Annotated in this window: 47 protein-coding genes and 1 pseudogene (1 of these 48 running past the window's edge); 27 read left to right on the top strand and 21 right to left on the bottom strand. The window is 70.7% G+C overall.

Translation table 11 applies throughout. The features are described 5' to 3' along the window. Positions 1 to 419, bottom strand: the 5' portion of a protein-coding gene (locus tag NS283_RS03545) for an acetyl/propionyl/methylcrotonyl-CoA carboxylase subunit alpha (RefSeq protein ID WP_058595499.1). The gene continues 1,348 nt to the left of window position 1, outside the view; 419 of the gene's 1,767 nt are visible here — the first part of the coding sequence; it begins with the start codon at positions 417 to 419; the stop codon falls past the left edge of the window. Between the two features lie 77 nt (positions 420 to 496). Then, positions 497 to 1,144: a Maf family protein gene (locus NS283_RS03540; RefSeq protein ID WP_058595498.1), complete on the bottom strand. Its 648-nt coding sequence runs from the start codon at positions 1,142 to 1,144 to the stop codon at positions 497 to 499. Positions 1,145 to 1,304: 160 nt separating this feature from the next. On the opposite strand from NS283_RS03540, the gene NS283_RS03535 reads away from it, so the two are divergent. Genes NS283_RS03535 through NS283_RS03520 form a run of 4 tightly spaced genes read left to right on the top strand, consistent with a single transcriptional unit; the run spans position 1,305 to position 5,582 of the window. Beyond that, positions 1,305 to 2,558 carry a class I SAM-dependent RNA methyltransferase gene (locus NS283_RS03535; RefSeq protein ID WP_058595497.1) on the top strand — a complete coding sequence of 418 codons (1,254 nt, stop codon included), beginning with the start codon at positions 1,305 to 1,307 and terminating at the stop codon, positions 2,556 to 2,558. A gap of 60 nt (positions 2,559 to 2,618) precedes the next feature. Next, a complete protein-coding gene (locus NS283_RS03530) occupies positions 2,619 to 3,284 on the top strand; it encodes a response regulator transcription factor (protein WP_058595496.1) in 666 nt (221 codons plus the stop codon). After that, entirely contained in the window at positions 3,277 to 4,548 is a 1,272-nt protein-coding gene (locus NS283_RS03525; RefSeq protein ID WP_153003269.1) for a sensor histidine kinase, read from the top strand. Before NS283_RS03530 ends, NS283_RS03525 begins: the two co-directional genes overlap by 8 nt. Then, complete coding sequence (locus tag NS283_RS03520; protein WP_081317245.1) at positions 4,545 to 5,582, top strand: hypothetical protein; 1,038 nt, start codon at positions 4,545 to 4,547, stop codon at positions 5,580 to 5,582. Before NS283_RS03525 ends, NS283_RS03520 begins: the two co-directional genes overlap by 4 nt. Positions 5,583 to 5,894: 312 nt before the next feature. On the opposite strand, the gene NS283_RS03515 is transcribed toward NS283_RS03520, so the two are convergent. Both NS283_RS03515 and NS283_RS03510 read right to left on the bottom strand, forming a co-directional pair. After that, positions 5,895 to 6,125, bottom strand: a complete 231-nt coding sequence (locus NS283_RS03515; RefSeq protein WP_058595495.1) for an acyl-CoA carboxylase subunit epsilon — start codon at positions 6,123 to 6,125, stop codon at positions 5,895 to 5,897. Then, entirely contained in the window at positions 6,122 to 7,711 is a 1,590-nt protein-coding gene (locus tag NS283_RS03510) for an acyl-CoA carboxylase subunit beta (RefSeq protein ID WP_058595494.1), read from the bottom strand. The genes NS283_RS03515 and NS283_RS03510 overlap by 4 nt, the downstream gene beginning before the upstream one ends. 171 nt (positions 7,712 to 7,882) lie before the next feature. Here NS283_RS03510 and NS283_RS03505 point away from each other — a divergent pair, with 171 nt between their 5' ends. From NS283_RS03505 to NS283_RS03465, 9 genes are all read left to right on the top strand, one after another. Next, positions 7,883 to 8,665 (top strand): biotin--[acetyl-CoA-carboxylase] ligase, encoded by a 783-nt coding sequence (locus NS283_RS03505; RefSeq protein ID WP_058595493.1) that lies wholly within the window; start codon positions 7,883 to 7,885, stop codon positions 8,663 to 8,665. Positions 8,666 to 8,725: 60 nt separating this feature from the next. After that, positions 8,726 to 9,280 (top strand): PH domain-containing protein, encoded by a 555-nt coding sequence (locus NS283_RS03500; protein ID WP_058595492.1) that lies wholly within the window; start codon positions 8,726 to 8,728, stop codon positions 9,278 to 9,280. 210 nt (positions 9,281 to 9,490) lie between these two features. Next, positions 9,491 to 10,624, top strand: coding sequence for a 5-(carboxyamino)imidazole ribonucleotide synthase (locus NS283_RS03495; protein WP_058595540.1), 1,134 nt, complete (start codon positions 9,491 to 9,493; stop codon positions 10,622 to 10,624). A 107-nt stretch (positions 10,625 to 10,731) separates the two neighbouring features. Next, positions 10,732 to 11,199 (top strand): 5-(carboxyamino)imidazole ribonucleotide mutase, encoded by a 468-nt coding sequence (gene purE, locus NS283_RS03490; protein WP_058595539.1) that lies wholly within the window; start codon positions 10,732 to 10,734, stop codon positions 11,197 to 11,199. After that, positions 11,196 to 12,659: an LCP family protein gene (locus NS283_RS03485; protein WP_058595491.1), complete on the top strand. Its 1,464-nt coding sequence runs from the start codon at positions 11,196 to 11,198 to the stop codon at positions 12,657 to 12,659. The genes purE and NS283_RS03485 overlap by 4 nt, the downstream gene beginning before the upstream one ends. Continuing rightward, entirely contained in the window at positions 12,656 to 13,759 is a 1,104-nt protein-coding gene (locus NS283_RS03480) for a hypothetical protein (RefSeq protein ID WP_058595490.1), read from the top strand. The genes NS283_RS03485 and NS283_RS03480 overlap by 4 nt, the downstream gene beginning before the upstream one ends. Positions 13,760 to 13,810: 51 nt before the next feature. Then, positions 13,811 to 14,740, top strand: a complete 930-nt coding sequence (locus NS283_RS03475; RefSeq protein WP_058595489.1) for a glycosyltransferase family 2 protein — start codon at positions 13,811 to 13,813, stop codon at positions 14,738 to 14,740. A 62-nt stretch (positions 14,741 to 14,802) separates the two neighbouring features. Beyond that, complete coding sequence (locus NS283_RS03470; RefSeq protein ID WP_058595488.1) at positions 14,803 to 15,330, top strand: hypothetical protein; 528 nt, start codon at positions 14,803 to 14,805, stop codon at positions 15,328 to 15,330. Continuing rightward, positions 15,327 to 18,044: a hypothetical protein gene (locus tag NS283_RS03465; RefSeq protein ID WP_241492179.1), complete on the top strand. Its 2,718-nt coding sequence runs from the start codon at positions 15,327 to 15,329 to the stop codon at positions 18,042 to 18,044. The genes NS283_RS03470 and NS283_RS03465 overlap by 4 nt, the downstream gene beginning before the upstream one ends. 54 nt (positions 18,045 to 18,098) lie before the next feature. Here the strand turns inward: NS283_RS03465 and NS283_RS03460 are convergent, their stop codons facing one another. Both NS283_RS03460 and rfbB read right to left on the bottom strand, forming a co-directional pair. Continuing rightward, the gene (locus NS283_RS03460) at positions 18,099 to 19,520 is read right to left on the bottom strand and encodes a sugar nucleotide-binding protein (protein ID WP_058595537.1); all 1,422 of its coding nucleotides are present in this window, start codon (positions 19,518 to 19,520) and stop codon (positions 18,099 to 18,101) included. A 5-nt stretch (positions 19,521 to 19,525) separates the two neighbouring features. Continuing rightward, complete coding sequence (gene rfbB, locus NS283_RS03455) at positions 19,526 to 20,524, bottom strand: dTDP-glucose 4,6-dehydratase (protein ID WP_058595487.1); 999 nt, start codon at positions 20,522 to 20,524, stop codon at positions 19,526 to 19,528. Positions 20,525 to 20,605: 81 nt separating this feature from the next. On the opposite strand from rfbB, the gene rfbA reads away from it, so the two are divergent. Genes rfbA through NS283_RS03430 form a run of 5 tightly spaced genes read left to right on the top strand, consistent with a single transcriptional unit; the run spans position 20,606 to position 27,525 of the window. Beyond that, complete coding sequence (rfbA, locus tag NS283_RS03450; RefSeq protein ID WP_058595486.1) at positions 20,606 to 21,481, top strand: glucose-1-phosphate thymidylyltransferase RfbA; 876 nt, start codon at positions 20,606 to 20,608, stop codon at positions 21,479 to 21,481. Then, positions 21,465 to 23,417: a rhamnan synthesis F family protein gene (locus NS283_RS03445; RefSeq protein WP_058595485.1), complete on the top strand. Its 1,953-nt coding sequence runs from the start codon at positions 21,465 to 21,467 to the stop codon at positions 23,415 to 23,417. Before rfbA ends, NS283_RS03445 begins: the two co-directional genes overlap by 17 nt. Then, on the top strand, positions 23,414 to 25,348 hold the full coding sequence (locus NS283_RS03440) for a rhamnan synthesis F family protein (RefSeq protein WP_058595484.1): 1,935 nt from the start codon (positions 23,414 to 23,416) through the stop codon (positions 25,346 to 25,348). Before NS283_RS03445 ends, NS283_RS03440 begins: the two co-directional genes overlap by 4 nt. Before the next feature lie 42 nt (positions 25,349 to 25,390). After that, a complete protein-coding gene (locus NS283_RS03435; protein WP_058595483.1) occupies positions 25,391 to 26,311 on the top strand; it encodes an ABC transporter permease in 921 nt (306 codons plus the stop codon). Positions 26,312 to 26,316: 5 nt separating this feature from the next. Beyond that, entirely contained in the window at positions 26,317 to 27,525 is a 1,209-nt protein-coding gene (locus NS283_RS03430; protein ID WP_058595536.1) for an ABC transporter ATP-binding protein, read from the top strand. 79 nt (positions 27,526 to 27,604) lie between these two features. Here the strand turns inward: NS283_RS03430 and NS283_RS03425 are convergent, their stop codons facing one another. From NS283_RS03425 to NS283_RS18580, 9 genes are read right to left on the bottom strand one after another with little or no spacing between them, the layout of a single operon-like run. After that, complete coding sequence (locus tag NS283_RS03425; protein ID WP_058595482.1) at positions 27,605 to 29,842, bottom strand: glycosyltransferase family protein; 2,238 nt, start codon at positions 29,840 to 29,842, stop codon at positions 27,605 to 27,607. Then, positions 29,842 to 30,783 carry a UDP-glucuronic acid decarboxylase family protein gene (locus NS283_RS03420; RefSeq protein WP_058595481.1) on the bottom strand — a complete coding sequence of 314 codons (942 nt, stop codon included), beginning with the start codon at positions 30,781 to 30,783 and terminating at the stop codon, positions 29,842 to 29,844. The genes NS283_RS03425 and NS283_RS03420 overlap by 1 nt, the downstream gene beginning before the upstream one ends. A 31-nt stretch (positions 30,784 to 30,814) precedes the next feature. Next, positions 30,815 to 31,696, bottom strand: coding sequence for a glycosyltransferase family 2 protein (locus NS283_RS03415; RefSeq protein ID WP_058595480.1), 882 nt, complete (start codon positions 31,694 to 31,696; stop codon positions 30,815 to 30,817). Positions 31,697 to 31,707: 11 nt separating this feature from the next. After that, a complete protein-coding gene (locus NS283_RS03410) occupies positions 31,708 to 32,589 on the bottom strand; it encodes a glycosyltransferase (protein ID WP_058595479.1) in 882 nt (293 codons plus the stop codon). Then, positions 32,586 to 33,854 carry a lipopolysaccharide biosynthesis protein gene (locus NS283_RS03405; RefSeq protein ID WP_058595478.1) on the bottom strand — a complete coding sequence of 423 codons (1,269 nt, stop codon included), beginning with the start codon at positions 33,852 to 33,854 and terminating at the stop codon, positions 32,586 to 32,588. The genes NS283_RS03410 and NS283_RS03405 overlap by 4 nt, the downstream gene beginning before the upstream one ends. Next, the gene (locus NS283_RS03400; protein WP_058595477.1) at positions 33,851 to 34,975 is read right to left on the bottom strand and encodes a glycosyltransferase family 4 protein; all 1,125 of its coding nucleotides are present in this window, start codon (positions 34,973 to 34,975) and stop codon (positions 33,851 to 33,853) included. Before NS283_RS03400 ends, NS283_RS03405 begins: the two co-directional genes overlap by 4 nt. Continuing rightward, on the bottom strand, positions 34,975 to 36,204 hold the full coding sequence (locus NS283_RS03395) for a glycosyltransferase family 2 protein (protein ID WP_241492178.1): 1,230 nt from the start codon (positions 36,202 to 36,204) through the stop codon (positions 34,975 to 34,977). The genes NS283_RS03400 and NS283_RS03395 overlap by 1 nt, the downstream gene beginning before the upstream one ends. Continuing rightward, positions 36,201 to 37,397, bottom strand: coding sequence for a glycosyltransferase family 4 protein (locus NS283_RS18585; protein WP_153003268.1), 1,197 nt, complete (start codon positions 37,395 to 37,397; stop codon positions 36,201 to 36,203). The genes NS283_RS03395 and NS283_RS18585 overlap by 4 nt, the downstream gene beginning before the upstream one ends. Before the next feature lie 2 nt (positions 37,398 to 37,399). After that, on the bottom strand, positions 37,400 to 39,319 hold the full coding sequence (locus NS283_RS18580; protein ID WP_058595475.1) for a DUF6541 family protein: 1,920 nt from the start codon (positions 39,317 to 39,319) through the stop codon (positions 37,400 to 37,402). Positions 39,320 to 39,465: 146 nt separating this feature from the next. Between NS283_RS18580 and glf the strand changes: the two genes are divergently transcribed. From glf to NS283_RS03365, 4 genes are read left to right on the top strand one after another with little or no spacing between them, the layout of a single operon-like run. Beyond that, complete coding sequence (gene glf / locus NS283_RS03380; protein ID WP_058595474.1) at positions 39,466 to 40,602, top strand: UDP-galactopyranose mutase; 1,137 nt, start codon at positions 39,466 to 39,468, stop codon at positions 40,600 to 40,602. Between the two features lie 13 nt (positions 40,603 to 40,615). Beyond that, positions 40,616 to 42,649, top strand: a complete 2,034-nt coding sequence (locus NS283_RS03375) for an acyltransferase family protein (RefSeq protein WP_193752624.1) — start codon at positions 40,616 to 40,618, stop codon at positions 42,647 to 42,649. A 22-nt stretch (positions 42,650 to 42,671) separates the two neighbouring features. Continuing rightward, positions 42,672 to 43,463: an ABC transporter permease gene (locus NS283_RS03370; RefSeq protein ID WP_058595473.1), complete on the top strand. Its 792-nt coding sequence runs from the start codon at positions 42,672 to 42,674 to the stop codon at positions 43,461 to 43,463. Further along, entirely contained in the window at positions 43,463 to 44,203 is a 741-nt protein-coding gene (locus NS283_RS03365; protein ID WP_193752623.1) for an ABC transporter ATP-binding protein, read from the top strand. Before NS283_RS03370 ends, NS283_RS03365 begins: the two co-directional genes overlap by 1 nt. Before the next feature lie 34 nt (positions 44,204 to 44,237). Here the strand turns inward: NS283_RS03365 and NS283_RS03360 are convergent, their stop codons facing one another. Genes NS283_RS03360 through NS283_RS03345 form a run of 4 tightly spaced genes read right to left on the bottom strand, consistent with a single transcriptional unit; the run spans position 44,238 to position 49,882 of the window. Continuing rightward, the gene (locus NS283_RS03360; protein WP_058595532.1) at positions 44,238 to 45,203 is read right to left on the bottom strand and encodes a glycosyltransferase family 2 protein; all 966 of its coding nucleotides are present in this window, start codon (positions 45,201 to 45,203) and stop codon (positions 44,238 to 44,240) included. 2 nt (positions 45,204 to 45,205) lie between these two features. Further along, complete coding sequence (locus NS283_RS03355; RefSeq protein ID WP_058595472.1) at positions 45,206 to 47,119, bottom strand: glycosyltransferase; 1,914 nt, start codon at positions 47,117 to 47,119, stop codon at positions 45,206 to 45,208. Between the two features lie 49 nt (positions 47,120 to 47,168). Further along, positions 47,169 to 48,485, bottom strand: a complete 1,317-nt coding sequence (locus tag NS283_RS03350; RefSeq protein ID WP_081317238.1) for an O-antigen ligase family protein — start codon at positions 48,483 to 48,485, stop codon at positions 47,169 to 47,171. Further along, the gene (locus NS283_RS03345; protein ID WP_058595471.1) at positions 48,482 to 49,882 is read right to left on the bottom strand and encodes an O-antigen ligase family protein; all 1,401 of its coding nucleotides are present in this window, start codon (positions 49,880 to 49,882) and stop codon (positions 48,482 to 48,484) included. Before NS283_RS03345 ends, NS283_RS03350 begins: the two co-directional genes overlap by 4 nt. 62 nt (positions 49,883 to 49,944) lie before the next feature. Here NS283_RS03345 and manA point away from each other — a divergent pair, with 62 nt between their 5' ends. The 4 genes from manA (at position 49,945) to NS283_RS03325 (ending at position 55,897) form a co-directional block, all read left to right on the top strand. Then, the gene (gene manA, locus NS283_RS03340; protein ID WP_058595470.1) at positions 49,945 to 51,099 is read left to right on the top strand and encodes a mannose-6-phosphate isomerase, class I; all 1,155 of its coding nucleotides are present in this window, start codon (positions 49,945 to 49,947) and stop codon (positions 51,097 to 51,099) included. A 144-nt stretch (positions 51,100 to 51,243) separates the two neighbouring features. Then, a complete protein-coding gene (locus NS283_RS03335; RefSeq protein WP_081317242.1) occupies positions 51,244 to 51,564 on the top strand; it encodes a WhiB family transcriptional regulator in 321 nt (106 codons plus the stop codon). 95 nt (positions 51,565 to 51,659) lie between these two features. Further along, positions 51,660 to 54,503 carry a glycosyltransferase gene (locus NS283_RS03330; protein WP_058595469.1) on the top strand — a complete coding sequence of 948 codons (2,844 nt, stop codon included), beginning with the start codon at positions 51,660 to 51,662 and terminating at the stop codon, positions 54,501 to 54,503. Then, entirely contained in the window at positions 54,500 to 55,897 is a 1,398-nt protein-coding gene (locus tag NS283_RS03325; protein WP_058595468.1) for a DUF5719 family protein, read from the top strand. The genes NS283_RS03330 and NS283_RS03325 overlap by 4 nt, the downstream gene beginning before the upstream one ends. A gap of 733 nt (positions 55,898 to 56,630) precedes the next feature. Here the strand turns inward: NS283_RS03325 and NS283_RS03320 are convergent. After that, positions 56,631 to 57,065, bottom strand: a complete 435-nt coding sequence (locus NS283_RS03320; RefSeq protein ID WP_193751336.1) for a hypothetical protein — start codon at positions 57,063 to 57,065, stop codon at positions 56,631 to 56,633. Positions 57,066 to 57,171: 106 nt separating this feature from the next. On the opposite strand from NS283_RS03320, the gene NS283_RS03315 reads away from it, so the two are divergent. Beyond that, complete coding sequence (locus NS283_RS03315) at positions 57,172 to 57,378, top strand: DUF3499 family protein (protein WP_013583633.1); 207 nt, start codon at positions 57,172 to 57,174, stop codon at positions 57,376 to 57,378. Positions 57,379 to 57,384: 6 nt separating this feature from the next. Here NS283_RS03315 and NS283_RS03310 read toward each other — a convergent pair. Next, positions 57,385 to 57,671 (bottom strand): annotated as a pseudogene (locus NS283_RS03310) (RDD family protein); the annotation flags it as partial.

Below are 57,671 nucleotides of genomic sequence, written 5' to 3'. Positions count from 1 at the left end.
ACGGGGCCCGGGGTGCCGGGGGCGAGCGGGGCACCGACCTTCTCGGCGACGTGACGCGCGGTCACCTTGTCGCCGAGCGCTTCGATCGCGTCGGGCGAAGGCCCGATCCAGACCAGACCCGCGGCGATCACGGCGCGAGCGAAATCGGCGTTCTCGGCGAGGAAGCCGTAACCGGGGTGCACGGCGTCGGCACCGGAACGACGGGCGACCGAGAGGATCTTCTCGATCGAGAGGTAGGTGTCGGCGCTCGTGGAGCCGTCCAGGGCGTAGGCCTCGTCGGCCAGGCGGGTGTGCAGGGCGTCGCGGTCCTGATCGGCGTAGACGGCAACGGAGGCCTTGCCCGAATCACGGGCGGCGCGGATGACTCGGACGGCGATCTCGCCGCGGTTGGCGACAAGGACCTTGGCGATCTTCGGCATCCTCCCAGCCTAGCGAGGGGGTACCCCGGTCTTTTGACCCTCCTCGACAAGAAACGCCGAAAAACGTGTGCGAGACCCTACGAACGATTCCAGAGGCTCGTCCACGAGACCCCGAGCTCTCGGACGAGTCGGCGCACGGTGGACAGCGACATCCCGACAACGGTCGATGGATCGCCCTCGACTCGCTCGATGAAGGCGCCGCCGAGACTGTCCACGGTGAACGCCCCCGCGACCAGCAGCGGCTCGCCGCTGGCGACATAGGCGGCGATCTCGTCGTCGTCCACATCGGCTGCGAAGGTCACGCTCGCCTCGGCGACCGCGTGCGCCTCGGTGGGCGTAGCGCCGGGGGCCACGCGGAACACGCTGTGTCCCGAATGCAGGATCCCGGTGCGTCCCCTCATGCCGCGCCAGCGTTCCGTGGCGGCCTCGGGCGTGTACGGCTTGCCGAGGATCTCGTCGCCGAGCTCGAACATCGAGTCGCCCCCGATCACCACGCCGTCGAAGCTCGGGTCCTCCTCGTGCAGACGGAGGGCGACATCGGCGGCCTTGCGCCGCGCGAGGAGCAGCACGTGCTCGGGAGCGGGAAGACGTCGACCGCTCGCTGCCTCGACTTCCGCGATCACGGCCTCCTCGTCCACCTGCGGCGCCCGCGCCTCGGGCTCGATGCCGGCCTGCCGCAGGAGCATGAGACGAGCGGGAGAAGTGGATGCCAGGCACACGCGCATGCGTCCACGGTACTCATCCCGGCCCTGGCGGCGGAGGTGGCTGAGCCGGTCGAAGCCACCGGACCCTTGGACGGGCGCCGTGTCCTGGCGGCGGAGGTGGCGGAGCCGGTCGAGGCCGCCGGACCGGCGATATCACGGCCGCGTGTGACAGGCTCGGACCATGCACGACGGCGACCTCATCGATCTCGACATCACCGGCATCGCCCACGGGGGAGTGTTCGTCGGTCGTCACGAGGGCCGCGTGGTCTTCGTACCCGACACCCTTCCCGGGGAGCGCGTGCGGGCGCGTGTCACCGACACGCGCAAGAAGGCGTTCTGGCGGGCCGACGCCGTCGACGTGCTCGAGGCTGCTCCCGAGCGCCAGCGGCACGTCTGGGCGGCGGCCGACATCGACGTGGTGCCCGAGGATCGCCCCGGTGGGGCCGAGTTCGGTCATATCGAGCTCGGGCATCAACGACGGCTGAAGGAACGCGTCATCCGCGAGGCTCTCGAACGCGTGGGCAAGCTCGACCTCCCGGTCGACGTGCGCTCGGCGGGGACCGCCGACGATGTCGAGGCGGCGGACGGCACGGGCTGGCGCACGCGCCTGAGCTTGCACGTCGACGAGGGCGGTCGGGTCGGCGCGTACGCGGCGCGCTCGCACCGCGTCGTCGAAACCCCCGACCTGCCCTTGGCCACGGCCGAGGTCGCGCGGGCCGCTCTCGCCGTGCGCGGAGCGCGACCCGGACGCGTCGACCTCGTGCAGCCGGCCGACGGACGCGTGCGCGTGCTGGCGCGTCCGGACGGCGACCGCTCTCGTCCGACCCCCGAGGTCGTCGAGGAGCGGGTCGGCGAGCGCGTGTTCCGGGTGGACGCGGGAGGCTTCTGGCAGGTGCACCGGCTGGCCGCGCGGACCCTGGCCGGTCTCGTTCGAGACGAGCTGACGGCGGCCGGGGGAGTCGACCCCGAGGGGCTCCATCTCGACCTCTACGGCGGTGTCGGCCTGTTCGCGGCGACGCTCGCCGAGATGGGCGGTTCGTCGACGCGCGTGATCAGCGTCGAGTCCGACCCGCGCGCGACAGAACACGCCGGAGAGAACCTCGCGGAGTGGATCGGGGCCCGGGCCGAGACGGCCCGGGCGGATCGATTCGTCGCGGCGCTCGCCGCCGGCGCGTCGGAGCGAGAGCGCGAACGTCTGTCCCGCGGCGTCGTCCTGCTCGACCCGCCCCGCGCGGGCGCCGGGCGCGAGGTCGTCGAGGGCATCGCGGCGTTGGCACCGGCGACGGTCGTGTACGTCGCGTGCGACCCGGTGGCGCTCTCGCGCGACCTGGCCACCTTCGCCGAACACGGTTACGTCGCCGCGAACGGCATCCGCGGAGTCGATCTCTTCCCCCACACCCATCACGTCGAAGCGGTCGTCGTTCTGCGCCGATGACCCGCCGATCGGGGGATGTCCAGACCGTGCGCCGAGAAATCCCGTGGATACGATGAGGGGATGACGCGCGTCGCCCTCATCGATGATCACGAGTCGGTTCGTCTCGGTCTCGAGGCGGCGCTCACCCAGACCGCCACGACCGAGGTCGTGTTCTCGGGTGCGAACGTCGCCGCGTACCTCGACTGGCGTCGCGCAGCGGTCCAGTCCCCGGCCGACGTCGTGGTTCTCGACCTCACCCTCGGCGACGGTACGACCGTCTCCGAGAACGTCGACCGTGTCGTGCGCGACGGCTCGAGCGTGATCATCCATAGCGTCGCTGACCGCCCGGCGGCCGTGCGCGAGGCCCTGGCCGCGGGAGCGGCGGGCATCGTGAGCAAATCGTCCCCGACGCACGAGGTGCTCGGTGCGATCAGGACGGTTGCGCGCGGCGACCTGCTCGACAACGTCGAATGGGCCAGTGCCGTCGAGGGCGACCGTGCCTTCGCGGACGCGCAGCTGTCCGCCCGCGAACGGGAGGTCCTGCGCCTGTACGCGGCGGGACTGCCGCTGAAGGCCGTCGCCGACCGTCTGGGCGTGGCGTATTCCACCGCGAAAGAGAACATCACGCGCGTCCGCGTGAAGTACGTCGAGGTCGGCCGTCCCGCCCCGACGAAGGTCGACCTGCTGCGGCGGGCGATGGAGGACGGCATCCTGCAAGACGCCCCCGAAGCCGGGAACGATGTCTGACAACCTCCGCTCGGAGGCCCAGCGGACGGTTCTCGAGGAGGCCTGGGGGCGGATCCCGCACTCGCGCGAATCCCGTGACGACCCCGGCTCGTTCACCCAGAACCGCATCGAACGCGTCCTGACGATCTTCGTCGGCCCGGCGTCTCTCGCTCTGGGAGCCCAGGCGCTGGTGGCGGCTTTCGGCCGCGCCGACGAGCGCGACGGCTGGCACCTCCCGTTGGCACTCGGGGTCTTCGTCCCGCTCGCCGCGATGATCGTGGCATGCGCCGTCGGGCGTTTCGCGCGGGTGTTCACCGGACTGTTCGCCGTCGTCTTCATGGTCGCTCTGGCGCTCTGGCCCGTCGCGACAGCCGGAGGGCCACCCCCGTCGCCGTTGGAGAACCCCTGGATCTTCTACCTGATCAACGTGGCGACCGTGGCGGCCGTCGTCGCCTTCCCGATGTCGCTGCAGGTCGTCTGGACGGTTGCGGCTCCTCTTCTCTTCGGTGTGGTGCGGCTGATCCAGGCCGGCGGCCGCAGCGAGTTCTTCGTTCCGGTCGCCCTCGACGTGTCATTCGCCCTGATCCTCGGCAGCGTGCTGGTGACACTGGTCTGGATGTATCGCTCGATCGCCACCCACGTCGACGAGACGCGCGCGCAGGCGGTGTCGAGCTACGCGGAGGCGGCCGCCACCGCGGCGACGGAGAACGAGCGTGTGGCGGTCGCCGCTCTCATGCACGACAGCGTCCTGGGAGCGCTCCTCGCGGCGGAGCGGGCTTCGACGCCGCGGGAACGCACGCTCGCGGTGAGCATGGCGCGGGAGGCGCTGACTCGCCTCGCGAACGCTGAGAAGGATGCTCTCGAGGGCAGCGACGCGCCGGTGGATGCCGCGGGTCTCGCCGACGACATCGAGGCATCCGCACGCGATTTCGGCGTGAACCTCACCGTTCGACGGCGACTCGACGATGCCACGCCGCGTGTCCCGGGACGGGTTGCGCGCGCGCTCGTCCTCGCGGCCATGCAGGCGGTCGCCAACGCCGTCCAGCACGCCGAGGCGCGCGGGCTCGCCGTCGAGGTGTCGGGCTATGCCGATCCCGGAAGCGTCGTCGTGCGGGTGCGCGACGCGGGTGCCGGATTCGACCTCGACGCGATCCCGGCGGATCGCCTCGGCATCCGCGGATCGATCATGGCGCGCGTGACGGCGGTGGGCGGACGCTCGGACATCGAATCCGGGCCTTCGGGCACCACCGTGACCCTCGAGTGGGAGAGCGGGGACCGCTGGTGACCGTCCGCGCCGTGCTGTCCGTGATCGCGCTCGCCTTCACGGCGTATCTCGCGGCGCGCGGTCTGCTGTGGACGAGTCCCGAGACGGTGGAGCGGGGCTGGTTGATCATCGCCGCACTGGTGCTCTACCTGCCGATCGCGTGGCTGTGGATCCTGTTGCCCGGTTCGCGTCGTCCTGGCGCCCCGGTCGGAACGCCCGGCGAGCGATCGACGATTCCCGGGTGGGCCGCGGCCCTCGCGCTCGTGGCGTCGGCCGTGGTGCCGAACGCGGCTTTCCTCGCCGTCGTGCCCGACGGGCGGACGCAGCCCTTCGTCACGTGGGTCATCGGCGGTATCGGCGCCCTCATGACCATCGTCATGGTTCGGCACCGGCCGATCGTCGCGTGGATCGGCATGGTGGTGCTCGCCGTGTCCGCATCCGTGTGGCTCGGGGTGCTGTCCGCGCTCAGTCTCGGACTCGTCGGGTCGCTCGTCTGGGTCATCCTGGCCCAGCTCATGTCGATCGCCCTCGACCGCACCGCGCGCGACGCGGCCCAGTTGTCCGACCTGCAGCAGGCGGCGTCCGCGTGGCAGGCCGCGCAGAGCGGCCGCCAGCGGGAGCGCCGACTGCACGTCCAGCGCGCACTCGCGATCGCTGGACCGGTGCTCGCTCGCGTGATCGAGACCGGCGGCAACCTCCGCCCTTCCGAGAGGGATACCGCGCGCCTGGCCGAGCAGAGCCTCCGCGACGAGTTGCGGAGTCCTCGTCTGCTCGACCAGGGCGTGCGCGCGGAGATCGACGCCGCACGGCGCCGCGGCTCGGCGGTCACCCTGTTCGACGAGGGCGGCCTCGACGGTCTCGATGCGCCGGCGCTCGGGGAGATTCGGGCCGAGCTCGCCGACATCCTGCGCGGCGCCGTGTCGGAGCGGCTCATCATCCGCACGTCGCCGCACAACGGGATCGCTGTCACGGTCGTGGGCCGCTCGACCGGCGAGGGTGCCGGCGGCGACGACGACGAGGTCGACCTCTGGCGCGAGATCCGTCGCCCCCGTTGAACCACCCGGGGCATCCGCTCCTTGGGAATCGACCGTGTTGTCCGGCCGCGTGTCCGCAGGCCCCCGCACACCGAATACTCGGCATGCGTTCTGATCGCCGGTCGTCATCGCGCCGGAGTCGAACAAGCCAGGGGGATGGGGGTGAGGGGCGGCGATAGCGCCGGCCCCTCACCCATGCGGACGGTTACCCGAAAACCGGCCGCGGTGGCCGGAACCGGCTCGATGAGCGGCCCGGCCGAACGCACAAAGCGTTCCAGCTCCTCCAGTATCCGTGAGGTGCTCGAGCGCGTCTGTAGGTATTTCGGGGGACAGTCAGCCCGTGAACCCGCGCCAGCCGGCGTCGCGGTTCAGCGGGGCCCGCAGACCCCGCGCAGACAGCTCCCAGCTCGACCGTGCCGCGGCCTCGGGAGCCGTGGCATCCGCCCTCTCGCGGGCATAGGCTTCGCCCACCACGACGATCGCGGCCGCGAGTTCCTCGGGCGTGGGAGTTCCGCGCACGACGCGCGCGACGGCCTCGGGCGGGTCCAGCGGGGTGTCGCTCACAGCGGGATGTTCCCGTGCTTCTTGGCGGGCAGGCTCGCGCGCTTGTTGCGCAGCGCCCGCAGCGCCTTGGCGATCGACACGCGCGTCTGCGCGGGCTCGATGATGCCGTCGAGCTCGCCGCGCTCGGCGGCGAGGAACGGGGATGCCACGTTGTAGGTGTACTCGTTCGCGAGGCGCGTGCGCACGGCCGCGACGTCTTCGCCGGCCTCCTCGGCCCGCTTGATCTCGCCGCGGTAAAGGATGTTGACCGCGCCCTGGCCGCCCATGACGGCGATCTCCGCGGTCGGCCAGGCGAGGTTGATGTCGGCACCGAGCTGCTTCGAGCCCATGACGATGTACGCGCCGCCGTATGCCTTGCGCAGGATGACCGTCACCAGCGGCACGGTGGCCTCGGCGTAGGCGTAGAGGAGCTTCGCGCCACGACGGATGACGCCGGTCCACTCCTGGTCGGTGCCGGGGAGGTACCCGGGCACGTCGACAAGGGTCACGATCGGCACCGAGAACGCGTCGCAGAACCGCACGAAGCGCGAGGCTTTCTCGCCCGCGTCGATGTTCAGCGTGCCGGCCATCTGCGAGGGCTGGTTGGCGATGATGCCGACGGTGCGGCCCTCGATGCGACCGAACCCGATCACGATGTTCGGGGCGAACAGCGGCTGCACCTCGAGGAAGTCCCCGGCGTCCACGATCCCCGAGATCACCGTGTGGATGTCGTAGGGCTGGTTGGGCGAGTCGGGGATGATCGTGTTCAGCGAGCGATCGGCATCCGTCGTCTCGAACTCGAACGGCGTCTCGTACACCGGGATCTCGGCGAGGTTGTTGTCGGGCAGGTAGCCGATCAGTGTGCGCGCGTAGTCGATCGCGTCGTCCTCGTCGTCCGCGAGGTAGTGCGCGACGCCCGAGCGCGTGTTGTGGGTGTGCGCGCCGCCGAGTTCTTCCATGCCGACGTCTTCGCCGGTCACGGTCTTGATCACGTCGGGGCCGGTGACGAACATCTGGCTGGTCTTGTCGACCATGATGACGAAGTCGGTGAGCGCGGGGGAGTACACCGCGCCGCCGGCGGCGGGGCCCATGATGATCGAGATCTGCGGGATCACGCCGGAGGCGGCGGTGTTGAGACGGAAGATCTCGCCGTACTTGCCGAGGGCGACCACGCCCTCCTGGATGCGCGCGCCGCCGGAGTCCAGGATGCCGATGATCGGGATGCCGCTGCGCAGCGCGAGCTCCATGACCTTGATGATCTTGTCGCCGGCGACCTCGCCGAGCGAGCCGCCGAAGGTCGAGAAGTCCTGCGCGTAGACCGCGACGGTGCGGCCGTGGATCGTGCCCGTCCCCGTCACGACGGAGTCGCCGTAGGGACGGGACTTGTCCATGCCGAAGGCGGTGGTGCGGTGGCGCACGTACTCGTCGAGCTCGACGAAGGAACCCGGATCGACCAGCATCTCGATGCGCTCGCGGGCGGTGAGCTTGCCCTTCGCGTGCTGCTTGTCACGCGCGGCGGCTTCGGCGTCGACGACCGCCTCCTGGAACCTGTTGCGCAGGTCCGCGATCTTGCCGGCGGTGGTGAAGAGATCGGGCTGGTCGGTCACGCCTTCCACCCTAGCGACAGCCTCGTCGCCGACGTTGGAGGGTGCGCACAAGCGAATAGGCGAGGCGCTGTGGCATCCGTCCAGTCAAGCGTGTGGGCCGCTGCCCGCACCCGCCGGAACGATGAAGCGCAAGCGGATGCCGCCGCGCCGGCGATTGCCTAGGGTGTGGGCATGCCGATCCCTGAAGCCGGATACCCGCGCACCGCCGCCGTCAGCCCCCGCGTCCAGGTGGTCGAGACCACCGATTCCACGAACGCCGACGTCGTCGCGGCCGTCACGGCGGACCCCGCCGGTTGGCCGCACCTCTCTCTTCTGGTCACGCGCGACCAGCGTGCGGGCCGCGGGCGCCTCGATCGCACGTGGACCGCTCCCGCGGGAACCGCGATCGCCGTCTCGGTCGTCGTGGACGCCTCCCGGGTGCCGCTGCCGCTGCGGGGCTGGATCCCCCTGGTGGCCGGAGCGGCGATGACCCGCGCGGTGCGCGGCCAGCTCGGCGGGCACGGCGGCACGGTGGAGTTGAAGTGGCCGAACGACGTGCTCGTGGAGGGCGGCAAGATCTGCGGCATCCTGGCCGAAGCGGTGCCGGGGACCTTCGACACCGTCGTCGTCGGAGCGGGGGTCAACACCCGGATGAGCCGGGCGGACCTTCCCGTGGCGACCGCGACGTCCTTCGCGGCGCTCGGGGCGGAGTGCGACGAAGACGAGCTGATGGCGGACTACGTCTCGGGGCTCGCGGAGTCTCTCGCAGCTCTCGCGGCCGGGCACGAGGACCGCGTGCACGGCGACGTCGAAAAGCTCTGCGCAACGGTCGGCCGCGATGTGTCGGTCTCGATGCCCGACGGGACGACACTGTCGGGTCGCGCGACCCGGCTCGACGAGGCGGGTCGACTCGTCGTGGAGGCGGGAACGATCGTCGAGGCGGTGTCGGCCGGCGACGTGGTGCACGTGCGCTGAGGCGCCGGGCGTCCCGCGTGTGCGCCGCGGGCTGCGGCGCGCGACCCGCACAATGAGAGGGTGACCCAGCCGACCAGCTACGGAGGACGCCCGCGCATGCCGGCGCCCGGTGCCGCTGCCCCCGAGCTGCGCATCGCGCGGATCCACGCGCACGCGCGACGTCTCGCGTGGTCGGCGATCGTGCTGATCGGCGTCGCCGGGTCGACGGCGTACTTCTACGACAATCTGCCCGCACCTTTCGAGAACTGGATGCTGCTGAGCACGGCGGCCGCGCTCGTGCTGCTCCTCGTCGTGGTCCCCTACCTCGTCTGGCTGTCGCACACGTGGACGATCACGACCCGGCGTGTGATCGAGCGCTCGGGCTTCTTCGGCTCCCGCACCCAGGAGATCTCGCACGTGCGCGGGTACTCGATCCAGATGCGGCGCGGCGTTCTGCAGCGCCTCTGGGGTGCGGGGACGCTCACGCTGTCGAACGGCGTCGAGCCCCCGTTGCGGTTGAAGAACGTCCCGAACGCCGTGCTGTTGCACGAGACCCTGGTCGACCAGGTCGAGGTCAACCAGATCCTCGCGCACCGCGACTCCCAGGCGTTCGGTTCGGGCTCGGTCGGTCTCTGACGCGGGCTGCGGGCCCGGCGCCGGACATGGCCGTGCCCGTCGAAGCCACCGGCGTCCGAGGGAGTTCCGGTCGCTTCGGAAAGCTCAGGGACCCCCGGTTGCGTCGAGGTGGCTGAGCCCGTCGAAGCCACCGGGACCCCCGCGCCGGGCCGCCTCGGCTCGCGCCCCCGTGAGCAGCCCGACAGAATGGATGCCGACGAAGGGAGCGGCATGACGCTGCGAGTCGGAGTGATCGGTGGCGGACAGCTGGCGCGGATGATGATCGCGCCCGCCGTCGAACTGGGGATCGACATCCGTGTCCTCGCCGAGGACGAGGGGATGTCGGCCGCGCTCGCCGCGTCCGCGGTGGGCGACTACCGCGACGCCGAGACGGTCCTGGCTTTCGCGCGTGACGTCGACGTGATCACCTTCGACCACGAGCATGTCCCGCAGGACGTCCTCGCCGCCCTCGTCGACGCGGGGGTCTCCGTCCACCCCGGACCCGCTCCGCTCGCCGTCGCCCAGGACAAGCTCGTCATGCGGACGCGCATGGCCGAACTGGGTCTTCCCCAGCCCGACTGGGCGGCCGTCGCCGACGCCGCCGAGCTGCAGGACTTCCTCGACGCCCACGGCGGTCGCGCCGTCGTGAAGACGCCCCGCGGCGGCTACGACGGCAAGGGCGTGCGCGTCGTGGCCGCGGCGACCGAGGCCGACGATTGGTTCGCCGCCCTCGCCGAGGACGGCCACGGGGGATCGCTCCTCGTCGAGGAGCTCGTCGACTTCACGCGCGAACTCGCGCAGCAGGTGGCGCGCCGGCCGTCCGGCGAGGTGCGGGCCTACCCCGTCGTCGAGACCGTGCAGCGCGGGGGAGTGTGCGCCGAGGTCGTCGCGCCCGCGCCCCGCGCTGACGCGCGTGTCCAGCGGGTCGCCGCCGACATCGGCGTCGCCGTGGCCGAGGGCCTCGGCGTCACCGGGATGCTGGCGGTCGAGCTCTTCGAGACCAGCGACGAGCGCATCCTCATCAACGAGCTCGCGATGCGTCCCCACAACAGCGGCCATTGGACGCAGGACGGCGCGGTCACCAGCCAGTTCGAGCAGCACCTGCGGGCGGTCCTCGACCTCCCCCTCGGAGCGACGGATGCCACGGCCCCCTGGTCCGTCATGATCAACGTGCTCGGGGGGCCCGCCGAAGGCACACTCGAGGAGCGATTCCCCGCCGCGCTCGACGCGCACCCGCACGCGAAGATCCACACCTACGGAAAGGCCCCACGCCCCGGCCGCAAGGTCGGACACGTCAACGTGACGGGCGACGACCTCGACGACGCCGTGTACGAGGCACGCGCGACGGCCGCCTTCTTCGATTGAGCTGAGCGTCTGAGCGCGCCGTTCCGCCTTCTTCCAGCGAGCCGCCCTAGCCTGGACCGGTGACCCGGCCGCTGCATTCTTCCGAGACGCCCGTGGTCGGCGTCGTCATGGGCTCCGACTCGGACTGGCGCGTCATGAACGCCGCGTCCGAGGTGCTGACCGAGTTCGGCATCCCGCACGAGGTGGAGGTCGTTTCGGCCCACCGCACGCCCGACAAGCTCGTGCGGTACGGCCGCGAGGCCCGGAGCCGCGGGCTTCGCGCGATCATCGCCGGCGCCGGGGGAGCCGCTCACCTGCCCGGCATGTTGGCATCCGTCACCGCTCTTCCCGTGATCGGCGTTCCCGTGCAGCTGGCCACTCTCGACGGACTGGACTCGCTGCTGAGCATCGTGCAGATGCCGGCGGGGATCCCGGTCGCCACGGTGTCGATCAACGGGGCGAAGAACGCGGGGCTCCTCGCCGCACGCATCCTCGGGTCGGCGGACGCCGAGATCGCGGACCGTGTCGAGGCCTACGCCCGCGACCTCGAGAGTCAGGTCGAAGACAAGAACCGACGGCTCAAGGAGTCGCTATGACCCTCGCGCCCCCGCGCGCGTCGTCGCGCTCGCCGCTGGTGGAGCAGCGTCCGCTGCGCAACCCCGATCTCGGGTCCACCGCGGTGATGACGCGGCGCGGTTGGTGGCTCGTCATCGCGAACCTCCTGATCCCGGGCTCCGCGCAGGTGCTCGCGGGCAACAGGCGTCTCGGACGCTTCGGCCTCGCCGCGACCCTGGCGCTGTGGGTCGGGCTCGTGCTCGTCGCTCTCGGCGCGCTGTTGGCGCCGAGCAGCCTGTTCGCTCTGGCGACCGGCTCGTTCATCCCCGAGTTCCTGTCGTGGTTCCGGTGGGTTCCGCTCACCGTGGTGCAGGTGGTGCTCGTCGGCTACGCCGTGCTGTGGATCGTGCTGACCATCGACACGCTGCGTCTCGTCCGCCTCGTGCGGACCGGACCCTTCGCGCGCTTCGGGATCGCGATCGTGTCGATCGGCCTGACGAGCACGCTGGTGGCCGGAGCGGGCTGGGCGGTGCAGACCGCGGGGACGACCCGCGACGCCTTCGCCGACATCTTCGCGCAGTCGGCCCCGGTCGTCCCGCCTTCCGACGGCTACTACAACATCCTGCTGCTCGGCGCGGACTCGGGCGAGGGCCGGGACTCCATGCGCTTCGACAGTATCTCGGTCGTCTCGATCAACGCCGCTTCGGGTGCCGTGACGATCACCGGCATCCCGCGCGACATGCCCAACTTCCCCTTCGCGCCCGGACCCATGCAGGACAAGTACCCGAACGGGCACGAGGGCAAGTTCGACCCGGACTGCGGGTGGGGCAGCGGCATCAACCAGCTGCGCACCGAGGTCGAGGTCTGCCAGGACGGCAATGCCCTGTATCCGGATGCCAAGGCACACGGTTCCGAGCCGGGCATCGAGGCGACCAAAGACGCGGCAGAGGGCATCCTCGGCATCCAGATCCCGTACTACGTGCTCATCGACATGAAGGGCTTCGCCGACCTCGTGGACGCCCTCGGTGGAGTCGACATCACGGTCGACGAGCGCCTGCCGAAGGGCGGTCCCGCGTATGACGGGCAGCCCGTCGACGACTGGGCCTTCGGATGGATCGAGCCCGGCGCGCAGCACATGGACGGCGACACCGCCCAGTGGTACGCCCGTTCGCGGTACACCACGAGCGACTTCGACCGGATGCGGCGTCAGCGTCAGCTGCAGGAGGCGATCCTCGCGCAGTTCACCCCGCAGAACGTCCTCACCCACTTCCAGGACGTGGCGTCGGCGGGGACGAACATCGTCGAGACCGATCTTCCCCAGGGGCTCATCGCTCCGACGCTGGTGGATCTCGCCCTCAAGGCGAAGGACCAGCCCGTCTCGACCATCGAGCTCACGCCCGAGGGCGGGGTCGACGAGTTCGACCCCGACTACGCCCAGGTGCAGCAGATCGTGCGCGACAAGCTTCATCCCCCGACCGAAACGGAGAGCCCCGCGCCGTGACCGTCACCCTCCGCGTCGTGCTGGACCAGCTCGTCGCCCCCACGTCCCGCGACCTCGCCGAGGCGTCGGTCTCGCTGACGCAGGCGCTCATCGACACCGCCCCGCGTGGATGCGACGTCGCGAGCATCGTGCCCGCACCCGGGCTTCCCGACGACGCCGGGGTCACCGGTCTGTCGGCCGAGACGCGCCTCCCCATGCGGCGGCGCGAGCTCGCGGCGTCCTGGCAGTTGGGCGTCGCCCCCGGCGTCGGCAAGGGGCTGATCCACTCACCCACCGCCCTCGCGCCGCTGGTGCGCCACGACCGTGTCAACGAGACGCACCAGATCGTGGTGACCCTGTGGGATCTGCGCGCCTGGGAGACTCCCGAGGAGTTGCCCCGCGCCGAGGCGCTCGCCGCCCGCGCCCTGCTGTCGCGCGTCGCGAAGCACGCCGATGCCGTCGTCGTCCCGACCCACGCGATGGCCGCGCGGCTGGGCGAAGTGGCCAAGTCCAAGCTCGTGGCGAAGGTCCGCGTGATCGGGGGAGCCCCCGCCGCCGGGATGCGCGTCCCGTCCGACGTGGTCGGACGCCTGCGCGCCCTCGAGCTGCCGACATCGTTCCTCGCGCTCGCGGGCGGCCGTGCGCCGTCCGACGGACTCGCCGACGCGTTCGCCGCGGTCACGGCGGCCGGCTGGGCCGGCGACGTCGTCGTCCTCGACGTGCCCGAGGGGGAGGAGCCCGCAGTCCTCGAGATCGCCGTCGCCGCCGGGGTCTCCGAGGAGCGCGTGCACGCCCGCGGTTCGCTCGACCAGTGGGACCGCGCCGCGGTGCTCTCGCACGCCGCCGCGTTCCTGACCGGGTGCGCACGGACGGACTGGCCCTGGCGCGCCGTGGACGCTCTGGCCGTCGGCATCCCGATCGTCGCGGTCGACACCCCCGTCCACCGAGAAGTACTGGCGGACGCCGCGGCCCTCGCCCCCACGGACGCCCTCGGGGGTGCGTTGGAGAAGGCTCTCGGGGAGGACGGTGCGCGGCTTCGCGTGCTGGCCGGCGACCGCGCCAAGGGCTTCGCGTGGGCAGCGTGCGCTGACCGGATCTGGGCGCTGCACGCGGAACTCTGAGACGGGCCGCGTACCGCGTCCCGGCACCGCTCGGCCCCTATGCTCGAACGCATGTCTGCACGCGCCGGGATCGTCGTCCGCACCCGCCACCGCCCGGTGTTCCTCCGCCGGGCGCTGGGGGATGTCGCCGCGCAGCGGTTCGAGGACTGGAGGTTGGTCGTCGTCAACGACGGCGGTGACGCGTCCGAGGTCGACGCCGTCGTCGCGACCGCCGGGCTCGGCGATCGCGTCGAGGTGATCCACATCCCCGCGGGGGAGGGCGGGCGCTGCGTCGCGGCGAACGCGGGAGTGCGCGCCCTCGACACGGAGTACGTCGTTCTCCACGACGACGACGACCGCTGGCATCCCGCCTTCCTCGAGCGCACGGTCGCGTGGCTCGACGCGAACCCCGCGCATGCCGCGGTGTCGGCCGCGACCGAGATCGTGTACGAGGAGAACCGCGGCGGCGCGTGGGTCGAGGTCGGCCGAGCTCCGTTCTGGGCGGGCATGAACCGGATCTCGCTCGGCGAGATGATGAGCGTGAACCGGGCCGTTCCCATCTCTGTCGTCTACCGCCGCGGCGTGCACGACGAGGTCGGCTGGTACGACGAGACCCTGGATGCCGTCGAGGACTGGGACCTCTACCTGCGGATCCTGCGTACGCACGAGATCGGTTTCCTCGCGGGGGAGCCGCTGGCCTTTTGGACGCAGCGGCCCGATTCGGTCGGTCTGGACGCGAACAGCATGTTCGGTCTCGCGGCCGAGCACGCTCGCGACGACGCGGTGGTGCGCGACCGTGCTCTCGCCGAGTGGGTGCAACGCGAGGGCCCCGGGCTGCCGCTGTACCTGTCGTCCCTCCAGACGCAGCTGGCCGCGCACGTCGATGCGGCCGTCGACCGCCTGAGGGCCGAGCTGCGCGACGACATTCGTCGCGAGATCGACGCGCATCAGCCCCTGCTCTCGCGCGTCCGGCGGCTTCGGCGGCGGCTCGGGCGTCGATAACGGGGGTCTACCGATTGTCGGCAATATTCCCATCTGTCACTTAAGCCACGCATAATGAACGCGTGAAGCACCTACACGACGCCGCTGTCCCGTCTCGTCCGAGGCGGGCGCGCGTCGCGCTGCCCGCCCTTCTCCTCGTCGCCGGCGTCGTGACGCTGTCGGCCTGCGCGACGCCCGTCGCGGGCGCTCCGAGACCGTCGCCGAGCCTCTCGCCGTCGGCGTCGCCCACCGCCAGCCCCACTCCGATCGTGACCTCGACGCCCCAGCCCGAACCGAGCGAGAGCCCGACGTCCGACACGCCGTACAACGGCGAGATCCTCGTGGTGACCTCCGAGGTCCGTGACGGCGCCCTCGAGGTGACCGCGATGGTACCCGGGGTCGCCGAGTCCGGCGGCACGTGCACGCTCACGCGCGATGACACGCAGGAATCGGTCTCGGTCGCCGGAACGGAAGGCAAGGGCGTCACCTACTGCGGCCTGATGTCCATCCCCGTTGCGAGCGGCGAAGAGAAGGTGTCCTTCCACGTCGGATACGAATCCCCGCAGCTGCGCGCGCTCTCCGCGACCGCGACGATCGAGCCAGGGCAGTGATCGTCCGCACCCGCCGCCGCAGCGTCGCGGCGGTCATCGCCGTCTGGGCGTGTGTGATCGCCGTCCTCGTGGCCGTCCCTGTCGCACTGCCCGCGACGGTGAGCCCGGTGGGGGCCGCTGCGGCCGCCGACGCGTCGGACTGGAACGCCGGCAACATCATCGACGATGCGGTGTTCTACGACGGCGACGCGATGAGCTCGAACGACATCCAGGCGTTCATGGAACGACAGGTGCCCTCGTGCCGTTCCGGGTACACCTGCATCAAGGATTACCGCCAGAACACCGACAACCGACCGGCGGACAAGTACTGCAACGGATATCAAGGTCAGCCGAACGAGAGCGCGTCGACCATCATCGACAAGGTCGCGCGCTCGTGCGGGATCAGTCAGAAGGCGCTTCTCGTGCTCCTGCAGAAGGAGCAGGGCCTCATCACCTCGACCGCTCCGTCCGACTGGAACTATCGGGCGGCGACTGGGCAGGGATGCCCGGACACCGCCCCGTGCGATGACTCGACGGCGGGCTTCTTCTACCAGGTCTACTACGGGGCCCGTCAGTTCGAGGTCTACCGCTTGAACCCCACGTGGTGGGGTTACCAGCAGGGCCGCTGGAACAACATCCTCTACAACCCGGACGGCGGCTGCGGAACACAGCGCGTCTACATCGAGAACGCCGCTACCGCCGGCCTGTACATCTACACGCCGTACGTCCCGAATCGCGCCGCGCTCGACAATCTCTACGGCACCGGCGACGGATGCTCCGCCTACGGCAACCGCAACTTCTGGCGCACGTTCACCGACTGGTTCGGCTCGACACGCGCGGGTGGCCGCCCCTTCGGCAACATCGACGCCATCGAGGCGTACCCCGGTGGCATCCGTGTGCGTGGTTGGGCGATCGACCCGGATACCACCAGCCCCATTCAGGTGCAGGCTTCACTGGGCGGCGTCGTGACGACGCTCACCGCCGACGGCGATCGCGCGGATGTGGGTGCCGCGTACCCCGGGAGCGGCAACCGACACGGCTTCGACGCGCGTGTCCCGGTCACCCAAGGGGGCACGGGCCAGGTCTGTCTGTACGCGGTCAATACCGGACAGGGCTCGAACGTGACCCTCGGATGCCGCGACATGCCCTTCTACACGGGATCGCCGGTGGGTGCCGTCGACGTCGTGAAGGCATCGTCGGGATCGGTGACGGTGTCGGGGTGGGCCCTCGATCCGGACACGGCCTCGTCCATCGCCGTCCACGTCTACGTCGACGGGGTCGGCACCGCGTTCACCGCGACCTCGAATCGCCCCGACCTCGCGGGCCCCTATCCGGTCCACGGGACGGCCCACGGTTACAACGTCACGCTGAAGATCCCTCTGGATGCCAAGCAACTCTGCGTGTACGGCATCAACACGGGGCGCGGCGACAACGCGACTCTCGGGTGCCGCAACATCATGACCCCCGCAGCGCGGGACATCGGGCGCGCCCCCATCGGGAGCCTGGACGGAATCGATGTGGCGGGGACCTCCGCGCGCGTGCGGGGATGGGCCATCGATCCCGACACGAAGAAAGCCATCCCGGTGCACATCTACGTGGGCGGACAGGGCAAGGCGTACACCGCTGACGATGCGCGCAGTGACGTCGGCGCCGCCTACCCCGCGTACGGCAGCGCGCACGGCTTCTCGGAGGTCGTCGACCTTCCGACGGGGGACAGCACGGTGTGCGCCTACGCGATCAACACCGCGGGCGGCAACACGACCCTCGGCTGTCAGAGGGTGACGGGCAAGGACAAGGGGCAGGCTCCGGTCGGAAGCCTGGACTCGGTGACGGTCTCGGGGCGCAGCGCGACCGTGTCGGGTTGGGCGATCGATCCCGACACCGTCCGTCCCATCGCGGTTCGCATCTCGGTCGATGGGAAGAGCACCCGGGTGACGGCCAACGCGTCGCGACCCGACGTCGCCGCGGTTTACCCCCTCTACGGTGCGGCGCATGGATTCTCGCGAGCCGTGGACATCCCGATCGGACCGTCGAAGGTCTGTGTGACCGCGATCAACACCAGCGGCCCCGACACCGACCTGGGGTGCAAGTCGGTCGCCACGCGCGATGAGGGACGCACTCCGGTCGGAAGTGTCGACGAGGTGCGTGTGGCCGGTAACACCGCGACCGTCCGTGGCTGGGCGATCGATCCCGACACCGCCAAGCCGATCGCCGTGCACGTGTACGTCGGGTCATCGGCGACGGTGCTCACGGCGGACCGCAGTCGTCCCGACGTCGGCGCGGTCTTCCCTCTCTACGGTGCGGCGCACGGTTTCCAGTCTTCCGTGAAGATCCCCGTCGGCACCTCGAGGTTGTGCATCTACGCGATCAACACGGTCGGTGCGAATCCCCTGCTGGGATGCACCACCGTGACGGGCGCGGCGGGCGCTCCGGTCGGCAACCTCGATGCCGTCAGCGCGGGAACGGGATCGGTTTCGGTGCGCGGGTGGGCTTTCGACCCCGACGTGAAGGCACCCGTGTCGGTCCGAGTATCGATCGACGGCACGACCACTTCCGTCCGGGCGGACAAGTCCCGCCCCGACGTGGGCGCGGCGTTCCCCGCTGCGGGTTCGATCCACGGTTTCGAGCAACGGCTCACGGCGAAGAAGGGCAAGCGTCAGGTCTGCGTGAGCATCCCGGACGACAAGGGCGCCTTCAGCGTCGATCTGGGATGCAAAACGGTCACGGTGGGCTGAACACGACGAACCCCGCTCCACCCTCGGGTGAAGCGGGGTTCGTCGTGTTCACGGTCAGCCGCGCGCGAGGTAGGCCCGCAGGCTCTCCGTGGCATCGCCGAGTGCGATGCCGACAGCGGTCGTCCCCGTCGTGTCGAGGACACTGTTGTGCGGGCGGGGCGCGACGGGCGAGGTCGCGCCGGCGAAATACTCCGCGGTGCTCACGCCGGTGACCCGGGCGGGATCGTGGCCGGTGAGCTCGTAGACCTGACGGGCGATATCGCACCAGGAGGTGGGGGCGCCCTGCCCCGTCACGTTGTAGACGCCGAAGGCGGCAACCCCGCGCACCAGGGCGTGGATCGTCGCCGCGATGTCGGACGTGAAGGTGAGACGACCCACCTGGTCGTCGACGACGCGCGGATCGATTCCCCGCTCGGCGAGAGACGCCATCGTGCGTACGAAGTTCGCACCCTCACCGATCACCCAGCTCGTGCGCACGATGTAGTGCCGGGGGACGACCGAGACGATCGCGTCGCCGGCCGCCTTGGTCTGCCCGTAGACACCCAGGGGTGCGTACGGCTCGTCGGTGCCGTAGGCCCCGTCCTTCGCTCCGTCGAAAACGTAATCGCTCGAGACGTGCACGAGGGTGATCCCGTTCGCGGTGGCGATACGGGCGAGGGCGGCCACCGCGGTGACGTTCGCCGCCCACGCCTCGGTGCGACCCTCGGGTGTCTCAGCGACATCGACCTTCGTGTACGCGGCCGCGTTGACAATCGTCCCGTAATCGCGCCAGCGGCGCGCGGCATCCAGGTCCGGCGAGGTCAGGTCGAGGTCGGCGCGCGTGGCGTACTCGATCCACGGGTGGTCGCCGAACTCCTCACGCAGGGCCCGGCCGAGCTGGCCGTTGGCGCCGGTCACGAGGATCTTCTTCGGGGGCATGGGCACGACGTCGGCGAGGCGCGGGTGGTTCTTGTCCTTCGCGCTGATCTCCACGTCGTCGAGGGGGATCGGCCAGTCGATCGCGGCGGTCTCGTCGGCGAGGTTGAGGAAGGTGTAGGTGGCGTCGGGCGACCAGTGGTCGTTCACGAGGTACGTGTACGCGGTGTCGGGTTCGAGGGTCTGGTACGAATTGCCGACGCCTCGCGGGACGAAGATCGCCGTCGACGGGTCGAGCTCCGTCGTGAAGACCGCACCGAACGAGTCGCCCTCGCGGAGGTCGACCCACGCGCCGAAGATCCGTCCGGTCGCGACCGACACGTACTTGTCCCACGGTTCGGCGTGGATGCCGCGGGTCGTGCCCACCGCGTCGTTGAACGAGATGTTGTTCTGCACCGGACCGAAGTCGGGCAGGTCGACACCCGCGGCGGTCATCTTCTCGCGCTGCCAGTTCTCTTTGAACCATCCGCGCGCGTCGCCGTGGACGGGGAGATCCAACACGACGAGCCCGGGGATCGGGGTTTCGCGCACGGACAGCGCCTTGCCGAAATCGATCGACACCGCGGTCACTGCCCCTTGCTCGCGTAGAAGGCCTCGACGCCGTCCTTCGACGGAGCCCACCAGGCCTCGTTGTCGCGGTACCACTGGATGGTGGCCGCGAGTCCGGACTCGAAGTCGCCGTACGTCGGCGTCCAGCCCAGCTCGGTCCGCAGTTTGGTCGAGTCGATGGCGTAGCGCAGGTCGTGGCCGGGGCGGTCGGTGACGAGGTCGTACGCGTCCGCGGGCTGACCGGCGATCTGCAGAATCAGTTCGACGACGCTCTTGTTGTCTTTCTCGCCGTCCGCGCCGATGAGGTAGGTCTCGCCGATCTCGCCCTTGTCGAGGATCGTGAGCACGGCCGAGGAGTGGTCGTCGGCGTGGATCCAGTCACGCACGTTCTCCCCGGTGCCGTACAGCTTCGGGCGAATTCCGCGGATGACGTTGGTGATCTGACGGGGGATGAACTTCTCGACGTGCTGGTAGGGGCCGTAGTTGTTCGAGCAGTTGCTGATCGTGGCGCGAACGCCGAAGGAGCGCACCCATGCGCGCACGAGAAGATCGGAACCGGCTTTCGTCGACGAGTACGGGGATGACGGGTTGTAGGGCGTCGACTCGGTGAAGCGCGCCGGGTCGTCGAGCTCGAGATCGCCGTACACCTCGTCGGTCGAGATGTGGTGGAAGCGCACGTCGTGACGGCGCGCGGCTTCGAGCAGCGTGTACGTGCCGATGATGTTGGTGTCGAGGAAGGGGCGCGGGTCGTGCAGCGAGTTGTCGTTGTGCGACTCCGCGGCGTAGTGCACCACGGCGTCGGCCTCAGCCACCAGCGGGTCGACGACGGCCGCGTCCGCGATGTCGCCGACGACGAGACGCACGCGGTCCTCGGGGAGGCCCTCGAGCGACGCGCGGTTGCCGGCGTAGGTGAGCTTGTCGAGCACCGTCACCGTGTGGTCGGTGTGCGCGATGACGTGGTGCACGAAGTTGGAACCGATGAAACCGGCGCCACCGGTCACGAGAAGACGACTCATGGCCTCAAGATTACCGGTGCACCCGTCGCGCCGTCGGGCGCTGGATTGGCACCCGCTTGCGGATGAGGGAAACTGGTCTTCATGCGCGGAATCATTTTGGCGGGCGGCACGGGCTCCCGACTGCACCCCATCACTCAGGGAATCTCGAAGCAACTCGTGCCCGTCTACGACAAGCCGATGATCTACTACCCGCTGTCGACGCTGATCCTCGCCGGCATCCGCGACATCCTCATCATCACGACACCACAGGATTCGGAGCAGTTCCAGCGTCTCCTCGGCGACGGGTCGCGCTTCGGGATCTCGCTGACGTACAAGGTGCAGCCGTCTCCCGACGGTCTCGCGCAGGCCTTCCTCCTCGGTGAGGAGCACATCGGCTCCGACTCCGTCGCGCTCGTCCTGGGCGACAACATCTTCTACGGGCAGGGCATGGGCACGCGCCTGCGCCAATACACCGAGCTGGACGGCGGTGTCGTCTTCGGGTACCGGGTCGCGGACCCGACGGCATACGGTGTCGTCGAGTTCGACGCGGACGGTCGAGTGGTCTCTCTCGAAGAGAAGCCCGAGCACCCGAAGAGCAGCTACGCCGTTCCCGGACTGTACTTCTACGACAACGACGTGATCGAGATCGCGCGCGCCCTCAAGCCGTCCCCCCGCGGCGAACTCGAGATCACCGACGTCAACTCCACCTACCTCGAGCAGGGACGCCTGCGCGTCGAGCTGCTCCCGCGCGGCACCGCCTGGCTCGACACCGGGACGTTCGACTCGCTGAGCGAGGCGACCGAGTTCATCCGCACGGTCGAGAAGCGTCAGGGGCTCTCGATCGGCTGCCCCGAGGAAGTGGCGTGGCGTATGGGCTTCCTGTCCGACGACGAACTGCGAGAGCGCGCTGAACCGTTGGTCAAGAGCGGCTACGGCCGCTACCTGCTGACCGCACTCGACAATGCCGCGGACCGCTGACGCCGTGGCGCCGGTCGCCGCCGCCGCGGGCGTGAGCCCGGAGGCGACCGACCGTGCCGTGGTCTACGCCGTTCGCGCGAAGGGTCGCATCGAAGAGACCACCGTCCTGGCCCTGCGATCGCTCCGTGCTCTCGCCGCGACGATCGTCCTGACGCACCCTGGAACCCTGTCTCCCGAGCATCGGACACTCCTGGCGGGACTCGTCGACGATGTCCTCGAGACAGAGGCCGAACAGTTCAGCTCGACGTCCTACGCCGCAGCTGTCGAGCGCGTTCGTCGTCGCCGCGCCCAGACGACCGAGGTCGTGCTGACCGGCGACTCGTGGTTCGGCCCGGTTGCCGACCTGGACCCGCTCTTCCAGCGCATGGCGGACACCGGAGCCGACGTCTGGGACGTCGTTCCCCCGGCACCCCCTCGGGAGTCCTTCCCCGAGGAGGGATTCCCCGGCGTGGCGGACCGGCCCTGGTTCTTCACGGTCGTGCGACGCGAGTTCTTCACCGGGAGCGCCTGGACCCGCTGGTGGGCCGAACAGAGCCAGCCGGGTGAGAGGGAACGGTCCTTCGCGAGCTACGTCGCCGCCGCGGGGGCTCGTCATGAGCGGGCCTTCGACACCGAACGGCTACACGCGAACGACCCCGCGCTGTTCGCCCCCGAAGACCTCCTCGACATCGGAGTTCCGTTCGTCGATCGCGCGGTGTTCACCAGTTACCCGCCCTTCCTGGATCGCTTCGCCATCCTCGCGAGCGAGATCGCCGACATGATGGGCGAGCGCGGGTACCCCCTCGGGGTCCTGCGGTCGAGTCTCGCCTCCTGCATGCCGCCCAAGGCGCTGAACACCAACCTCGGCCTGCTCTCCGTCCTCTCGGATCACGCGGTCGATGCCGAGAGCGGATCGTCACTGTCGATCGCGGCCGTGGTGCACGTCAGCGACATCGACGAGGTCGACGAGGTCCTGCGTCGCCTGCAGTTCCTTCCCCCCGGCGCGTCCGTGTTCGTCACGACGACCGAGGGCGTCACAGCGGCGCGCCTGGAGCGCCTCCTCGAGGCGTGGGCGACGACGAACGCGCACACCTACGAGCTGCGCGTGACACCGCAGAGCCCGGGGCGCGACATGGCCGACTTCTTCGTCGGCTGTCGCGACATCCTCCAGTCCGACGAGTACGACCTCGTCGTCAAATTGCACATGCGCCGCGCGCCGTGGAAGACGATGAACCGTCTGCGCTACTTCCGCCGCTACCAGTTCGACAATCTCCTCAGCAGCCCCGGGTACGTCCGCAACCTCCTCGCTCTCTTCGAGAAAGAGGAGAAGCTGGGGGTCGTGTTCCCGCCGATGATCCACATCGGCTACGCGACCATGGGGCGAGGGTGGGCAATGCTGCAGCCGCACGCGAAGCGCCTCGCGAAACGGCTCGGCATCCGCGTTCCCCTCGACGTCATCTCGCCGCTCGCGCCCTACGGGGGGATGTGGGTGGGCCGGCCGGCCGCGTTCCGCGCCATGATGACGCGACGGTGGACCTTCGCCGACTACGACTGGCGGTTCCAGCGTCGGTTCGGTCATCTCGCGCACCTCCAAGAGCGTCTCGTGAGCGCCGCGGCAGGGCAGGCGGGCTTCTACTGCCGGACGGTCTTGAACCACGCACACGCCGAGATCAGCTACACCGCCCTCGAGTACAAGGTCGACCAGCTCTTCTCCACGACGCGCGGGTGGCCGGTCGAGCAGATCCGGTTCCTCCACCGCGCCGGTTACACCGGCTACGGCGGGACGGTCGCCCTGGCGCGCATGTTCCTCCGCGTGAACCATCCCGGTGTCGTCGACACCTTCCGCCCGTTCTACCGGCTCGCGTGGCGAGGGTTCCGGGTGGTGTCGGCGGTGCGCCGGTTCACCTCGCGGCTGCGCACGGAACGGGGAGAGAAAGACCAGGAGGCGTCGTCGTGAAGACCGCAGAGCTCATCGGCGACTGGACGCGCCCCGCCGACACGTTCCCGGAGGACGGCAAACGTCTGCTCATCTACGTGGTGTTCGACCGTCGGGGCGAGGTGGGCGACTTCGTCCTCTACGCACTCGAGCACCTGCGCGCCTTCTGCGACGAGATCGTCGTGGTCTCGAACGGTCCGCTCACCGCCAAGGGACGAGAGCGTCTCGAGACGGTCGGCGACCTGGTGCTGGAGCGTCCCAACGAGGGCTACGACATCTGGGGCTACAAGCACGGGCTGGATGCCGTGGGGGAGCGGGTCGCGTCGTTCGACGAGCTTCTGCTCGTGAACGACACCTGGTTCGGGCCGATCCGCCCGTTCGGACCGATCTTCGATCGGATGAACGCCCACCCGCTGCACTTCTGGGGCATGACGGACCACCTGCGCGTGGAACCGCACCCGTTCACCCCGGAGGACCAGGACTACCTGCCCTATCACCTCCAGTCGTACTGGGTTGCCGTCCGTCGGCGCATGTTCACCTCACCCGAGTGGCAGGCGTACTGGCGAGATCTGCCCGCGATGAAGACCTACTCGGACGCGGTCACCAAGCACGAGGGCATCTTCACGCAGCACTTCACTCAGCAGGGGTTCTCGGGCGAGGTGGCGTTTCCGACGCTCACCGACAAGATCGAAAACCACGCGGTCCTCTACGCCGAGCAGCTCATCGATGCGGGGTGTCCGACGCTCAAGCGGCGGCCGTTCTTCCAGTGGCCGGTGTTCCTCGATCGTGTCGCCGTCATCGGCAAGTGGACCCTCGAGGCGGCCGAGCGCAACGGGTACCCGGTCGAGCTGATCTTCGACGATCTCGCCCGAAACGTCGAGCCGCGCGTCCTGAACGCCGACGCGGCGCTGTTGCGCGTCCTGTCGCCGACGGATGATGCGTATGATCCCGCCAAACCGCTGCGCACGGCCGTGATCGCGCACATCTTCTACGTCGAGATGACCGACGAGATTCTCGATCGCGCCGGGTACCTGCCGGGAGACGTCGATCTCATCGTCACGACGCCCGAGCGAGAACGAGCCGACGAGATCGAGCGCATCGTCGCCGCCCGGAAGTTCCCGGGACGAGTGGACGTCCGTGTCGTCGCCTCGAACAACGGGCGTGACCAGGCGGCGTTCCTCATCGGATGCCGCGACGTGCTGCTCTCCGACGACTACGACCTCGTGGTCAAGATCCACTCCAAGAAGACGCCGCAGGACGGCGCCAACGTGGGACGGCACTTCCGTCGTCATCAGTTCGAGAACCTCCTCGCCGGGCCGCACGAAGCCGCCAACGTCGTCGCCCTCTTCCAGCAGCAGCCGGGACTCGGGCTCGCGTTCCCTCCCACGGTTCATCTCGGTCACCCCACGATGGGGCACAGCTGGTGGGCGAACCGACCCGGGGTCGCAGAACTGTGCGCCGAGCTCGGCATCCGCGTCCCCTTGGACGAGGTCTCGCCGCTCGCACCGTTCGGATCGATGTTCTTCGCCCGTCCGCAAGCGCTCCGGCTCCTCGTCGAGCGGGAGTGGACCTACGACGAGTTCGGCGGAGCCGAGGCCTACGTCGACGGGGGACTCGCCCACATCCTCGAGCGGATGCCCGTCTACGCGGCGGGCGAGCTGGGGTTCCACTCGATGACGATCGCCACGCCCGCGTACCTCGCCAAGAGCCACACGGCCTTCGATTACAACCTCGATCAGATGTCGGCGACGATGCCCGAAGACACCCAGCACCAGGTGCAGTTCCTTCGACGCGCCGGCTACATCGGGTGGGGACGGTTCCGCGACTTCGTCGACATGTGGGTGCGGCTCCACCGTCCGGACGCGGCGGATCGCGTCGACAGTCTGTTCGCGCGGACCGAAGGAGTGCGCGGCGGGTTGTGGCGCGCGCGGCAGCGTCTGCGACGTCGCTGAGTTCAGACGTCGTGCAGAATCTCACCACTAGAATCGGTCCCCATGCCCAGTTCTTCACCCGCCGCGGCTAACGCGCGCTTCGCACGCCTCGCGGAGATGCCGATGCGCTCCGTCGGCGTCACCCCCGGCCTGGGGTTCGCGTCGCTGTGGACCACGCTGCGCGACATCTTCGCGCGGCGCGAGATGCTGGATCTTCTCGTCAAGCGCGACGTCAAGGCGCGCTACAAGGACTCGGCACTCGGATTCGTCTGGGCGCTCATCCGCCCCCTCATCCTGCTGGGCATCTACTTCGTCGTGCTCGGACAGTTCCTCGGTGCGGCGCGCGGCATCCCCGACTTCGCCATCTTCATCTTCACCGGTCTGACCGCGATGAGCCTGTTCCAGGAGATCGCGGTGGGTGGCACCGGGTCCATCATCGCCAACGGCGGCGTGGTGAAGAAGGTCTACATGCCGCGGGAGATCTTCCCCCTGGCGGCCACGGGGTCGGCCCTGTTCAACTTCCTCATCCAGCTCGGCGTGCTGCTGGTCGCGACCGTGATCGCGGGCAAGCCTCCACTGCACTGGGAGATCGTGTACGTCGTGCCGTCGCTGATGCTGATCCTCGTCTACGGTGTGGCGTTCGCCCTGTTCTTCTCGGCGGTCAACGTCTACCTGCGTGACGTGCAGTATCTCGTCGAGGTCGTGACGATGCTGCTGATGTGGCTCTCGCCCGTGCTGTACGCCTGGCATCTGGCGAGCCAGATCATCACCAGCCCCACGCTGCTCGAGATCTACACCAATAACCCCCTGACCCTCGCCGTCCTCGGGTTCCAGCGTGCCTTCTGGCTGGGCGGCGACGGCCTGGAGCAGCCGGCGCACCTCGTGCTGCGCATGGCGATCGCCCTGGCGGTAGGACTCGTGCTGCTCGTGCTCAGTCACCGCGTCTTCGTGCGCCTGCAGGGCAACTTCGCCCAGGAACTGTGATCGATATGTCGTTTGACGTGGCCCCCGCACCGGCGCGCCCCGAGGTCGTCGTCCTCAACGACGTGTCCAAGCGCTTCGTGGTGCGCAAGGACACCTCCATCAAGGAGCGGATCGTCACGCTCGGCCGCGCGGGGCGTCGACACCGGCAGAACTTCTGGGCATTGAGCGACGTGAGCCTCGACATCCGGGCCGGGAACACGATCGGCCTGATCGGTCACAACGGTTCCGGCAAGAGCACGCTGCTCAAGGTCATCGGCGGGATCATCCAGCCCACGTCGGGTGACGTCAAGCAACGGGGACGCGTCGCCGCGCTCATCGAGCTCGGCGCCGGCTTCCACCCCGACCTGACCGGGCGCGAGAACGTGTACCTGAACGCCTCGGTCCTCGGCCTCAGCCGCGAGGAGACGAAGTCGAGCTTCGACGACATCCTCGATTTCTCGGGCGTCGGCGACTTCATCGACACGCAGGTGAAGTTCTACTCGTCCGGGATGTTCGTGCGCCTCGCCTTCGCGATCGCGGTGCACACGGATCCCGACATCCTGCTGGTCGACGAGGTCCTCGCCGTCGGCGACGAGCAGTTCCAGCGGAAGTGCCTCGACAAGATCAAGGAGTTCCAGCGCGAGGGGCGCACGATCATCATCGTCTCGCACGCCCTCGATCAGATCGAGGAGCTGTGCGACCGGGTGATCCTCATGGACAAGGGACGCGTGGCATTCGACGGCCTCGCCGAGGCGGCGGTCGAGCGCTTCCGTGAACTCCTCGAAGAGGGCTCCGGTAAGGTCGCGGACCGGCCGGAACAGGTCACGCGAGCCGCCGAGATCGTCTCGGTCGACGTCCGGTCGGCCGATGGACGCAAGACGAACGACTTCGAGTCCGGAGAGTCCTTCCGCGTCGGGGTCACGGTCACCGGTCTGCGCGCGCTCGACGAGTGGGCCCTCGGCTTCAGCATCGACACGGCCTCCGGGCTCCTCGCTCTCGCGTCGAACACGAGCATGCTGGGCGCATCGCTCCCGCCGCTCCGTGCGGGGGAGACGGTGACCATCGAGGTCGACGTCGACGGCGCCCGTTTCAACCCGGGGAGCTACTGGATCAACGCGAACCTGCACGGCATCAGCGAGTCGACGTCCCACTCCCTCATGCAGGGCGCGGAGTTCACAGTCCACGGTCAGTCGGACTCTCTCGGCTCGGTCCCCGCCGAGGTGCGTTTCCGCTGACGCGTTCTCACGCGATTGCGCGTTCGGCGCCGCTCGAACCGCGCGGCCGCGTCGGGTGGAAGCCGCCTGGTCGGGCGGATCAGACGGTGGACTCGAGCCCGCGGGCCCGCAGCGCGGCATCCAGAAGAGTTCGGGCGCGCGCATCGAAGGAGTGCTCGGCGCGGATCCGCTCCGACGCCGCCGCCAGGGTCGCGGTGTCGGGGAACACGGCATCCCGATCCCCCGACAGCATGTCGATGAGCTCCGGGACCGTGTCGTAGGTCGCCACCGCCCCGCCGAACAGGGCGTCGATCCCCTCGACCCGGTCGCTGATGGCCCGCCCGCCCGCGGCGACCACGTCGAAGAGGCGGTTGCCGATGAATCCGCGGCGCTGCATCGCGGGCCAGTGGTCGTTGAGCACGACGCCGGCGCTCTCGTACAGCGCGGGGAGCTCGTCGTTCGCGACGCCGGTCGCGCGGATGTGCGAGGCCGGGATCCAGCCGCGCCAGTCCGGTCCGATGACCGTGACGGGGATGCCGGCGCGGATCGGTTCGACCACGGACGGACGCAGGATGCCGCGAGCCGTGCCGACGAAGAGGATGTCGTCGCCGCGCGGCCGACCGGTCGGACGGAAACGGGTGGCGTCGGTGCACTGCAGGAGCGGGGCGATGTCGACCCCGAGCTCGGCTCCGGCTTCGCGGGCCCACGGGGCTGAGGCGGCGAACACGCGGTCGAAACCCCTCACGTCGGCGCGGGTGATCTCGTCGGGGTGGCTGATCACCCACAGGAGCGAGACGCCGTAGGGGGAGGCCTCGAGGGGTTCCGGGCCGCGCAGGGCGACGGTGACGTCGTCGAGGTGGCGGGTGGAACGCGCGCGCGCGGCGTAGGAGTCGATGACGACCTCCTGCCCGAGACGGCGCAGCGCGCCCGCGAGGGCGCGTGCGAAGTGCGTGTCTCCCCATCCCTCGGCGCGGGGCCCGACCGGGATGGCGGTGCGCAGCGCCCAGCGCAGGACAGGGACCTCCGTTCCGTCGGCCAGCGTCGTGCGGCGGGGCGGGCGTCGCACGCGCGGCGACGGCCCCTCGGACACACGTTCCCAGCCCGCGCGACGGAGCAGGTCGTCGGTCTCGACGGGCCGCACCGCGGAACGGATGCCGTCGAGGTCGGCACGCGGGGCGGTCGAGCGCGTGCGCGTCTCGAGGTCGAGCGCCACGATCGCGCGCTCTCCGACGAGGCTCGCGGCATCCGATCCGCGCAGGTCGGACCGGACGTCGTCGCGTCGCGCGGCGAACGTGAGACCGGCGAGACCGGGCACTTCGAGGTTCGTGTCGGTGCCGAGCGCGGAGATGTCTTCGATGGGGTGCCCCGCGAGGAAACGTCCCTCGGCGTCGGCACCGACGGCGGCGATGGTGCCGTCACCGTCGCGCCAGACCGGCGCCACGGCCGTGCCGACCGGCTCGGCCTCGAGCCGTTCGGCGAGACGGATCGCGTCCGCGGCGGTGAGCGTCTCGTTGGGTCCGCGAACCACGACGACCTCGGCCGCCGAACTGCGCAGGAGTTCGTCGAGAGCCCGGGCGGGATCGTCGTGGCGACGACGGCTTACGCGGACGCGCGGGTGCGAGGCCGCCATCATCGACGCGAGCGTCCAGTCCTCGGCGCGGCCGTCCATCACCGCGATGGCGACGCCCTGGTCGTCGCGATCGGCGAAGAGCACCGCCTCGGCGAGGGATTCGTCGAAGTCCCATTCGTCGGGTCCGAGCGCGAGAATGAGCTCGCGTTCGAGCGGGCGCTCCCCGGGGGTGGCCGGCACTTCGCCGCCGACGCGCGCCCGATGCGCGGCCCGTGTGATGACGGTCGAGAGTTCGGCCCACGACGCCGCGGCGGGTTCGGCTTCGGGACCGTACGGGAGCGAATGCGTTTCGCGGCGTCGCCACGCGTGCCCCACGGGGCCGCCCGGGGCGTCCCACGAGTCGGGGTGTCGGGCGCCGTAGGCTTGCGCGTCCCACAGCGGGCTCACCTGCAGACCCCGAGGGTCGGCGACGAGGTAGGCGTAGAGGGCCGGGACGCGCCACGCCTCGGGGAGGTGGTCGCCCACGGCGGTGTCGACGAAGAGAGGCGACAGGCGCAGGCCGGTGCGGAATCCGCCGTTCACGTATCGACGCACGGCCGCGGCCTCGGAGAGCGTCTTCCCGGTCTGCGCGCGGACGTAGGCGAGGTCGACGATGCCCGCGCGCCGGATGACCCGTGCCCACCAGATGCGATCGGCCCGCGCGACGACGGGGCGCAGGAGGGCGGAGTCCCGCGCGGCGCGCACGCGCGAGCGGAGAGCGGACAGCATCAGTCCGTCAGGACGGAGCGGAAGTACGCGATGGTCCGTTCGAGCCCCGGCTGCAGCGCGACCGTCGGCTCCCACCCGAGCTCCCGGCGTGCGAGGTCGATGTTGGGCTGCCGCTGCTTGGGGTCGTCCTGCGGAAGGGGGCGGTGCTCGATCGTGGACGAGCTCCCGGTGATCTCGAGCACGGCGTTCGCGAGCTCGAGCATGGTGAACTCGCCGGGGTTGCCGACGTTGATGGGGCCGGTCACGTCGTGGCCGGTGTCCATGAGGCGGACCATGCCGTCGACGAGGTCGTCGACGAAGCAGAACGAGCGGGTCTGCGAGCCGTCTCCGTAGATCGTGATCGGCTCGCCGCGGAGGGCCTGCACGATGAAATTCGAGACCACGCGCCCGTCGTTCGGGTGCATGCGCGGGCCGTACGTGTTGAAGATGCGGATGACCTTGATCGACAGGTCGTGCTGGCGGCGGTAGTCGAAGAACAGCGTCTCGGCGGCGCGCTTGCCCTCGTCGTAGCAGGAGCGCGTGCCGATGGGGTTCACGTTGCCCCAGTAGTCCTCGGTCTGGGGGTGGACCGCCGGGTCGCCGTAGACCTCGGAGGTCGATGCCTGGAGGATCGGCACGCGCAGGCGCTTGGCGAGGCCCAGCATGTTGATCGCGCCCATGACGCTGGTCTTGGTGGTCTGCACCGGGTCGTGCTGGTAGTGCACAGGCGACGCGGGGCAGGCCAGGTTGTAGATCTGGTCGACCTCGACGTACAGCGGGAAGGTCACATCGTGCCGGAGGAGCTCGAATCGCGGGTTGTCGAAGAGGTGCTCGACGTTGCGACGGGACCCCGTGAAGAAGTTGTCGACGCAGATGACCTCGTTGCCCTCGGCCAGGAGGCGCTCGGAGAGATGGGACCCGATGAAGCCGGCGCCGCCGGTGATGAGAACTCTGGATGACACGTTCTCAGCGTAACAGCGGGGTCTCGGGCGCTCAGCGGGTCGCGGAGACCATGCGCGCCTGGCCGAAGGTGCGCCCGAGGGTGCCCTCGAGGCGACCGAGGAACATCGGCCACCCGTCGCCGAGCGTGATCGGTCGCGGGTTGCGGACGCCGTAGAGCAGGCCCGCGGCCGTGAAGGCGAGCCGCCACCAGAGGGGGTATCCGTGGACGGCGAACGCGCGCCCCGTGCCGCGGCCGTAGGCGCGCAGCTTGCGCCTGCGGTCCGCCGTGCTCAGCCCGAAGCCGGTCGAGATCCCGTCGACGTGGACGTCGGCGGGGAGCCATCGGAACTCGTGGACCAGGCGCGGCTCGCGCGCCATCGCGCGCAGCAGCAGATCGGTGCCCTCGGCCACCTGCCAGGGCGACGCCGACCCGGGACCGATGTTCTCGTCGAACCCGCCGACGGCGTCGAAGAGCGAGCGGCGGATGAGGATGCCCATCTCGATGACCGACCACACGTTGTACTTGTCGAGCGGCGTTCCCGCGGACGGCAGCGTCGTCTTGGGACCGCGCTCATCCCAGGAGGTGAACCCGCCCGCGAGGAAGTCGGCCCCGTCGACGGCGGCGTGCAGGGCGGCGACGGTGCCCGCCGGGTAGGTCGTGTTGTCGTTGGGGAAGGTGACGACGGCGTCGCCGGCGGGGAGCGCGGCGACGCCGGTGTTCCGTCCCAGCGAGGCACCCCGGGCCGAGGTCGTCGCGGTCACCGGGACACCGCGGGCGGAGAACTCGGCGGCGAGGGCCGCCACGTCGTCCTGGGCGCCCTGCGCGACGAGGACGACGTGATCGCCCTCCCGCAGTTGATCTTCGAGGGAGGCGAGAAGCGCGCGGAGCGGCTCGAGCCGCCCCAGGGTCGTCACGACGAAGCCGATGGTCATGGGGCGTCCTCTCAGGGCAGGGCGTTGATGGCCGGGTAGGCCGGATCGGGAGCGGGGGAGCCGAGACGCCAGCCCGCTCGAACGTAGGCGGCACCGCGCCGATCTCCCTGGGCCAGGGTGAGCAGGACCTTCGCGCTGAGGCGGGCGAGGCCCGTGACGGTCGTGGCACCGCCGTGCAGGGTCAGGAAGTGGCGGAACGCCTGGCTCGAGTACGCGAGGATGCGCGAGCCCGCGCGGGAGTGCGACGACGAGACCGCGTGGGTGAGCACGGCGTCGGCGACCTCGGCGAACCCGATGCCCCGCTCACGCAGGCGGAAGCCGTACTCGACGTCCTCCCAGTACATGAAGAAGCGCTCGTCGAGGAGGCCGGCCATCTCGAGCGTCGAGCGTCGCAGGAGGACGCACGCCCAGGTGAGGAAGTCCGGCTGCTCCCCGGGGCGCGGCTGTCTGATTCCCCAGGTCAGGCGGTTCACGATCCCGCCGGCGGAGAAGCGCTGGCCGTCGGGGGTGACGATACGCGGTCCGACGACCCCGAGGGACGCATCCGCCGCCAGCGCCTCACGCAGCCGGTCGATGTCGTCGACCGGAAGGGTCGCGTCGTTGTTCATCACGAGCAGGAGATCGGTCTCGTCGTCGGCGAGGAGGACCTTCATCCCCGCGTTCACTCCGACCGCGAATCCGGTGTTGGCGCTCAGCTCGACGAACTCGATGCGGTCGTCGGGCGCGAAGGCATCCTGGATCGTCCCATCGGCCTCGTTGTCGACGACGACGACGCGGGTGACGGCCGGTGAGGCGAGGAGCCCGGTCACGCACTCCACGGTCTGGACGCGGTCGCGCCAGGTCAGGACGACGGCGCCGATGCGCGCGGTCGCGTCTCGGGGGGAGGGGGTCATGCGGTGCGGTCCTGTTCTCGTCGGGCCGGAGGGGACGCGATGTCGCGCATCGCGAGGGCACACGGTCGCCACAGCAGGAGGGTGGCCAGGCCCTCGGTGAGGGCGTAGCCGAGGGCTGCGCCGAGGGGGCCGATCACGATGGCCATCGCGACCATGGCGGGGACGCCGACCGCCGTCGCAACGAGCGTAACGGTCATCACCAGGCGGGCCTTACCCGCGGGGAAGAGCACGTGACGTGTCATGGAGGTACGGACGGAGAGGAAGAGGAAGACGAGGCCCATCGCCGCGACGAGATCGAGCCCGGCCGCGGCCGACTCCCCGAACATCACGAGGCTGACCCACGGTCCGAGGACGGTCAGGACGACGGCGCCCAGGAGGCCGAAGGCGACATGCGTGCCGAGGGCGACGCGTAGGCGGCGGCGGCGGTCGAGGGGATCGCCCTCGCTCACCCAGCTCTGGAACGCGCTCGCCAGGGTGAACGGCAGCACGCTGCCGAGCTTGAACATCTTGTCGGCCGAGGCGTATCCCGCTGCGGCCGAGGGCAGCGCCGTGACGTTCACGAGCGGCGCGGGGACGCTCGAGTACGCGCTCAGAGCGGCATCGTTGACCGCGACCGGCAGACCCGCGCGCAGGAGCCCGGGGATCTCGCGCGCGGGCGGCCAGGGACCCGGATGCCGACGCAGCAGCCGCGCGCTGAACAGCGTCGTGCCGCCCAGCGTGACGAGGATGCCCGCGATCGGGTAGAGCTCGACGATCCCGGTCAAAAGGATCGCTCCGGCGGCGAGGGCGGTGGCGACCACGCGCGGGACCGCATCGAAGAAGATGATCGTGCGCGGATCGCCCACCCCGGCGCAGTACCACGTGAACGACAGCGCGATCAGGGCGCCCTGGACGCCCATCAGCACCGTCAGCAGCTCGGATCCGGGCGACGCCACGAACCAGCACACCACCGCGAGGATGGGCAGCACGATCGCGGCGAGCAGGAGTCGCACGACGATCGAGTCACGGTACAGCCGCGCGCGCCGGTCGTCGTCGGGGGCGATCGAGATGAGGGCCGGGCCGACGGCCGTCCATCCGTAGCCGATCGCGATCGCGGCGAACGTACCGATGGCTTCGCCCGCGACCGCGCTCGCCCACCCGCCGTCGCCCGCGAGGCGTGAGATCAGCGGGAGGACGAGGAGTGGGGAGATCGCCGCGATCGCGGGGACCACCATGAACCCCACCAGGCGTCCGCGCAGCGGTGCCGGCCCCGCGGCGTCGGTCATCGCGGCTCCCCGAGAGCGCGATCGAGAACGGTCGCGACGCCGTCGGCCGTGTCGTCCCAGGTGAATCGCGAGGCCCACTCTCGCGCGTCCTCGCGCGTCGCGGCATCCGGTGGATCCGCGAGGACCGCGCGGATCGCCGCGCCGAAGGCCGTGGCATCCGTCGCATCGGCGTACCGGGCGGCCGTGCCCCCCACCTCGCGGAGCACGGGGACGTCGTTCGCGAGGACGGGAACGGCTCGCCGCAGGGCGTCGACGACGGGGAGACCGAAGCCCTCGACCAGCGAGGGACAGGCGTAGAGGTCGGCGACCTGGAACAGCGCTTCGAGCTGCGCGTCGCTCACCCAACCGGGAAGGACCACGTCGCGGGCGAGGCCCAGGCGATCGACGTCGGCGGCGAGAGGATCGGGCAGACGGCTGCCCGCGATGACCGTGACGGGCCGCTCGGCGGAGGGAAGGGATGCCACGGCCTCGAGCAGTCCGCGGAAGTTCTTGTGCGGCATCCGGTTGCCGACGCTGAGGACGATCGGCCGGCCGGAGGGGAGGCCCAGGGAGGACAGCACACCGGCGGGGTCGTCCTGCGGGCGCGGGTCGGTGCTGCCGTTATGGACGACCGAGATGCGCTCCGCGGGAACGCCGAGGTGGGCGCCGATGCTCGCGGCGGCCGCGTGCGAGACCGTGAGGACGTGGTCGGCGGTGCGGGCCGAGCGGCGCATGAGAAACGACGTGATGGCGCGCTGAGCGCGATCGGCGATGCCGCCGGGCACCTCGTCGTAGATCGCGTCGTGGACGGTGACCACCCGCCGGACGCCCCGGAACACGGGTCCGAAGTTCGCCGGAGCCCAGACGAGGTCGGCCCCGTAGCGACGAGCGAGCAGATCGGTCGACGTGACCGCGCCGAGCGCCCACGTCGCCGGGTCGGCCCCCACCCAGGGCACGATCTGTACGGCGCCCGGGAAGAAGGTGGCGACGCGCCCGCTCCCCGCGCGCCCCGTGAGGGCGGCGAAGCGGGCGTGCGGCATCCGTTCGGCGAGGCGCGGGAGGAGCTCCCGCACGTAGGTCTCGGTCCCGCCGCGTGAGCCGGTGAACCCGAGCAGGTCGACGAGGATGCGGCGCGCGGCCATCAGCTCTCGATGACGGCTTCGGGCCGCTGCTCGCGTCGCGGCGTGGTGAGGACGCCCGAGAAGAAGCTCATCATCACGGTCTGGAAGCCGAGGATGATCGTGAGGGCGCTCGGCACGGCGATACGCACCGCCTGGGCCGCGTTCTGCTGCCCGAAGTCGAGGCTTCCCCACAGCGTCACCTGCACGATGCCGATGACGATGCCCAGGAGGAAGAGCCCGAGCCCGATGAGCAGACCGCGCTCGGCGGACCACTTCGCGACGATGCGTCGATATCTCTCGCTCGTGGGGAGGAACCCCTCCTGCGTCGCGTACAGCTTGGTCAGCCAGAAGAACAGCAGGGATTGGAAGCCGATGACGCACAGGGCGCTGGCGTAGACCATCGTGGTGACGTCGAACCCGACCCCGGCGATCTCGACGCCGCCGAACGAGAGCACGGCGACGGCGATCGCGCCCAGGAAGAACGCGACCAGCCCGGGGTAGACGAACAGCCACCGCGGGGCGAACAGCAGCAGGAACCGGAGGTGGCGCCAGCCGTCGTGCCAGCTGCGCAGGTGCGGCGGGCGCGAGCGTCCGTCCTTCTTCAGCGTCGTCGGGACCTCTTCGATGCGGTACCGCGCGAGCGAGGCGCGCACGACCATCTCGGAGGCGAACTCCATGCCGGTCGTCTGCAGGTCGAGGTCGCGGATGCGCGCACGGTTGAAACCGCGCAGACCGCAGTGGAAGTCGCGGATGCCGGGACGGAAGAACAGCTCCCCGATGAAGGACAGCACCGGGTTTCCGAGGTACTTGTGCAGCGGCGGCATGGCGCCGGGGGCGATGCCCCCGCGGAAGCGGTTGCCCATGACCAGATCGGCGCCGGCGCGGAGGCGCTCGATGAAGGGCTCGAGGTTCTCGAAGTCGTAGCTGTCGTCGGCGTCGGCCATGATCACGAACCGGCCGCGGGCTGTCTCGATGCCGTTGATGAGCGCGGCTCCGTATCCGCGACGCGGGGCGTGCGAGACGCGGGCGCCGAGCCGCTCGGCGATCGCCTGCGATCCGTCGGTGCTGCCGTTGTCCGAGATGAGGACCTCACCGCGGATGCCGGTACGCGCGAGGAAGCCCTGCGCCTTGCGGATGCACACCTCGAGGGTCTCCGCCTCGTTGAGGCAGGGCATGAGGATCGTCAGCTCGACGCCGTCGCTCGAGGCGGGATCGCTCGAGGCGGGATCGGTTGGTACGGGACTGGTCAAGGCGTGTCTTCTTTCGTCTTCACCGTGGAGCGGTTCGGCAACGCGAGTGCCGATGCGATGCCCTCCACGGTGCGGCGGATGGTGCGGGTGCGGACGGCGGTGTCGTACCAGGCGCGCGCGGTGCGGCGGAGGTCGTCACCTCCGTCGGCGACGGCCCGGATGGCCCGGGCGAGATCGTCGGGGCGGGTGGTCGGGGCGACGACGCCGTTGACGCCCTCGTCGATGAGCTCGGTGGCGGCGTTGCCCTCGTGCGCGACGAGGACCACCGGGGTGCCGTGGGCGTTGGCCTCGACGACGACGAGACCGAAGCCCTCGCGGCGCGACGGGTGCACGAGCGCGAGTGCTCCGTGCAGGAGCGTGTCGAGCTCGGCATCCGAGACGAATCCGGGGAACTCGGTCCACTCCTCTCCGCCGACCCGGCGCACCTCGGCGCGCACGGCGTCGGAGCTCGGGCCGGTGCCCAGGATCACCAGGCGGAGGTCGGGGAGGCTCTCGCGCGCGGCGGCGACCGCGGCGGGGATGACCTCGACCTGCTTGTCGGGGATGTGGCGGCCGACGTAGAGGACGTAGGGAGGGTGCGCCGCGGGGCCGGGGGTCTCGACCTCGACGGCGTCGTCGATCAGCCCCGGGCTGACGAGAGGCGGACGGCGCAGCCCCTCGGCGCGCAGGCGCGTCGCCGTGAGCTGGGAGTGGCAGGTGGCGAGGGGGGTGATCGCGATCGCCGCGCGCTGCAGCAGCCACGCGATCGTCCCCGTGACCAGGCCCGAGTACTCGACCCACTGGCGTCGGTGCCAGACCTCGAGGTAGTCCACGACGACCCGGGTTCCCGAGCCGAGAAGGGCCAGACGGGCCGCGAAGACGTTGAAGATCGGCAGGCCGCTCACGATCAGCGCGGTGTAGCGACGGCGGCGGCGAACGAGCGCACGGAAGAGCGCGGCCGCGTAGCGCAGGGCCGCCGGGATACGCCGGACCCCGCCGGGGGAGTACAGGTTCAGGCGGCCCGTGAGAGGCCGGATGCGGAAGTGCTCCTCGGTCGGCGTCGGACCGTCCCACTGCACGGCCGTGAGGTAGTCGACCTCGAGTCCGCGACGGCCGAGCTCGTCGGCCTGCGCGCGATACTGTCGCTCGCCGCCGCCGGTGGAGTAGGGGAAAAGGCAGTCGTAGGCGACCGCGACCGTCGTCTCGCGCGCCATGATCAGCACCCCTCGATCCGGAACAGGCGGGCCTCCGGGCCCTGGGAGTCGATGAGGACGAGGTGCGACGAGGGTGTCAGGTCTTGGATGCCGTCGTACGGCACGGCTCCGTTGGGGTCGTCGATGACGTCTCGCCGACCGAAGTCGAGCACGTAGTCGATGCCGAGCTCGTCGACCGTGGAACACACGGCCGGATCCGTCTCGATGTCGCGAAGGTGCGTGTTGAGGAAGAGGAGCTCGGGGGACGGGGAGCCGAAGACGTGCCGCTGGGTGACCTCGCGGTCGGCGAGGGCGAGGGCGAGCGACGTCCCCGTGCGCGGGCTGCCGATGATGAGCGCGTCGGCGGGGGTCTCGTCGTCGAGGCGCTCGAGCAGGGCGTGCTCGTCGTCGGACAGGATGAGCGCGTCGTCGGTGTAGGCGTAGGCCTCGTGCACCTGGGCGAGCGCGATGCGGACGTTGGGGCCGACCACGACCGAGAAGACGGCGACGACCGCCACCACCGCGGCCGTCACGCGCGTCCATCGCGGCAGTGACCGGCGCGTCGCCCACCGTCGAGCCGTATCGACGATCGCGAGTGCGCCGAGGGTCGCGACGGGGATCGCGGCGAGGGGGAGGAGCGCGGCCAGACGATTCGAGTCGTTGTACCAGGGGTTCGTCAGCAGCTGGCGTACGGGAGAGTCGATGCGCAGGCCCGACACCACCATGAACAGCGCCACCGCGACGGCGAACACCGCGAGGACGGGGAGGCCGTGCGGACGACGGGCGACGGCGATGAATCCGGCCACGAGGAGCGCGACGACGACGATGGTCGGGCTGAAACCGCGGGGAGAGGCGAAGAGTCCCTCGCCCGCGGCCTGGGCGAGGTTCTGCCACGGCTCCCAGCGGGAGTGCTCGGCGCCCGTGCGGAACACGGCCCACACGACGGCCATGACGGCGCCGAACCCGACGACCGCCACCGCGACGCCGATCACCGATGAACGGGTGCGGGCATCGAAGGCGCGAATGGCCAGGATGCCGATGACGAGGGCGGCCGAGAAGGCGAGGAGCGAGAGGAACGCGTTCGGATGGCCGAGGAACACGCCCCCCGCGAGCAGCGCGACGAGCAGGAGGGCACGCGTGAGCGCTCGCGGACCGCGGTCGTCCAGCGCCGTGACCACCGTGGACAGCGCGGCCGGCACCATCGCGTAACCGATGAGGTTGGGGTAGAGCACCCCCCAGTTGAAGAAGAGGGCGGGGAAGGCCCCGAATCCGGCGGACAGTGCGGCGGCGGTGACGTAGGCGGTCCGCCGCTGCGCGAACAGGGCGCCGACGAGGGCCATGATCGACGCCGGCCACAGCACCGACACGAAGGCGAGATTCGCACCGTTGACGGCGACCGGCACGGAGGCGCCGGTGAGCTCGACCGCCAGCGTGGTCAGGGCGTGCCACCCGTTGGGATAGAACCCGATGTCGCTGGTCGCGCCGATCTGGAACCCGGAGGCGTCGCCGTTCTGGACGGCCAGGGCGATCGCGTTGAGGTGGACGATGTTGTCGAAGCGCTGCGCGATGTTGTCGGGGGAGCCGAACGCGCGAGCGAACATCACGGTCGTGACCGCGGCGGTCGCCGCGAGTGAGAGCACCACTGTGACAAGGGTGCGGCGCCCGGCCGGTGCCGGGTCGGCTCCGTTTCCGCGGCGCAGCAGCAGCGCGATGCCGACCACCACGAGGGTGAACAGCGCGAGGGGCAGGAGGCCCCACCGCAGCCCGACGAAGTGCGCGATCGTCGCGGCCGCGGCGGCGAGGGTCGCCGAGATCGCGGGAGCGAGCAGCAGGCGCTGCGGGTTGCGCACGCCCCATCCGGCCGCGACCACGGCGGCGCCGGGGAGGATCAGGACCAGGACGACGACGAGGTACGACGGAACGGCGCTGATCCAGTCACCCATACGATCCGTCTCCGTCAGTTCCGTTTTCGACACGTCATCGTATCCGACGGTCTCTGCGCGCCCGCTGAGCCGCCCCGTGCAACCGCGGAGGGGCCCGCGGGTAGGATGGTCGGCGTTCTTCCCCGAAACGAGAGTTGTTCGCGTACATGGATCTTCTGGTAGTCGGTTCGGGCTTTTTCGGTCTCACGATCGCGGAGCGGGCGGCTGCCGCCGGCCGTCGCGTCACGGTGATCGACCGTCGTGCCCACATCGGTGGCAACGCCTACTCCGAGGACGAGCCCGAGACGGGGATCGAGGTCCACCGGTACGGGGCGCACCTGTTCCACACGTCCAACCCGACGGTGTGGGAGTACGTCAACCGCTTCACCGATTTCACCTCCTACGTCCACCGCGTCTACACGACGCACAAGGGTGTGGTGTTCCCGCTGCCGATCAACCTCGGCACGATCAACCAGTTCTTCCAGGCCGCGTACACCCCCGATCAGGCGAAGGCGCTTGTTCAGGAGCTGGCGGGTGAGTTCGATGCGAAGGATGCCGCGAACCTCGAGGAGAAGGGGATCGCGCTCATCGGTCGCCCGTTGTACGAGGCGTTCATCCGCGATTACACGGCGAAGCAGTGGCAGACCGATCCGAAGGATCTGCCGGCCGAGGTGATCTCGCGTCTGCCCGTGCGGTACACGTACGACAACCGGTACTTCAACGACACGTGGGAGGGTCTCCCGGTCGACGGGTACACCGCGTGGCTGGAGCGGATGGCCGACCACCCGAACATCGAGGTGAAGCTGTCGACGGACTACTTCGACGAGTCGCAGCCGCTGAACAAGAAGGCCACCGTCGGTCAGGTTCCCGTCGTGTACACCGGTCCGGTCGACCGGTACTTCGACTACGCCGAGGGCGAGCTGTCGTGGCGCACGCTCGACTTCGAGCAGGAGGTCCTGCCGATCGGCGATTTCCAGGGCACGAGCGTGATGAACTACGCCGACGCCGACGTGCCGTACACGCGCATCCACGAGTTCAAGCACTTCCACCCCGAGCGCGCCGACCGTTACCCGACCGACAAGACGGTCGTGGTGCGCGAGTACTCCCGCTTCGCGACCCGCGCGGACGAGCCGTACTACCCCGTGAACACCGCGGACGACCGTGCGGGTCTGCTGGCCTACCGGGACCTGGCCAAGGGCGAGCGCGACGTGCACTTCGGTGGTCGCCTCGGCACGTACCAGTACCTCGACATGCACATGGCCATCGGTTCCGCCCTGTCGATGTGGAACAACCAGCTCGCGTGACGCATCCGTGCGTGTGACCCCGGGGTCCGAGGTCCGGTCGGCGAGCGCTGACCGGTCGGACGAGGGGCGCTGGGCGTATCGCCCCGACATCGACGGCCTGCGCGCCGTCGCGATCCTGCTCGTCGTGACCTACCACGTGTGGATCGGCCGGGTCTCGGGCGGCGTCGACGTCTTCCTCATGCTGTCGGCGTTCTTTCTCACCCGCGGCTTCGTCCGTCGGATGGACGGACCGACACCCGTTCGTCCGGTTGCGCACCTCATCGGCATCTTCCGCCGGTTGCTGCCCGCGGCCGCGGTGACGCTGGTGGGCGTTCTCGCCCTCGCCTGGACGTTCTTCCCGCCGGTCACGTGGCGCGCGATCTGGGAGCAGACCTGGGCGTCGCTCCTCTACGTGCAGAACGCCCTGTTGGCTGCGGATGCCGTCGACTACTACGCGCGGACGGAGGTGCCGAGTCCGCTGCAGCACTTCTGGTCGATGTCGGTGCAGGGCCAGGCCTTCGTGCTCTGGGTCGTCCTTCTGGCCGGGTGCCAGGTCGTCGTCCGCCGCTTCGGCGTGTCACCGGATCGCGTCGTCGGGCTCGTCTTCGGCGCGGTGTTCGCGCTCTCGCTGGCGTTCTCGATCGTCCGGACCGCGGCGGAGCAGCAGAGTGCCTACTTCGACACGGGCGCGCGCCTGTGGGAGTTCGCCGCGGGCTCGCTCCTCGTCGTCGTGCTGCCGCACGTGCGCCCGGGGCCGGTGGTCCGCGCGTTGCTCGGGTGGGCGGGGCTGTTCGGACTCCTGGTCCTCGGCCTCGTCGTCGACGTGCAGGGCGGGTTCCCCGGCTTCCTCGCACTCTGGCCCGTGCTGTGCGCGGCCGCGATCGTCGTCTCGGGAAGCGGCGTGGCCTCCGGGGGACCGGCGCGGTTGCTGGCATCCCGTCCCCTGCGGTTCCTCGGTCGCGACGCCTACGCCCTCTACCTGGTGCACTGGCCGATCCTCGTCACCTTCCTCGTCGTGACGGGCAGGGAAGGCGCCGGGATCGTCGGGGGAACGCTCGTCATCGTGCTCTCGCTCGCCCTCGCCCGGGCGTTGACCGCGGCGGTCGACACCCCCGTCCGCGAGTGGCGGAGAAGCGACCCCTCCCGGCTCGTCCCCATCGCGGTCGTGGTCGTCGCGACGGCGGTGGTCGTGCTGCCGGTGACCGCGTGGCAGGTCTCGAGTGAGCTCGAGGCGCGCGCTGTCGCGGCGCGCGCGGCGCTCGCCAACCCCGGTGCGGCCGTGCTGCACGATCCCACCCTGCCCGAGCCGCCCGCCGACGCGGTCCTGCTCCCGATGCCCGCCGCTCTCGAGGAGGAGTGGATGCAGCTCGACCGCCCCTGCACCGGCGATCGCGCGCCGACGGCGGAGATCCTGATCGGCACGTGCAACGAGACCACGCACACGGCCCGTGCCGGACGCACGATCGTCGTGGTCGGCGACTCCCACTCGCAGCAGATCACCGCGGCCCTCGTGCCCCTCGCGGAGCAGAACGGGTGGGGAGTGGTCATGCTCGTCAAGGGCGGCTGCTCGATGGGCCTCGACGAACCGGGGATGGACCCGACCTGCGACGCGTGGCGAGAGGCCGCGGTCGACCACGTCGAACGGATGCGACCGGATGCCGTCGTGACCGTCGTGACGCGGTCGGACCACGGCGAGTCCGATGAGGCCCTGCGGCCCGGCATCGACCGTTTCCTCGATCGCATGGGTGACGCCGGCATCGAGGTCCTCGGCATCCGGGACAACCCGCGGTTCGGCTTCGACATGTACAGCTGCGTCGCCGAGGCGAGCGACCCCCTGGAGTGCGCCGTGCCGCGCGCGGGCTCGCTCGCCGACGACAATCCCGCGGTCGTCCTCGACCGGGCGGGGGTGCAGCTGGTCGACCTCACCCCGTGGATCTGTCCCGACGACGTGTGCGTCGGCGTGGTGGGCAACGTCGTGCTCTACCGCGACGACAATCACCTGTCGCGCACCTATGCGGCGACGCTCGCGCCCCTGCTGGCCGAGCAGCTTCCCCCCAGCCTCGGATGACGCTCGCACGTAGGATTCTCGGGTGACCCCCGCCACCGTCGGCGCCCCCGGTTCGGTGCGGCGCTCCCTCCACTCGCTGTGGCTGCTGTCGTCGCGCGACCTGCGCGTGCGCTACTCCACCAGCGCTCTGGGGTACCTGTGGTCGGTGCTCGATCCGCTCGTCATGAGCGGCATCTACTGGTTCGTGTTCACCCAGGTGTTCCACCGCTCGGTGGGGGAGGACCCGTACATCGTCTTCCTCATCACGGCGCTGCTGCCCTGGGTGTGGTTCAACTCCGCGGTCACCGATTTCACGAAAGCCTTCAAGAAGGACGCCCGTCTCGTGCGCTCGACCTCGATCCCGCGCTGGATCTGGGTCAACCGAATCGTGGTCAGCAAGGGCATCGAGTTCCTCTTCTCCCTCCCCGTGCTCGTGCTCTTCGCGGTCTTCGGTGGGGCCCAGGTGTCGTGGGCGCTCCTCGCCTTCCCCCTCGCGGTGATCCTGCAGACGGTCCTCCTCGTCGGGCTCGGCCTGATCGTCGCCCCGCTGTGCGTCATGTTCGGCGACCTCGAGCGGACCACGCGGCTCGTGCTGCGCGCCCTGTTCTACGCCTCGCCGATCATCTACGGCGTGGGCAACCTCCCGGGTGTCTTCGCCGACATCGCGGCGTTCAACCCGCTCGCGGGCATCTTCACCCTCTACCGCGTCGGGTTCTTCCCCGACCAGTGGGACACGATGACGGTGCTCGTGGGGGCGGCGGTGAGCCTCGGCATCCTGGGACTGGGGCTGCTGGTGTTCCCGCGGCTGGAGCGTCCCGTGCTGAAGGAGCTGTGATGGTGGCCCCCGCTATCGATGTGCACGGGCTCGGCGTGCGGTTCCGGCGCAACCGGCGCGGCACGCGCAGCCTCAAAGACCTGTTCGGCGGCGCGGAGCGGCGCTCGCGGCCCGACGAGTTCTGGGCGTTGCGCGACGTGTCGTTCCGCGTGGAGCCCGGGGAGTCCATCGGCGTGGTCGGCCGCAACGGCCAGGGGAAGTCGACGCTGCTCAAGCTCGTCGCCGGCGTCCTCCTCCCCGACGAGGGCGGCGTCGAGGTCGACGGCGGAGTGGCGCCGCTCATCGAGATCACCGGCGGGTTCGTCGGCGACCTCACGGTCCGTGAGAACGTCCGCCTGACCGCCGGACTGCACGGGATGCCACGCGCCGAGGTCGCGCGCCGCTTCGACGACATGATCGCCTTCGCCGAGATCGGCGACTTCGTCGACACCCCGTACAAGCACCTGTCCAACGGCATGAAGGTGCGGCTGGCGTTCTCGGTCGTGTCGCAGCTGGACGAGCCGATCCTCCTGGTCGACGAAGTACTCGCCGTGGGCGACCGCGCGTTCCGCGAGAAGTGCTACCGCCGCATCGACGAGCTGCTCGCCGAGGGGCGCACGCTCTTCTTCGTCAGCCACAACGAGAAAGACCTGCGGCGCTTCTGCCGTCGCGGCCTGTATCTCGACGGCGGGCGGCTGCAGCTCGACGCGCCGATCGCCGACGTGCTCGACCGCTACAACGAGGACTACGCCACGCGCTGAGCCGCCCGGGCGGGCGGCCGTCGCGCGTGCGGCGTCAGCTGACGGGCTGTGCGCGCTCCAGCGGCGGCATCGGCGTCCACGACGCGTCCCGCAAGATCCGGCGGCCGTCGCGCAGCCCGCGGAACAGGTGGCTCGTTCCGCGCACCTTGCGCTCCACGACGACGAGGCGGATCAGCTCCTTGACGAACGTCAGCGCCGTGCCGGCGGAGAACGGGAGGGGCTGGTAGACGCCGAGCTCGCGGTAGTACTTCTGCAGGTACGCGCGGTTGCGCATGATGTAGTACCGGTACGCGTCGCTCGAGGCGTTCATGTGCCGGATGCCCATGTCCCACTGCTTGATCTCGCGGGTGCGGCGCAGCACGAACTCGTTCACGATGACCGACGGCGTCTGCCGCGAGGCGAGCCAGCCGTAGAGCTGATCGTCCCAGTAGATGAAGAAGCGGGGGTCGGGCAGGCCGATCTTCGCGACGATGTCGCGGTGGATGAACATGCCCTCGAAGCATCCGGAGTTCATCGGCTTGAAGCCGGAGTCGTCGAATCCGGCGGGGGCGAAGGGGATCGGGATCGCCATCGACTCGGCCACGCGGTACTGCCAGTAGAACTCACTGCCGTCGTAGTCGTAGCGCCGACCCTGGATGCTGCGGAATCGCGGCGTCCAGTGGCCCATGCGGGCGAGGCCGTCCGAGACCACCTCGACGTCGTCGTCCATGAGCCAGATCCACTCGGACCCGAGCTCGTACGCGACGCGCATGCCCTCGCTGAATCCGCCCGAGCCGCCCGTGTTCGTCTCGAGACGGCGGTAGACCAGCTCGGTGGGCAGGCGATCGCGGAACGACTCGACGACCTCGGTCGTGTCGTCGGTCGAGGCGTTGTCGATCACGACGAGGTGTCCCGGGGCGGGGTCCATGCGCTCGATGCTCTCGAGCAGACGCGTCAACAGGTGCGTGCGGTTGTAGGTGACGACGACGATGGTCGCGGTCTTCGGATCGAAGGATGCCATGCTCACGAACGCTCCTCGAAGGTCGCGCGCCACTGCGCCTCGGACACCAGGTCGGGCAGCGCCCGACGGTACTGCTCGGACAGGCGCGGCCACTCGCGCTGCAGGCGCCGGTGCAGCAGCAGGCTCTCGCGCAGCATCCGCCGGTACTGCGCCCGGTCGCGCGTGTAGATGTTCTGTCCCGACCCGTCGGCGGCGCTGACGAGGGCGCTGTCGTAGTGTGGCACCCGCCACCAGTGGGCGTCGCCCTTGCCGAACTCGACCTCGGGCTGCGCGACGTTCTCGGGCCGCGGGGTGTGGAACCAGTGCGAGAGCAGCGTGCGCAGCGTGAAGACGCGCAGACGCAGGCCCGTGGGGCTGTCGAACTCGTGCCGCTTGAGGCGACGGAACACCTGGCGTCCCCGGCGCGAGCGCAGCGGCACTCCGGAGTCCTTGTGGATGATCGTCTCGGGGTGCTTCTTGGCGATGGCGCGCGCCTCGGGCATCGCGGTCGCGAGACCGCGGCGCATGTGCGCGGGGCCGGACAGCACGTCGCGGAGCGCGCGGTGACGGAGTTCGACCGGGTAGTACTGCATCATCATGAGGTGCTTGAGGTCGAGACGTCGACTGTGCCGGATGAGGGTGCCGCCCTGCGGTGAGCGCGAGTGCAGGAGAGCCGAGACGATCCGGTTGCGGGCGTGGAAGTACGCCTGCCAGTCGATCGAGTCGTCCTTGCCGACCCACGAGACGTGCCACAGCGCGACACCGGGCATCGACACCGTCGGGTAGCCGGCATCCCGAGCCCGCAGGCAGAACTCGGCGTCGTCCCACTTGATGAACGCCGGGAGCGACAGGCCGATCTCGCGCAGGATGCTGGTGGGGATGAGGCACATCCACCAGCCGTTGTAATCGGCGTCGAGTCGCATGTGCAGGATCGGGCTCTGGCGGAGGTTCGCGACGCTGAAGTCGTGGGGGAGGCGCTCCTGGTACAGCGCCCGCCACATGAAGGGCGCGTCGTCGACGACCTCGGCCCAGGCGTGGAGCTTGGGGCGGTCGAGCAGGTCGAACATGTGCGCGCCCACGATCGTGGGGACCGAGGCGTAGCGGCCGAAGACGACCGACCGGCGGATCGACTCGGGCTCGATGCGCACGTCGTCGTCGAGCAGCTGCACGAAGTCGCTCTCGGGGCGCTCCAGGGTCTCGGTCATGGCGCGGGCGAAGCCGCCCGAACCGCCGAGGTTCGGCTGGCGGATCACCTGGAGAGTCTCGCCCAGGCGCGACGCGACCTCGGGGTATGCGGCCTGGTCGGCCACGAGGTCGGTGCCCTGATCGATGAGGAACACGCGGTCCACGACGTCGAGCACGTCGGGGGCGTCCGCGAGAGCCTGCAGCGTGTTCACGCAGTAGTCGGGCTTGTTGTACGTCGTGATGCCGATGCTCGCCTTGCCCGCGCGCACCGGCTCCTCGTCGGTCGTCCACGTCGCGCCCTCGAACATCGCGTCCGACCGGTCGGCGGCGACGTCGAACCAGATCCAGCCCCCGTCGCTGTACTGGTCGAGCACGAGGTCGAACGCGGTCTCGGCGGAATCGCCGCGGACCTCGCGGGTCTCGATGCGCTGCTTCGTCCCGGCGCCGTTGGAGCGGTAGACGAGGATCGTCGCGTCACCAGAGGTGCGCACGGTCAGGCGGACCTGACGGACGGCTGTCCAGTGCTGCCAGTACGACGCGGGGAAAGCGTTGAAGTACGTGCCGAACGAGACGCGGCGCCCCGCCACGATGCGGGCGCGGTGGCGGTCGAGCACGTTGCTCAGCTGCGCGACGTTGGTCACGCGCACCGGCTCTTCATCGATCGTCGACCACGTCTCGGGGTCGACGTAGAGGGGGAGAAGGTCGGGGTCGCGGTCGAGCGGGAGCACGGCGTTCTGCAGGGTGTACGTCACGAAGGGTCTTTCGTCGAAGGCGCAGGCCGTCGGGCGGCCGACCCGGAGTCTACCCGGCAGCGGTGGGCGGGCCCTGAACGCCCGGCCCCTCGTGCGGCGCCGGGGCCGGCGGCATCCGGAGTCCGAGGCTCTCTCGCCAGGAGCGGGACTGCCCGGCCCGTACCGCGCAGACGACCAGGAGGAGCAGACCGGCGCCGGAGAGCGTGAAGCTCTCGAACAACGAGAAGGTCAGCAGCGCGACGAGGGTCAGCGGGCCCCACGCGTGCACGGTCGAACGTCTCTCGGTCGCGACCAGCCAGCCCCGGGCGAGGGCGAGGGCGCCGAGGGTGAGGAACAGCAGGAGTCCCACCCAGCCCAGCTGCAGGAGCACGTCGAGGTAGGCGTCCAGCGCCGAGGTGTGCTGCTCGCCGAGGGCGAAGTTGAGCGACGCGAACGGGAAGGAATCGGGCGACCACGTCCCGAACCAGCCGAAGCCCTCGACCGGCCGGTAGGCCACGTAGGTCAGCAGGCGAGACCACAGGTCGGTGCGCAGGGAGAAATCGGCGCGCGCGTCGACCAGCGCCACGATCGCGTCGCGCATGCCGTAGCCGGCCGCGACGGCCGCGATCACGCCGATGCCGAGGATGAGCTGTGCGAGAGGGCGGCGCGGCGCTGAGAGGCGACGCACGAGCGCGAGCGCGAGGGTCGCGGCGCCCGTGGTCACGGCCACCGCGACCACGGTGGGCGAGCCGCTCAGCACGGCGAGGGATCCGGCCAGGACGACCGAGGCGATCGCCGTCCCCGCGCGCACCGACTGCGTGCGGTACTCGACGAGGAAGGTGATGAGGGCGATGACGGTGACGAAGCCGAGCACGTTGCGCGTGCCGAACAGCCCCTGCACGGGGCCGAGCGAGGCGATGTCGCCCTGGATCCCCAGGAACGGGATCGGAAGATCGAGCAGGATGCCGCTGAGGATCTCGAGCGTGAGCGAGGTGCCGAGGAGCCACCGGAGCACGTCTCCCAGAGCGCGCACCGTCTGCAGCGCGTCGCGCACGTGCCCGATCACCACGGCGAGGAACGACACCGCGACGAGCTCGGCCCAGCCGCCGAGACTCGAGAGGGGATCCGCGCTCCAGAGGACGCTCGCGCCGGCCCACGCGAGAAGAAGCACGAGGGTCGTGGGAGCGAGGCGGACGAGTTCGATCTCGCGCCGCCGGACGATGAGCACTCCCACGCCGAGGATGCACAACCCGAACACGATCGTCGCGAGGGTCACGTCGCCGGAGACCCCGCGGATCGCGGTCGAACCGAAGACGGCCGCGAAGACCGTGAGGGTGAAGGCTCGCGCGAAGCCCGCCGAGGCGAGCAGGGCGGGCGCCGCCCTCACGATCCGGGGCTCTGGGGCTCGCCGCGTTCGATCGCGATGCTCTGCTCGGCGGGGCCGACGCCGACGAGGGGCGCTTGCTTGATCTTCGCCCCGAAGAGCACCACGAACATCCAGCCCCACAGGAGCAGCGGCCCCGACTCGGTCAGCCCCTGCACCACGAGAAGCGCCCCGATGAGGGTCGGCAGGAGGGTGAGGGGGGAGTACGGGCGATCGGCGCGCAGATCCCACCGCGGGCGATCGATCGCGAAGAACCACGAGCGCCACAGGTAGGCGAGGTAGACGAGCGCGAGCAGGACGACCCCCACCCCGCCGAGTTGGAAGAACACGTCGATCCACACGCTGTGCGCCTGGACGACCGTCTGGCCGTGGTCGACGATCCAGCCGTCGATGAGCGGCTCCGAGGCGATCCAGGGCGTCGAGAAGCCCCAGCCGGTGAACGGACGCTCCGCCGCGCGGGCGAGGACATCGGCCCAGATGCCCTCGCGGCCGGTCAGGTCGGCTCCGCGCCCCAGCAGTCCGAACACCGTGTCGCGGCCGAACCACAGGGCCGCGCCGCCGCCGAGACCCACGACAGCGTAGAGGACGTACCACCGGGTCCGCTCGCCGGGACGCCGCGCGGTGCGCATCACCAGGACGGTCGCCAGCACCAGCGCCACGAAGGCCGCCGAGACGAGGGCGGTCGCCGACCCCGCGCGGACGAAGAGGAACGCGGCGACCACGATCCAGCCGAGCAGCCACAGGCGACGGGGAGCGCCGGCGGCGAAGCGGATCGCGAACACGATGATCGCCACGAGCATCACGGATGCCAGCAGGTTCGCGTTGCCGAAGATGCCCTGGATGCGCCCGCCGTCGAAGAGGTTGTCGCGGGACCAGTACACGATCGGGTCCATGCGCGAGGCCGGCAGCGCGAAGCCCGGCAGGATCGGTCCGCGCACGAACACGGACACCGCGAGCTCGAACAGCAGCGACAGGCCGACGATCCACTTCGCCGCCGACGCCACCGCGCGCACGACGTCGCGCCACGTGAGGACCGCACCGACGAACAGCCCCTGGAAGGTCGTGATCCCGAGCAGCAGGAGAGTGAGGACGGATGCCGCGGGCCAAGCGCTCCAGAGGACGGAGAGGAAGGCCCACGCGACATACCCGAACGCGAGCCAGGGGAGGCGGCGCCAGGCCACGGGCGGGCGGACGACGATCCACACGACGGCCGAGACCACCGCCGTCGCGACGACGATCACGGTGCTGGCGACCGGGCCCACGGCGTTGACGAGACCGACGCCGCCGAGCGCGAGGACGATGACGAACACGCACCACGCCCGCAGCAGCAGGTGCCCGGTGGTCTCGCGGACGGGAGCCGAGGGAGGCGCCGAGACCGGGTGGTTCGTGTACATGACCATGGTGGATTCAGGCTACCGTCCGGGTCCGGTCGGCGACGGGCCGGAACGCTAGGCTTTCGCCCGTGCTGGTTGCCCTCTCGAACACGCCCCGTGACTACGCCTGGGGAAGCCCTACCCTCCTCGCCGAGCTCGAGGGGCGTGTCCCCACGGGCGCCCCCGAAGCGGAGGTGTGGTTCGGCGATCACCCCGGCTCGCCCGCTCAGGTGCTCGACGGCTCGGGGCGCACTCTCGACGAGTGGCTTCCCACGACGCCCGGCGCCCCCGACCGCCTGCCGTACCTCTTGAAGCTGCTCGCGGCCGGCTCCCCGCTCTCGATTCAGGTCCACCCCTCGAAGGACCAGGCGGTCGAGGGCTTCGCCCGCGAGGAGGCCGCGGGTGTCGCGCGCGACGCCGGCTCGCGCAACTACAAGGACGACAACCACAAGCCCGAGGTCATCGTCGCCCTCAGTGACACCTTCACCGCGCTCGCAGGCTTGCGCGACCTCGATCAGACGCGGCGCCTCGTCGACGCGCTCGGCGACGACGAGGGCGTCCGGGAGCTCCGGCAGCGCCTCGCGGACGTCGACCCGGCCTCGGCCCTGCGCGCGGCGATCGGCTGGGCGCTCGGTGAGGCGAGCACGCCGCAGATCGAGCAGATCGTGGAGGCCGCGGCATCCGTGACCTCCGCGGAGTTCGCCGCCGAGGCGGCCCTCGTCCGCCACCTCCGCGCCGAGTACCCGGGGGACCCCGGCATCGTCGTGGCGCTGCTCATGAACCTCGTCGAGCTGCGCCGCGGCGAGGCGATCTTCGTTCCGGCCGGCGTGCTCCACGCGTACGTCGCGGGCCTGGGGGTGGAGATCATGGCGGCGAGCGACAACGTCCTGCGCGGAGGCCTGACTCCCAAGCACATCGACGTCGCCGAGCTGCTCGGCCTCGTCGACTTCCGCCCGGCGGCGCCGCCGCGCCTGGAGCCGCGAGCGGACGACTCCGGTGTCGAGCTCTTCGCCCCGGGCATCGCCGACTTCGCCCTCGCGCACGTCGCACCGTCGGCGGCACCGGCGCGGGTCGCCCTGCGCGGTGTCTCGATCGCGGTGGGTGTGTCGGGGGAGGCGACCGTCACCGGTGCGTCCGGGACGAGTGTCGCGCTCGCGCCCGGCCAGGCGGCGCTCGCCACGGCGGACGAGGGCCCCCTCGTCGTCAGCGGCGGTGAGGTGTTCGTCGCGATGCCGGGGGAGTGAGCCGCGACACGCCGATGGCCCGCGTGAAGGTTCAGGTCTGCCTTGAGGGTTTACGATCCGCGACTTGACCAATCCGAATGACACAGGTGTAATTACTCGTACGCGAATCCGCGTCACGAGGGCTCGACTGTGGGGGAGGACGACATGACGTCGCAGTACCGGTCCGGTGTTCCGGACAACTGGTTCGTCGATCCGATCGACCTCGGTGTCCCCGGCGTACGTCGCGACATCGACGCCGTCGAAGAGAACACGCTCGCGTGGCAGACCGATGCGCTCTGCGCGCAGACCGACCCCGAGGCGTTCTTCCCCGAGAAGGGTGGCTCCACGCGCGACGCGAAGCGCATCTGCACCTCGTGCGACGTCAAGTCCGAGTGCCTCGAGTACGCCCTCCAGAACGACGAGCGTTTCGGGATCTGGGGCGGTCTCAGCGAGCGCGAGCGTCGCAAGCTGAAGCGCCGCGCCTGATCCGTCGTCCGACGCGACGGTCCTTCCCGGGCGATCGCCCTCACCCCGGCGCGGCGTCCGCGAACGTGCGGGAGCGCGCTTAGGCTGACTGCGCCATGCCCGCCCGTGTTCACGCCATCCTCGTCGTCCGCCCTGAGGGCCGGACTCCCGCCGCGCACCATCTGAAGCGCACGCTCGCGGCGATCTCCGCGCAGAGCCGACCCGTCGATGCGCTCACCATCGTCCTGTGCGGGGCCGATCCCGAGCTGACGCAACTGGCCGCGTCATCCGGTGCCGAAGGCGTCATCACCGCCTCGGCCGGAACTCCGTTCGCCGTCGCCACCGCCCTGGCCACCCCGCGGCTCACGGGCGATGCGGTCTGGCTCCTCGCCCAGGACACGGCCCCCGAACCCGACGCCCTCGTCCGGCTCGCGGGGGCGCTCGAGCTCTCGCCGTCGCTCGCGGTCGCGGCTCCCAAGCTCGTCCGCTGGGACGAGCCGGAGGAGATCGTCTCCCTCGGTATCAGCCTCACGCGCCACGGGCGCACGGTCGAGCTGGCGGCGGGCGAGTTCGACCAGGGCCAGCACGACGGCGACGCCGACGTCCTCGGCGCGGACGTCCGCGGACTGCTGATCCGCCGCGAGTCCTGGACGGCGCTGGGCGGTCTCGACCCCGCCCTCGGCGGTGCCGACGAAGGCGTCGATCTGGGCGTCCGCGCCCGCCTGGCCGGCGACCGCGTCTCCCTCGTACCCGCGGCGCGCGTCGCGGTCGCCGGGGACGGCGTTGCGGCGATGGCCCGCGGACGCCGCCGCGCGCGCCGGCGTGCATTCGCCGAGCGGACCGCGCAGCTGCACCGCCGTCTCGTCTACGCACCGGCGGCGGCCGTCCCGTTGCACTGGCTGTCCTTCCTCCCGCTGGCGCTGTGGCGCACGATCCTCCACCTCATCGGGAAGGTGCCCTACCGCGTGCTCCCCGAGTGGGGTGCGACGATCCTCGTCATGGCCCGCGTCGCAGCCGTGGCGCGCGCGCGGCGCCGGATCCGCGCCGTCCGCTCGGTCGGCTGGTCCCGTATCGCCCCCCTGCGCGTCTCGCGCTCCGAGATGCGGCTGCGGTGGGAGGCCGCGGACGCCGGTGTCACCGATGCCCCGGTCCGCTCCGAACTGCGCTTCTTCGTCGGCGGAGGCGCGTGGGCCGTGCTCGGCGCGCTCGCGGTCTCGGCCGCGCTCTTCTTCCCGCTGCTGGCCTGGCCCGTGCTGGGAGGCGGCGCTCTCGCGCCCCTGCGCGCCACGGTGACGCAGCTGTGGCAGGACGCCGCGTGGGGCGAGCGCCCCCTGGGCCTGGATGCCATCGGCCCGGCCGATCCGTTCTCCGCGATCATCGCGGTCATCGGCACGCTGTCGCCCGGCGACCCTTCGCGCGCCCTCGTCGTGCTGTGGGTCCTCGCGCTCCCGCTCGCCGTCCTCGGCGGGTGGTTCGCCGCGACGCGCGTCACCGAGTCGTCGCTGCTGCGCATCACCGCCGCGGTCGCGTGGGCGCTCGCCCCGACGTTCCTCGCCGCGATCGTCGAGGGCCGCCCCGCCGCCCTGATCGCCCACCTGCTCCTGCCCTGGCTTTTCTACGCCGCGAGCGTCGCCCATCGGGCCTGGGCACCGGCGGGAGCGGCCTCCGTTCTGCTCGTTCTCGTGCTCGCGTGCGCGCCGTCACTCGCCCCCGCCGTCGTCGTGCTGTGGTCCGCGGCCCTCGTGGTCGTGGCTCTCGTCGCCGGCCGCGGGGTGGCACGCGTCGTCTGGCTCGTCGTGCCCTCGATCGTGGTGTTCGCGCCCCTCGTGTGGACGCAGGTGCGCACCGGGAACCCCTGGGGGCTGCTCGCCGACCCCGGCATCCCCTACGCGGGCAACGAGGTCTCGGCCGACCCGCTGGGGCGCGCGCTCCTCGCCGCGGGCTTTCCCAGCTCGGATCCCGGCGGATGGGCGAGCGTCATCGACGGCCCCGTCTGGTGGGTCGGCCTTCTGATCGCGCCGCTCGCCGTCCTCGCCCTGCTGGCCGTCCTCACCCCGCGCTGGGTGACCGCGTCGGCCCTGCTCATCATCGCGGCCGTGGGCCTCGCGACGGCTTTCGCGGCGGTCGGGGTCGCCGTGTCGTTCGACCACGGCACGGCGGTGCCGCTCTGGCCCGGCGCGGGCCTCAGCCTCGCGTGGCTCGGCGTGGTCGGCAGCGCGATGGTCGCTCTGGATGCCGGGATCGTCGATCGCGTGCGCGTGCTCCGGCCGATCGGCGCTCTCGTGACCCTCGCGGCGCTGCTCGTCGCCGTGAGCCCCGCGCTCACGGCATCCCTGGATCAATCGAACCCGCGCTCGGTGCTCACCAACGGTCCGACCTCGACGCTTCCGGCCTTCGTCGCCGCGGAAGGGAGAGGCTCGACCGCGATCGGCACGATCGTGCTCGACCCGCGCGCCGACGGTCTGCGCGTGGACGTCGTGTGGGGCGGGAGCGCCACCGTGGGCGGGCAGAGTACGGTCCAGGCGACGCGCATCGAGGCGCAGCCCGCCGACCGCGAGCTCGCCGCGTTGGCCGCCGACCTCACCACCCCCTCGTCGGACGATGCCATCGAGCGCCTGGGGGAGCGGGGCATCGGATTCGTCCTGCTCCAGTCCGCCTCGGCCGGCGAGAACGACGTCATCCGCGGCGCGCGCCTCGCGGCCGCGACGTCGCTCGACCAGCGCGACGCGCTCGACGGCGTCGGCACCACCTCGCGCGGCGACCTGTGGCGCGTGACCGCGCCCGTGCAGCCGCGGGCACCGCTCGACGACCACCAGGCGCGTCTGCAGAGCCTCGTGACCTTCGGGTCGCTGGGCGTCCTCCTGGTCGCCCTGCTGCTGGCCGTGCCCACCGGTGCCTCCCGCCGGGTCGCGCGCCGCACGCCCCGCATCGTGGGCCCGAACCCGGGAGGAAGCCGATGACCAGCGACCGCCGACTCGTCCGCTGGGCGACGACCAGCGCCCGCGTCGTCGCCGGATCCGTCGTGGCCGGTGCGGTCGTAGTGGGGACTGTTGCCGGGATCGCCGCGCCCTGGCCGACACTCACCGCGAGCCCTGTCCGCATCGAGGCCACGCCCGCCGCGTCCGACACCGTGCTCGCGTGCGACGGTCCGCTGCTGGCGCTCGGGCGCAGCGCCGAACAGGCGGGCGCGCTCAGTGCGGCCGCACCCCAGCAGGTCGTGAGCGGACCGGCCGACAGCGGCGCGGTCGACAGCGCACTGACCGGATCCACCGGCGACGGCTCGGGTGATGCGACGGCGCTTCGCGCCCAACCTCTCGGCGGGGCGCCCGCGCCGCTCGCCGCCGCGGGCTCTGCGACGGCGACCTCGGAAGACCTCATCGGGTTCGCGGCATCCGCGTGCCGTCCTCCGCTGGCCGAGTCCTGGCTGGTCGCCGGCGCGACGACGACCGGGGCGAACGATCTCGTCGTCCTGGGCAACCCCGGCGATGTGCCCGCGACCGTGCAACTGTCCGTCTACGGAGCCCAGGGTGTCTCGACGCCCCCGGGCGGCAGCAACCTCGTCGTGGCGCCGGGGACGCAGCGCGTGGTGCCGTTGGCCGGCCTTCTGCTCGGCGAGGAGAGCCCAGTCGTGCGTGTCACGGCGTCGGGTGCCCCCGTGCGCGCCTCGCTGCAGGCGAGCCTCACGCGTCTGCTCCTTCCGGGCGGCGTCGACCAGGCCGCCCCCTCCGCCCAGGCGGACACGCACCTGGTCATCCCCGGCGTGCAGATCCTGACGGCGGGCGGCGGCGACGCGGGGACCGTCCTGCGGCTCCTCGCCCCCGGTGCCGCAGCCACCGCGACCGTGACGCTCGTCCCGGTGGGCACGGCGACCCCGGGCACGCCGCGCACCGTTCCGCTCGAGGCCGGCAAGCCGACCTCGCTCGACCTGTCGGGGGTGGACCTCGGCGCGTACGCGGTCGACATCACCGCCGACCAGCCCGTGGTCGCCGGCGCATGGTCGACGACGGGGTTCGGCCAGGGCGCCGACTTCGCGTGGTACAGCCCCGCCCCCCGGATCTCGGTGCCCAGTGCGGTGGCGGTGGCGGCGGGCGCCGGTGCCGCACTCGTGCTCACGGCGGACGCCGGCAGCGGCGACGCCACGGTCACGCTCACCCCGGCCGACGGCAGCGCACCGCTGACCCTCGCCGTGCCCGACGGGGGCACCGTCTCGACAGCCGTCGCGGCGGGCGTCTACACGCTCGAGGCGAGCACTCCCGTGCGGGGCGCGGTGACGTACTCGTCGACCGGTGCCCTCGCGGGGTACCCGCTGTGGCCGGCGAACACCGCCGAGTCGGCGGTGACCGTCCTGCCGTAGGCCTGGCGTTCCGCGGCTGCGCGCGGCGTGGCTACGCGCGCGTGGTTACGCGCGGCGTGGCTACGCGCGCGTGGTTGCGCGCGGCGTGGGCGGCGGTGCGCGCGGCGGGGCGGCGGTGCGCGCAGGTCGCGTCGCGGCCCGCGCGCATAAACGCGATCCACTCGCATAAACGCGAGGAGCCCGTGTTTTCGTGAGCGAATCGCGTTTATGCGTGAGGGCGGGGGCCCGGCGGGGGCATGGCTCGGGTCGCGCGACGCGAAGGGTGCCTGGGGCGGGTCGGCGTCGTGGCGGGTGACCATAAACGCGATCCACTCGCATAAACGCGAGGAGCACGTGTTTCTGTGCGCCAATCGTGTTTATGCGTGCGGGTGGCGCGGTCGGGGGCGCATCGGCCTCGGGAGTGGCGGGCGACGGATGCCACAGACGTTGCGGCTGCGTCAGCGTGCGTTCCCGGCTTCCCGGCGCGGAGCGCTTCCCTGCGCCGGGCGGTTCTCCCGCGTTCGAGCGCGTTGGCGTCGCGGCAGGCGCCCCGTAAACGCGATCCACTCGCATAAACGCGGGGAGCACGTGTTTCTGTTCGCGAATCGCGTTTATGCGTGAGGGTGGGCCGGTCAGCGCCGAGCACGCGTGGGGCATGGGCCAGTCCGGCGCGGGTTCCTGGGGCAGCGCGGGGACGCGTGGTCCGGCGCGCGCGGGGCCCGCGGCGGCACCCGGAGCGCGCGGCCGCGCCGGGTCAGAAGTAGCGGAAGCGCTCGGGGCCGAGGTCCCACGGGTCGCGGTCGAGGTACTCGGCGGCGGCGCGGAAGACAGCACCCTCGATCATCATGCGGCGGTGCAGGTCGTCGTCGTGATGGGGGTGGCCGAGCCGCTCGATCGGGACGCGGTAGAGGATGATGCGCTTCTCATCGCGCAGAACCGTCCATCGAGGGATGCCATCGGTGGCGGCCGGGGGCATGATGCCGATCTCGAACGAGACCTCCCGCAGCTCGCTCCAGGCCGAGCGGAGGAACTCCGCCGCGGCGCCGACGGCGACGTCGAAACGTTCGACCCGGGTGTCGATCGGGGGGAGCGGCGGACGAACGACCGGGCTGCGGTTCTCGCGGCCGTGTCGGCCATGGCGAGACGGGCGGGCGACCGGCCGGGCTTCGCGGGTTCGTCGACGCACCATGCGCCCATCCTACGTTCGCCCGGCACGGCGAGGCCCTCGGTCGGGGTGGGCTCACGACGGCGCGGCGCGTCGGCGCCGGAGTGACGGCGGGCTAGTGTTGCCCGCGATGCGCGACAGACTCTGCTCGAAGGTGGGATGCGCCCGCGAGGCGATGAGCACGCTCACCTACGACTACGGCGACCAGATGGCCGCCCTGGGCCCGCTGGGGCGTGTCGACGACCCGCACGCCCACGACCTCTGCGCGATCCACGCCGACCGGCTCTCGGTGCCGCGCGGCTGGGTCGTCGTGCGCCACGAGACGCTGCGGGCCTGACGCCCCTCAGCGGTCGGTGAGCGCGGCCGCCCGCTCGCGCTCGATCACGAGCGCCCGGTACTCGCGATCGCGCCGCACCGCGGCGACCGCGCGGACGAACGCCTCGGGCTCGGCCGGCGGCCGCGGCGAGACTAACGGGGCGACCGCATCGGCCAGCGAGGCCGCGAGACGGACCCGCGCGGCAGGGTCGAGCACGTCGGCGCCCCGGACGAACTGCGACACCCGGGCGGCGAGACGATCGGGCAGGCGCGAGACGTCGGCCACCTGCGCCCACGACTCCCACCCTGCCGGAA

This window comes from Microbacterium testaceum (genome assembly GCF_001476285.1).
GTDB lineage: Bacteria > Actinomycetota > Actinomycetes > Actinomycetales > Microbacteriaceae > Microbacterium > Microbacterium testaceum_B.
The sequence above is the reverse complement of the archived record's forward strand: the minus strand, read 5'-3'. Positions and strand labels throughout refer to the sequence as shown.

Excerpts from the sequence above, each read along its gene's own strand:
- NS283_RS03325 (WP_058595468.1), top strand. The coding sequence starts at position 54,500 with ATGACCAGCGACCGCCGACTCGTCCGCTGGGCGACGACCAGCGCCCGC.
- NS283_RS03435 (WP_058595483.1), top strand. The coding sequence starts at position 25,391 with ATGCCCAGTTCTTCACCCGCCGCGGCTAACGCGCGCTTCGCACGCCTC.
- NS283_RS03320 (WP_193751336.1), bottom strand. The coding sequence starts at position 57,065 with ATGGTGCGTCGACGAACCCGCGAAGCCCGGCCGGTCGCCCGCCCGTCT.
- rfbB (WP_058595487.1), bottom strand. The coding sequence starts at position 20,524 with ATGAGTCGTCTTCTCGTGACCGGTGGCGCCGGTTTCATCGGTTCCAAC.
- NS283_RS03365 (WP_193752623.1), top strand. The coding sequence starts at position 43,463 with ATGGTGGCCCCCGCTATCGATGTGCACGGGCTCGGCGTGCGGTTCCGG.
- NS283_RS03400 (WP_058595477.1), bottom strand. The coding sequence starts at position 34,975 with ATGGCCGCGCGCCGCATCCTCGTCGACCTGCTCGGGTTCACCGGCTCA.
- NS283_RS03335 (WP_081317242.1), top strand. The coding sequence starts at position 51,244 with ATGACGTCGCAGTACCGGTCCGGTGTTCCGGACAACTGGTTCGTCGAT.
- NS283_RS03330 (WP_058595469.1), top strand. The coding sequence starts at position 51,660 with ATGCCCGCCCGTGTTCACGCCATCCTCGTCGTCCGCCCTGAGGGCCGG.
- NS283_RS03475 (WP_058595489.1), top strand. The coding sequence starts at position 13,811 with ATGTCTGCACGCGCCGGGATCGTCGTCCGCACCCGCCACCGCCCGGTG.
- rfbA (WP_058595486.1), top strand. The coding sequence starts at position 20,606 with ATGCGCGGAATCATTTTGGCGGGCGGCACGGGCTCCCGACTGCACCCC.
- NS283_RS18585 (WP_153003268.1), bottom strand. The coding sequence starts at position 37,397 with ATGGCGCGCGAGACGACGGTCGCGGTCGCCTACGACTGCCTTTTCCCC.
- NS283_RS03345 (WP_058595471.1), bottom strand. The coding sequence starts at position 49,882 with ATGGTCATGTACACGAACCACCCGGTCTCGGCGCCTCCCTCGGCTCCC.
- NS283_RS03530 (WP_058595496.1), top strand. The coding sequence starts at position 2,619 with ATGACGCGCGTCGCCCTCATCGATGATCACGAGTCGGTTCGTCTCGGT.
- NS283_RS03360 (WP_058595532.1), bottom strand. The coding sequence starts at position 45,203 with ATGGCATCCTTCGATCCGAAGACCGCGACCATCGTCGTCGTCACCTAC.
- NS283_RS03505 (WP_058595493.1), top strand. The coding sequence starts at position 7,883 with ATGCCGATCCCTGAAGCCGGATACCCGCGCACCGCCGCCGTCAGCCCC.
- NS283_RS03540 (WP_058595498.1), bottom strand. The coding sequence starts at position 1,144 with ATGCGCGTGTGCCTGGCATCCACTTCTCCCGCTCGTCTCATGCTCCTG.
- glf (WP_058595474.1), top strand. The coding sequence starts at position 39,466 with ATGGATCTTCTGGTAGTCGGTTCGGGCTTTTTCGGTCTCACGATCGCG.
- NS283_RS03415 (WP_058595480.1), bottom strand. The coding sequence starts at position 31,696 with ATGACCATCGGCTTCGTCGTGACGACCCTGGGGCGGCTCGAGCCGCTC.
- NS283_RS03495 (WP_058595540.1), top strand. The coding sequence starts at position 9,491 with ATGACGCTGCGAGTCGGAGTGATCGGTGGCGGACAGCTGGCGCGGATG.
- NS283_RS03485 (WP_058595491.1), top strand. The coding sequence starts at position 11,196 with ATGACCCTCGCGCCCCCGCGCGCGTCGTCGCGCTCGCCGCTGGTGGAG.
- NS283_RS03445 (WP_058595485.1), top strand. The coding sequence starts at position 21,465 with ATGCCGCGGACCGCTGACGCCGTGGCGCCGGTCGCCGCCGCCGCGGGC.
- NS283_RS18580 (WP_058595475.1), bottom strand. The coding sequence starts at position 39,319 with ATGGGTGACTGGATCAGCGCCGTTCCGTCGTACCTCGTCGTCGTCCTG.
- NS283_RS03315 (WP_013583633.1), top strand. The coding sequence starts at position 57,172 with ATGCGCGACAGACTCTGCTCGAAGGTGGGATGCGCCCGCGAGGCGATG.
- NS283_RS03405 (WP_058595478.1), bottom strand. The coding sequence starts at position 33,854 with ATGACCGACGCCGCGGGGCCGGCACCGCTGCGCGGACGCCTGGTGGGG.
- NS283_RS03525 (WP_153003269.1), top strand. The coding sequence starts at position 3,277 with ATGTCTGACAACCTCCGCTCGGAGGCCCAGCGGACGGTTCTCGAGGAG.
- NS283_RS03425 (WP_058595482.1), bottom strand. The coding sequence starts at position 29,842 with ATGCTGTCCGCTCTCCGCTCGCGCGTGCGCGCCGCGCGGGACTCCGCC.
- NS283_RS03535 (WP_058595497.1), top strand. The coding sequence starts at position 1,305 with ATGCACGACGGCGACCTCATCGATCTCGACATCACCGGCATCGCCCAC.
- NS283_RS03430 (WP_058595536.1), top strand. The coding sequence starts at position 26,317 with ATGTCGTTTGACGTGGCCCCCGCACCGGCGCGCCCCGAGGTCGTCGTC.
- NS283_RS03410 (WP_058595479.1), bottom strand. The coding sequence starts at position 32,589 with ATGACCCCCTCCCCCCGAGACGCGACCGCGCGCATCGGCGCCGTCGTC.
- purE (WP_058595539.1), top strand. The coding sequence starts at position 10,732 with ATGGGCTCCGACTCGGACTGGCGCGTCATGAACGCCGCGTCCGAGGTG.